50 protein-coding genes and 1 pseudogene (1 of these 51 running past the window's edge) are annotated in these 57,671 nt (G+C 69.5%); 29 read left to right on the top strand and 22 right to left on the bottom strand.

The genetic code is table 11. The features are described 5' to 3' along the window. Positions 1-3,543 carry part of the coding region annotated (locus RJ03_RS22845; protein ID WP_036505635.1) for a non-ribosomal peptide synthetase on the top strand (this coding region is incomplete at its 5' end). 1,466 nt of the annotated region lie to the left of the window's left edge, so 3,543 of the 5,009 annotated nt are shown. A gap of 520 nt (positions 3,544-4,063) precedes the next feature. Then, a complete protein-coding gene (locus RJ03_RS22840; RefSeq protein WP_036505634.1) occupies positions 4,064-5,794 on the top strand; it encodes an FAD-dependent oxidoreductase in 1,731 nt (576 codons plus the stop codon). 25 nt (positions 5,795-5,819) lie between these two features. Here the strand turns inward: RJ03_RS22840 and RJ03_RS22835 are convergent, their stop codons facing one another. From RJ03_RS22835 to RJ03_RS22825, 3 genes are read right to left on the bottom strand one after another with little or no spacing between them, the layout of a single operon-like run. Continuing rightward, on the bottom strand, positions 5,820-6,662 hold the full coding sequence (locus RJ03_RS22835) for an ABC transporter permease (RefSeq protein WP_036505633.1): 843 nt from the start codon (positions 6,660-6,662) through the stop codon (positions 5,820-5,822). Next, positions 6,622-7,455, bottom strand: coding sequence for an ABC transporter ATP-binding protein (locus RJ03_RS22830; protein WP_036505632.1), 834 nt, complete (start codon positions 7,453-7,455; stop codon positions 6,622-6,624). Before RJ03_RS22830 ends, RJ03_RS22835 begins: the two co-directional genes overlap by 41 nt. Beyond that, positions 7,452-7,925, bottom strand: coding sequence for a MarR family winged helix-turn-helix transcriptional regulator (locus tag RJ03_RS22825; RefSeq protein WP_245552361.1), 474 nt, complete (start codon positions 7,923-7,925; stop codon positions 7,452-7,454). Before RJ03_RS22825 ends, RJ03_RS22830 begins: the two co-directional genes overlap by 4 nt. A 186-nt stretch (positions 7,926-8,111) precedes the next feature. On the opposite strand from RJ03_RS22825, the gene RJ03_RS38145 reads away from it, so the two are divergent. Both RJ03_RS38145 and RJ03_RS22815 read left to right on the top strand, forming a co-directional pair. Then, entirely contained in the window at positions 8,112-8,813 is a 702-nt protein-coding gene (locus tag RJ03_RS38145; protein ID WP_218000995.1) for a type 1 glutamine amidotransferase domain-containing protein, read from the top strand. Then, on the top strand, positions 8,810-9,160 hold the full coding sequence (locus RJ03_RS22815; RefSeq protein WP_036505631.1) for a UBP-type zinc finger domain-containing protein: 351 nt from the start codon (positions 8,810-8,812) through the stop codon (positions 9,158-9,160). Before RJ03_RS38145 ends, RJ03_RS22815 begins: the two co-directional genes overlap by 4 nt. Positions 9,161-9,202: 42 nt before the next feature. Here RJ03_RS22815 and RJ03_RS22810 read toward each other — a convergent pair whose 3' ends face one another. Further along, positions 9,203-9,664: a cupin domain-containing protein gene (locus tag RJ03_RS22810; RefSeq protein WP_036505630.1), complete on the bottom strand. Its 462-nt coding sequence runs from the start codon at positions 9,662-9,664 to the stop codon at positions 9,203-9,205. 76 nt (positions 9,665-9,740) lie between these two features. Here RJ03_RS22810 and RJ03_RS22805 point away from each other — a divergent pair, with 76 nt between their 5' ends. From RJ03_RS22805 to RJ03_RS22795, 3 genes are all read left to right on the top strand, one after another. After that, on the top strand, positions 9,741-10,316 hold the full coding sequence (locus tag RJ03_RS22805) for a TetR/AcrR family transcriptional regulator (RefSeq protein ID WP_036505647.1): 576 nt from the start codon (positions 9,741-9,743) through the stop codon (positions 10,314-10,316). Between the two features lie 138 nt (positions 10,317-10,454). Beyond that, positions 10,455-11,681, top strand: coding sequence for a cytochrome P450 (locus RJ03_RS22800; RefSeq protein ID WP_036505629.1), 1,227 nt, complete (start codon positions 10,455-10,457; stop codon positions 11,679-11,681). A gap of 47 nt (positions 11,682-11,728) precedes the next feature. After that, entirely contained in the window at positions 11,729-12,865 is a 1,137-nt protein-coding gene (locus RJ03_RS22795) for a phosphotransferase family protein (protein WP_036505628.1), read from the top strand. A gap of 4 nt (positions 12,866-12,869) precedes the next feature. On the opposite strand, the gene RJ03_RS22790 is transcribed toward RJ03_RS22795, so the two are convergent. Then, the gene (locus RJ03_RS22790; RefSeq protein WP_051025103.1) at positions 12,870-13,772 is read right to left on the bottom strand and encodes an alpha/beta fold hydrolase; all 903 of its coding nucleotides are present in this window, start codon (positions 13,770-13,772) and stop codon (positions 12,870-12,872) included. Positions 13,773-13,854: 82 nt separating this feature from the next. On the opposite strand from RJ03_RS22790, the gene RJ03_RS22785 reads away from it, so the two are divergent. After that, positions 13,855-14,442, top strand: a complete 588-nt coding sequence (locus RJ03_RS22785; protein WP_036505627.1) for a TetR/AcrR family transcriptional regulator — start codon at positions 13,855-13,857, stop codon at positions 14,440-14,442. A 237-nt stretch (positions 14,443-14,679) separates the two neighbouring features. Next, the gene (locus RJ03_RS22780; protein ID WP_036505626.1) at positions 14,680-15,783 is read left to right on the top strand and encodes a GGDEF domain-containing protein; all 1,104 of its coding nucleotides are present in this window, start codon (positions 14,680-14,682) and stop codon (positions 15,781-15,783) included. Positions 15,784-15,797: 14 nt separating this feature from the next. On the opposite strand, the gene RJ03_RS22775 is transcribed toward RJ03_RS22780, so the two are convergent. The 3 genes from RJ03_RS22775 to RJ03_RS22765 all read right to left on the bottom strand — a co-directional run bounded on the left by RJ03_RS22775 (position 15,798) and on the right by RJ03_RS22765 (position 18,508). Then, positions 15,798-16,532 carry a DUF2071 domain-containing protein gene (locus RJ03_RS22775; RefSeq protein ID WP_245552360.1) on the bottom strand — a complete coding sequence of 245 codons (735 nt, stop codon included), beginning with the start codon at positions 16,530-16,532 and terminating at the stop codon, positions 15,798-15,800. A gap of 14 nt (positions 16,533-16,546) precedes the next feature. Further along, a complete protein-coding gene (locus RJ03_RS22770; protein WP_036505625.1) occupies positions 16,547-16,882 on the bottom strand; it encodes a metalloregulator ArsR/SmtB family transcription factor in 336 nt (111 codons plus the stop codon). Positions 16,883-16,978: 96 nt separating this feature from the next. Beyond that, on the bottom strand, positions 16,979-18,508 hold the full coding sequence (locus RJ03_RS22765) for a PucR family transcriptional regulator (protein WP_036505624.1): 1,530 nt from the start codon (positions 18,506-18,508) through the stop codon (positions 16,979-16,981). A 199-nt stretch (positions 18,509-18,707) separates the two neighbouring features. Here RJ03_RS22765 and RJ03_RS22760 point away from each other — a divergent pair, with 199 nt between their 5' ends. Together RJ03_RS22760 and RJ03_RS22755 are read left to right on the top strand one after the other, a co-directional pair. Beyond that, the gene (locus RJ03_RS22760; RefSeq protein ID WP_036505644.1) at positions 18,708-19,154 is read left to right on the top strand and encodes a GreA/GreB family elongation factor; all 447 of its coding nucleotides are present in this window, start codon (positions 18,708-18,710) and stop codon (positions 19,152-19,154) included. A gap of 45 nt (positions 19,155-19,199) precedes the next feature. Beyond that, entirely contained in the window at positions 19,200-19,451 is a 252-nt protein-coding gene (locus RJ03_RS22755; RefSeq protein WP_036505623.1) for a hypothetical protein, read from the top strand. A gap of 6 nt (positions 19,452-19,457) precedes the next feature. Here RJ03_RS22755 and RJ03_RS22750 read toward each other — a convergent pair whose 3' ends face one another. Continuing rightward, positions 19,458-19,697 (bottom strand): DUF5652 family protein, encoded by a 240-nt coding sequence (locus tag RJ03_RS22750; RefSeq protein WP_036505643.1) that lies wholly within the window; start codon positions 19,695-19,697, stop codon positions 19,458-19,460. A 237-nt stretch (positions 19,698-19,934) separates the two neighbouring features. On the opposite strand from RJ03_RS22750, the gene RJ03_RS22745 reads away from it, so the two are divergent. The 4 genes from RJ03_RS22745 to RJ03_RS22730 all read left to right on the top strand — a co-directional run bounded on the left by RJ03_RS22745 (position 19,935) and on the right by RJ03_RS22730 (position 25,236). Continuing rightward, on the top strand, positions 19,935-20,804 hold the full coding sequence (locus RJ03_RS22745; protein ID WP_036505622.1) for a class II glutamine amidotransferase: 870 nt from the start codon (positions 19,935-19,937) through the stop codon (positions 20,802-20,804). A 91-nt stretch (positions 20,805-20,895) separates the two neighbouring features. Then, positions 20,896-22,419 carry an acetyl-CoA acetyltransferase gene (locus tag RJ03_RS22740; RefSeq protein ID WP_036505621.1) on the top strand — a complete coding sequence of 508 codons (1,524 nt, stop codon included), beginning with the start codon at positions 20,896-20,898 and terminating at the stop codon, positions 22,417-22,419. Positions 22,420-22,449: 30 nt separating this feature from the next. Next, positions 22,450-24,192 carry a DUF3556 domain-containing protein gene (locus RJ03_RS22735; RefSeq protein WP_036505620.1) on the top strand — a complete coding sequence of 581 codons (1,743 nt, stop codon included), beginning with the start codon at positions 22,450-22,452 and terminating at the stop codon, positions 24,190-24,192. Between the two features lie 123 nt (positions 24,193-24,315). Continuing rightward, positions 24,316-25,236 (top strand): SMP-30/gluconolactonase/LRE family protein, encoded by a 921-nt coding sequence (locus RJ03_RS22730; RefSeq protein WP_036505619.1) that lies wholly within the window; start codon positions 24,316-24,318, stop codon positions 25,234-25,236. Between the two features lie 36 nt (positions 25,237-25,272). Here the strand turns inward: RJ03_RS22730 and RJ03_RS22725 are convergent, their stop codons facing one another. Both RJ03_RS22725 and RJ03_RS22720 read right to left on the bottom strand, forming a co-directional pair. Then, complete coding sequence (locus RJ03_RS22725) at positions 25,273-26,898, bottom strand: serine/threonine-protein kinase (RefSeq protein WP_036505618.1); 1,626 nt, start codon at positions 26,896-26,898, stop codon at positions 25,273-25,275. Positions 26,899-26,995: 97 nt separating this feature from the next. Beyond that, positions 26,996-28,258, bottom strand: coding sequence for an MFS transporter (locus tag RJ03_RS22720; RefSeq protein WP_036505642.1), 1,263 nt, complete (start codon positions 28,256-28,258; stop codon positions 26,996-26,998). A gap of 520 nt (positions 28,259-28,778) precedes the next feature. Between RJ03_RS22720 and RJ03_RS22715 the strand changes: the two genes are divergently transcribed. The 3 genes from RJ03_RS22715 (at position 28,779) to RJ03_RS22705 (ending at position 36,542) form a co-directional block, all read left to right on the top strand. Beyond that, positions 28,779-30,650 (top strand): APC family permease, encoded by a 1,872-nt coding sequence (locus RJ03_RS22715; RefSeq protein WP_245552362.1) that lies wholly within the window; start codon positions 28,779-28,781, stop codon positions 30,648-30,650. A gap of 515 nt (positions 30,651-31,165) precedes the next feature. Further along, the gene (locus RJ03_RS22710) at positions 31,166-35,170 is read left to right on the top strand and encodes a Pls/PosA family non-ribosomal peptide synthetase (RefSeq protein ID WP_083871274.1); all 4,005 of its coding nucleotides are present in this window, start codon (positions 31,166-31,168) and stop codon (positions 35,168-35,170) included. 13 nt (positions 35,171-35,183) lie between these two features. Continuing rightward, positions 35,184-36,542 (top strand): M1 family metallopeptidase, encoded by a 1,359-nt coding sequence (locus RJ03_RS22705; RefSeq protein ID WP_036505617.1) that lies wholly within the window; start codon positions 35,184-35,186, stop codon positions 36,540-36,542. 36 nt (positions 36,543-36,578) lie between these two features. Here the strand turns inward: RJ03_RS22705 and RJ03_RS22700 are convergent, their stop codons facing one another. After that, positions 36,579-37,418, bottom strand: coding sequence for a patatin-like phospholipase family protein (locus RJ03_RS22700; protein ID WP_036505616.1), 840 nt, complete (start codon positions 37,416-37,418; stop codon positions 36,579-36,581). A gap of 130 nt (positions 37,419-37,548) precedes the next feature. Here RJ03_RS22700 and RJ03_RS22695 point away from each other — a divergent pair, with 130 nt between their 5' ends. After that, entirely contained in the window at positions 37,549-38,169 is a 621-nt protein-coding gene (locus RJ03_RS22695; RefSeq protein ID WP_036505615.1) for a TetR/AcrR family transcriptional regulator, read from the top strand. A 43-nt stretch (positions 38,170-38,212) separates the two neighbouring features. Next, positions 38,213-38,866, top strand: a complete 654-nt coding sequence (locus RJ03_RS22690; RefSeq protein WP_036505614.1) for an enoyl-CoA hydratase-related protein — start codon at positions 38,213-38,215, stop codon at positions 38,864-38,866. 19 nt (positions 38,867-38,885) lie between these two features. Here RJ03_RS22690 and RJ03_RS22685 read toward each other — a convergent pair whose 3' ends face one another. Next, the gene (locus tag RJ03_RS22685; protein ID WP_245552359.1) at positions 38,886-40,841 is read right to left on the bottom strand and encodes a crotonase/enoyl-CoA hydratase family protein; all 1,956 of its coding nucleotides are present in this window, start codon (positions 40,839-40,841) and stop codon (positions 38,886-38,888) included. Between the two features lie 451 nt (positions 40,842-41,292). Further along, positions 41,293-41,601: pseudogene (locus tag RJ03_RS38500) on the bottom strand (enoyl-CoA hydratase); the annotation flags it as partial. A gap of 360 nt (positions 41,602-41,961) precedes the next feature. Here RJ03_RS38500 and RJ03_RS22680 point away from each other — a divergent pair. The 3 genes from RJ03_RS22680 to RJ03_RS22670 all read left to right on the top strand — a co-directional run bounded on the left by RJ03_RS22680 (position 41,962) and on the right by RJ03_RS22670 (position 43,272). Further along, a complete protein-coding gene (locus RJ03_RS22680) occupies positions 41,962-42,333 on the top strand; it encodes an ArsR/SmtB family transcription factor (protein ID WP_083871273.1) in 372 nt (123 codons plus the stop codon). After that, positions 42,330-42,812 (top strand): SRPBCC family protein, encoded by a 483-nt coding sequence (locus RJ03_RS22675; RefSeq protein WP_036505613.1) that lies wholly within the window; start codon positions 42,330-42,332, stop codon positions 42,810-42,812. Before RJ03_RS22680 ends, RJ03_RS22675 begins: the two co-directional genes overlap by 4 nt. Before the next feature lie 148 nt (positions 42,813-42,960). Next, the gene (locus tag RJ03_RS22670) at positions 42,961-43,272 is read left to right on the top strand and encodes a hypothetical protein (protein WP_218000994.1); all 312 of its coding nucleotides are present in this window, start codon (positions 42,961-42,963) and stop codon (positions 43,270-43,272) included. 209 nt (positions 43,273-43,481) lie between these two features. Here RJ03_RS22670 and mshC read toward each other — a convergent pair whose 3' ends face one another. The 4 genes from mshC to RJ03_RS22650 form a co-directional block, all read right to left on the bottom strand. Next, positions 43,482-44,720 carry a cysteine--1-D-myo-inosityl 2-amino-2-deoxy-alpha-D-glucopyranoside ligase gene (mshC, locus tag RJ03_RS22665; protein ID WP_036505612.1) on the bottom strand — a complete coding sequence of 413 codons (1,239 nt, stop codon included), beginning with the start codon at positions 44,718-44,720 and terminating at the stop codon, positions 43,482-43,484. 189 nt (positions 44,721-44,909) lie between these two features. Further along, positions 44,910-45,752, bottom strand: a complete 843-nt coding sequence (locus tag RJ03_RS22660) for an SCO1664 family protein (RefSeq protein WP_036505611.1) — start codon at positions 45,750-45,752, stop codon at positions 44,910-44,912. A gap of 6 nt (positions 45,753-45,758) precedes the next feature. Beyond that, positions 45,759-46,343, bottom strand: a complete 585-nt coding sequence (locus RJ03_RS22655; RefSeq protein WP_036505610.1) for a DUF3090 domain-containing protein — start codon at positions 46,341-46,343, stop codon at positions 45,759-45,761. 24 nt (positions 46,344-46,367) lie between these two features. Then, the gene (locus RJ03_RS22650) at positions 46,368-47,117 is read right to left on the bottom strand and encodes a histidine phosphatase family protein (RefSeq protein ID WP_036505609.1); all 750 of its coding nucleotides are present in this window, start codon (positions 47,115-47,117) and stop codon (positions 46,368-46,370) included. A 269-nt stretch (positions 47,118-47,386) separates the two neighbouring features. Here RJ03_RS22650 and RJ03_RS22645 point away from each other — a divergent pair, with 269 nt between their 5' ends. The 4 genes from RJ03_RS22645 to RJ03_RS22630 all read left to right on the top strand — a co-directional run bounded on the left by RJ03_RS22645 (position 47,387) and on the right by RJ03_RS22630 (position 51,570). Then, positions 47,387-48,349 (top strand): aldo/keto reductase, encoded by a 963-nt coding sequence (locus tag RJ03_RS22645; protein WP_036505608.1) that lies wholly within the window; start codon positions 47,387-47,389, stop codon positions 48,347-48,349. A gap of 187 nt (positions 48,350-48,536) precedes the next feature. After that, positions 48,537-49,547: a heme/hemin ABC transporter substrate-binding protein gene (locus tag RJ03_RS22640; protein ID WP_036505607.1), complete on the top strand. Its 1,011-nt coding sequence runs from the start codon at positions 48,537-48,539 to the stop codon at positions 49,545-49,547. Further along, on the top strand, positions 49,544-50,716 hold the full coding sequence (locus RJ03_RS22635) for a FecCD family ABC transporter permease (protein WP_083871272.1): 1,173 nt from the start codon (positions 49,544-49,546) through the stop codon (positions 50,714-50,716). Before RJ03_RS22640 ends, RJ03_RS22635 begins: the two co-directional genes overlap by 4 nt. Before the next feature lie 20 nt (positions 50,717-50,736). Then, positions 50,737-51,570: a heme ABC transporter ATP-binding protein gene (locus tag RJ03_RS22630; RefSeq protein ID WP_051025108.1), complete on the top strand. Its 834-nt coding sequence runs from the start codon at positions 50,737-50,739 to the stop codon at positions 51,568-51,570. A 7-nt stretch (positions 51,571-51,577) separates the two neighbouring features. Here RJ03_RS22630 and RJ03_RS22625 read toward each other — a convergent pair whose 3' ends face one another. After that, positions 51,578-52,570 (bottom strand): RNA polymerase subunit sigma-70, encoded by a 993-nt coding sequence (locus tag RJ03_RS22625; protein ID WP_036505605.1) that lies wholly within the window; start codon positions 52,568-52,570, stop codon positions 51,578-51,580. 23 nt (positions 52,571-52,593) lie between these two features. After that, a complete protein-coding gene (locus RJ03_RS22620; protein ID WP_036505604.1) occupies positions 52,594-53,586 on the bottom strand; it encodes a zinc-binding dehydrogenase in 993 nt (330 codons plus the stop codon). 362 nt (positions 53,587-53,948) lie between these two features. On the opposite strand from RJ03_RS22620, the gene RJ03_RS35170 reads away from it, so the two are divergent. After that, positions 53,949-54,749 carry a pentapeptide repeat-containing protein gene (locus RJ03_RS35170; protein ID WP_157163480.1) on the top strand — a complete coding sequence of 267 codons (801 nt, stop codon included), beginning with the start codon at positions 53,949-53,951 and terminating at the stop codon, positions 54,747-54,749. A gap of 27 nt (positions 54,750-54,776) precedes the next feature. Here RJ03_RS35170 and RJ03_RS22610 read toward each other — a convergent pair whose 3' ends face one another. Further along, the gene (locus RJ03_RS22610) at positions 54,777-56,018 is read right to left on the bottom strand and encodes an epoxide hydrolase family protein (protein ID WP_036505603.1); all 1,242 of its coding nucleotides are present in this window, start codon (positions 56,016-56,018) and stop codon (positions 54,777-54,779) included. An 85-nt stretch (positions 56,019-56,103) separates the two neighbouring features. Here RJ03_RS22610 and RJ03_RS22605 point away from each other — a divergent pair, with 85 nt between their 5' ends. Then, positions 56,104-56,532 carry a MarR family winged helix-turn-helix transcriptional regulator gene (locus tag RJ03_RS22605; protein WP_218000993.1) on the top strand — a complete coding sequence of 143 codons (429 nt, stop codon included), beginning with the start codon at positions 56,104-56,106 and terminating at the stop codon, positions 56,530-56,532. Between the two features lie 119 nt (positions 56,533-56,651). On the opposite strand, the gene RJ03_RS22600 is transcribed toward RJ03_RS22605, so the two are convergent. Continuing rightward, on the bottom strand, positions 56,652-57,671 hold a 1,020-nt coding region (locus RJ03_RS22600; RefSeq protein WP_036505601.1), incomplete at its 5' end, for an MMPL family transporter.

Here is a 57,671-nt window from a genome sequence, read left to right as displayed (position 1 = left end):
ATCCTCGCCCTCGTCGTCCACCACATCGCCGGCGACGGATCCTCCCTGGCGCCACTGGCCCGCGACCTCACCATCGCCTACACCGCACGACTCGACCGCGACGCCCCCGCCTGGCCACCCCTGCCCGTCCAATACGCCGACTACGCCCTCTGGCAACGCACCGTCCTCGGCGACGACAGCGACCCCGACTCGCTCCTGCACGCCCAGATCGACTACTGGACAACACAACTCGCCGACGTCCCCGCACTGCTCGCCCTGCCCACCGACCGGCCGCGACCGCCCGTGCAAACCTACGCCGGCGCCGCCGTGCCCCTCACCGTCGACCCCGAACTCCACGCCGGGCTCCAACACATCGCCCGCGCCCACAACACCACCCTGTTCATGGTCTTCCACGCCGCCCTCGCCGCCGTCCTCGCCCGCCTCGCCGGCACCGACGACATCACCATCGGCACCCCCTACGCCGGACGCGGCGAACCCGAACTCGACGACCTCGTCGGCATGTTCGTCAACACCCTCGTCCTGCGCACCCACGTCAGCACCGACATGACGTTCACCGATCTGCTCGAACAGGTCCGCGACACCGACCTCGCCGCCTTCGGCCACGCCGACGTCCCGTTCGAACGACTCGTCCAGGAACTCAACCCCGCCCGCTCCCACGCCCACCACCCCCTGTTCCAGGTGATGCTCGCCTTCCAGAACCTCACCGGCACCGAATTCGAACTCCCCGAACTCACCCTCTCCGCCGTCGAAGCCGACCTCGACACCTCCCTGTTCGACCTGCAGATCACCGTCTCCGACAGCTACGACGACCACGGCGGCCCCGCCGGCATCACCGGCGGCATCACCTACGCCCGCGACCTGTTCGACCCCGACACCGTCACCGCCATCGCCGCCCGCCTCGACCGGCTGCTCCGCGCCCTCGTCGCCGACCCCACCCGGCTCGTCCACGACGTCGACCTGCTCGACGCCGACGAACGCCACAACGTCGTCGTCCGCTGGAACTCCACCCAGCACGCCCTCCCCACCGACGAGACACTGACCTCCATGTTCGCCGACGCCGTACCGGCATACCGCGACCGCACCGCCGTCACCTACGACGACGAGTCCCTGACCTACGCGCAGTTCTCCGCGCGCGTCAACCGGCTCGCACGCTGGCTCATCACCCGCGGCGTCGGCCCGGAAAAGCTGGTCGCCGTACGGATGCGCCGCTCACTCGACCAGGTCACCGCCCTCTACGCCGCCCTCGCCGCCGGCGGTGGATACGTGCCCGTCGACCCCGACCTGCCCGCCGACCGCATCGACTACATGCTGGCCACCGCCGACCCCGTCGTCGTCCTGTCCACCCTCGACGGCATCGATCTGTCCGGCTTCGATGACACACCCGTCACCGACCGGGAACGCCACGCGCCACTGCGCCCCGACAACACCGCCTACGTGCTGTTCACCTCCGGATCCACCGGCCGGCCCAAGGGCGTCGCCGTCCCGCACGGCGCGGCCGCCAACCAGGTCCGCTGGCTCAGCGACACATATCAACTCACCGCCGACGATGTGGTCCTGCAGAAGACACCGGCCACCTTCGACGTCTCGGTCTGGGAACTGTTCGCCACCCTCGGCGTCGGCGCCCGCCTCGTCATCGCCCGCGCCGACGGCCACACCGACCCCGCATATCTCGCCGAAATCATTGCCGCACAGCAGATCACGATCACCTCGTTCGTGCCGTCCATGCTCGCCGTCTTCGCCGAAGCCGCACCCGCCCGCACCCTGCCCTCGCTGCGCGCGCTGCTCATCGGGGGAGAGGCATTCGGATCCGACACCGTGGCCGCCGTCCGGCGCGTACTGCCCGACGTCGAACTCGACAACCTGTACGGACCCACCGAATTCACCGTGCACGTCACCTCCCACCGCGTCACCGCCGCCGACCAGGGCAGTGTGCCGATGGGTCGGCCCGTCTGGAATGCCCGCGCCTACGTCCTCGACGCCCGGCTCAACCCCGTACCGCCCGGAGTGGCTGGGGACCTGTACCTCGCGGGCACCCAGATCGCCCGCGGCTACCACGCCCGCCCCGGCCTCACCGCCGAACGGTTCGTGCCCGACCCCTACAACGACGGCGGGCGCATGTACCGCACCGGCGACCTCGTGCGGCGCCGCCGCGGCGACGGCGAACTGGAATACCTGGGCCGCACCGACTTCCAGGTCAAACTGCGCGGCCTGCGCATCGAACTCGGCGAAATCGAAACCGTACTCGCCGAACATCCCGGCGTCGCCCGCGCCATCGCCGTCGTCCACTCCAGCGAGATCGCCGCCCAGCTCGTCGGCTATCTCGTACCCGTCGCCGGCGCCACCGTCGACACCGACGCCGTCCTCGCGCACGCCGCCGCCGAACTGCCCAACTACATGGTGCCCACCACGCTCATGGTGCTCGACACCGTGCCGCTCACCGCATCCGGCAAACTCGACCGCGCGCGGCTACCCGAACCGATGGCCGCGGTAGGGGAGTTCCGCGAACCGTCGTCCTGGCTGGAAGGCGAGATCGCCCGCGCGTTCGAACACGTCCTCGGCGTCACCCACGTCGGAGCCGACGACGACTTCTACGCCCTCGGCGGCAACTCGCTGCGCTCGGTGCAGGTCGCCAGCGAACTCACCAAGGAACTGCACTTCGAGATCCCGCTCGGATGGATGCTGTCGGATCCGAATCCGGCCGACCTCGCCAAGCGCATCGAAACCGGAATGAGCAACGGGCATCACGAATCCGGGTCTGCAGCCTTCGGATTGGACGTCGTGCTGCCGATCCGGACCGGCGGCAGCCGGCCACCGCTGTTCTGCATCCATCCCGCGTCGGGACTGTCGTGGTGCTACTACACCTTCGGTGACCACCTCGCCGGCGACCGCCCGATCTACGGCCTGCAGGCGCCGCAGATCGGTGGGGAAGTGCCCGGCCCGCAAACGTTCGAGGAGATCGCGCGCCGCTACTTCGAGGAGATCCGCGCCATCCAGCCGCACGGGCCCTACCATCTGCTCGGCTGGTCGCTGGGCGGGCAGATCGCGCACGCCGTCGCCGCCGAAATGCGTTCGGCCGGTGAGGAAGTCGCGTTGCTGGCGTTGCTGGACGCGGAAGCCGAGGGGATCGACGCCACGGAGGTCGCCGAGGCCACGCCAGGGGAGTTGATCAGCAATCTCGGCCCGGTCATGGGCATCGATGTCGTCGGCGCCGACGCGACCGCCGAAGAGGCCGCCGACCTGATCCGCCGGCAGCTGGGCGACAGCTTCGCCATCGACGCCGCGACCATCGAACGCATGACCGACGCCTACAACCTGTCGATCCGCGCCGCGAGTGCCTGGCAGCCGCCGGTACTCGATGCCGACATGCTGTATTTCACCGCCACGACGGACCGGCGCACCGACGCCACGGGCCACGAGGGATGGGCTCGGTTCGTCAGCGGTCAGATCTCGAACGTCGATATCGCGGCCGAGCATCTGGCGATGACCGAACCCGCGGTGGTCGCCGAGATCGCGAAGATCCTCAACCGCCGGCTGGATCGGTGAGGGGATGGGTCTTCGAGGCCGGACTGCCATTACTTGACATAATGTAGATTATCGGCGCAATGGAACGGGCGCTGTTGGCTGCGTTTACGCCTGTGTGTCAGTGTGTTTCGCGCGCGGGCGTCGGCGCCTCGGCTTATCGCTCGGCTCTTCTGTCTGCTTGCGACGGTGCTCGATGCCGGCGAAGTCTCGCGCACACTCGCCGAAATCCGCCGGATGAACTTTTTCGCCTCAGGTCCGATTTGCCGGAAAATTTTCTGCTGCTCGTGCTGGGTCTATTTCGCCCCTTATCGGCCCACTTCCCCAGCTTCCCGGACTCCTGCCATAAAACGTCACAGTGACGTAATGATGGTGGCTGGGCGGGCCTCTCGCAAGGAGTCGAGATCCGGATCCGCTGAACGTCACCGCGCGCCTTGCCGACGCATTGTGACTCAGGGGCAGTGCACACCGCACGGTTTGGTACCCGCCACGAGAACCTCGCGGGCCCGCTGGTGACTTGTTAGCGTCCTCGCCAGGAGGTGTCATGAAGGCAGCGCGGCCTTTCGATGTCGATGTGGTGATCGTCGGATCCGGATTCGGCGGCAGTGTGACGGCATTGCGGTTGGTGGAAAAGGGATATTCGGTCGCGGTGCTCGAGGCCGGGCGACGCTACGAGGACGCCGACTTCGCCACCACGAGCTGGGATCTGCGGCGATATCTGTGGGCGCCGGCACTGGGCTGCTACGGCATCCAGCGGATCCACCGGCTGCGCGACTGCTTCATCCTCGCCGGCGCCGGAGTCGGCGGCGGATCACTCAACTACGCCAACACCCTCTACAAGCCGGGCCGCGCGTTCTTCGAGGACCGCCAGTGGGCCCAGATCACCGACTGGGACGGCGAACTCACCCCGCACTACGACCAGGCCCGGCGCATGCTCGGTGTCGTCGAGAATCCGCACACCACTCCGGCCGACGAGATCATCCGCTCGGTGGCCGAGGAGATGGGCGTCGCCGACACCTACGTCCCGACCCCCGTCGGCGTGTATTTCGGCGAGCCCGGAGTGGCGAGCCCGGACCCCTATTTCGGCGGCGCCGGACCCGAGCGCACCGGCTGCATCGAATGCGGCGAATGCATGACCGGTTGCCGGCACGGCGCGAAGAACACGCTGGTCAAGAATTATCTGGGTTTGGCCGAACGCGCTGGGGCACAAGTACATTCGATGACCACCGTGACCGCCCTGCGACCGCAGGATGACGGCAGTTGGCGCGTCGAGACGCGCCGCACGGGCCGATTCCGAGGTGGGCGGCGCAGCTTCTCGGCGCGGTACGTGGTGCTGGCGGCGGGGACCTGGGGGACGCAGCGGTTGCTGTTCCGGATGCGCGACACCGGGGTGCTGCCCGCGTTGTCGCCGCAGCTGGGCGTGCTGACCCGCACGAATTCCGAGGCGATTCTGGGTGCGGGCCGCACCCGGGTGGACACCGGCCTGGATCTGACGGCGGGTGTGGCGATCACGTCGTCGTTCCATCCGACCGCCGACACCCATATCGAGCCGGTGCGCTACGGCAAGGGTTCGAACACGATGGGGCTGTTGCAGACCTATCTGGTCGACGGCGGGAAGGCGGTGCCGCGGTGGGTGCGGGTGCTGGCGATCGCGGCCACCCATCCCGTGCGGACGGTGCGGTTGTTGCGCACCCGGCGATGGAGCGAGCGGACGCTGATTCTGCTGGTGATGCAGAGCCTGGACAATTCGATCACCACGTTCACCCGGCGTGGGCTGTTCGGTCGCCGCTACACCAGCAGGCAGGGTTACGGTGAGCCCAATCCGTCGTGGATTCCGGCCGGTCACGAGGTGACGCGGCGGGTGGCGGACAAACTCGGCGCCACCGCGGGCAGCACCTGGCCCGATATTTTCGGTGTGCCGATGACGGCGCATTTCATCGGCGGGTGTGTGATCGGCGGCGACCGTGAGCACGGTGTGATCGATCCGTATCACCGCGTGCACGGATATCCGACGTTGAGCATCGTGGACGGGTCGGCGATCTCGGCGAACCTCGGGGTGAATCCGTCGTTGACGATCGCCGCGCAGGCCGAGCGGGCGGCGTCGATGTGGCCGAACAAGGACGAGCGCGATCCGCGGCCGCCGATGGATCTGCCCTACCGGCGCATCGATCCGATCGCGCCGGTAGCCCCCGTCGCTCCGAACTCCTCCCCTGCCGCGTTGCGGCTGCCGATCGTGGAGGTCCGGCACACCCCGGCGGGTGGCCGCCCGGCCTGAGCCGGCGTGGTTCCGGTTCTCGACGTCAGCGCGTGAGGCGTCCCAGCAGCGCTGAGGCGCAAGCGATTCCGAGGAGGGCGGCCAGGACGAGGACGCCGAAGTCGGTACACAGGTCGGCGGTGCCGCCGACGAGCAGTCCGCGCAGGGCGTCGACCTCGTAGCTGAGCGGGTTGACGTGGCTGACGGCGTGCAGCCAGCCGGGCATGAGCGCCAGCGGGTAGAGGGCGTTGGAGGCGAAGAACAGCGGCATGGTGATGGCCTGGCCGATGCCCATGAGGCGGTCGCGTTGGGTGACCAGCCCGGCGATGGTCATCGACAGGCAGGCGAAGAACGCGGCACCGAGGACGACGACGGCGAGGGCGCCGAGCAGTTTCAGCGGGTTCATCGTGATGTGGACGCCCATGATCAGGGCGAGGACGACGATGATCAGCACCTGGGCGATGGCGCGTACTCCGGCGGCGAAGCATTTGCCGGTGATCAGCGCCGCGCGGGGTGTGGGGGTGACCATGAGTTTGTTGAGGATGCCGGCGTCGCGGTCCCAGATCAGTTGGATGCCGTAGAAGATCGCGATGAACAGTGCCGATTGGGCGATGATGCCGGGTGCGAGGAAGTCCAGGTAGGGCATGTCGCCGGTGGGGATGGTGTGCAGGCGGGCGAAGGTGGTGCCGAAGATCAGCATCCACAGCGCGGGTTGCACTGCGCGGGTGACCAATTCGGTGCGGTCGTGGCGCAGTTTCTGCAGTTCGACGATTGCGAAGGTGGCGATGCGGGAGCCCAGGGTGGCGATGCGGGCGGCGCCGTGCGGGGCGTGGCGCAGGGGCGGCAGTTCAGCCGGCGCGTTGAGCGGTTCGGCGGGTGCTTCGGACACCGCGCAGTCCTCCTTCGGTGGTGGGGTCGTCGTCGAGTCCGGCGTCGGCGTGGTGGCGGAAGACGTCTTCGAGGGTGGCGTGCGGGCCGAGTGCGGCTCTCAAATCCGCGGGTGCGCCGGCTGCGCGGAGTTTTCCCTTGTGCAGCAGGGCGATTCGGTCGCAGAGGCTGTCGGCTTCGGCCATGTAGTGGGTGGTGAGCAGGACGGTGGTGCCGAAGCGGGTGCGCAGGTCGTGGACGCGTTCCCAGACGCTGTCGCGGGCGATGGGGTCGAGGCCGACGGTGGGTTCGTCGAGGATGAGCAGGGCGGGCCGGTTGACGAGGGCCTGGGCGAGTTCGAGGCGGCGGATCATGCCGCCGGAGTAGCCGGCGGCGAGGCGGTCGGCGACGTCGAGCAGGTTCATGGCGTCGAGGGCTTCGGTGACGCGGTGGCGGCGTTCGCGGCGGGGGACGTCGAAGAGGCGGGCGAACCAGGTGACGTTCTGGCGGCCGGTGAGGGTGGCTTCGATGGAGAGTTGTTGGGGGACGTAGCCGAGGTTGTAGCGGATGTCGGTGTCGTGGCGGCCGGCGCGGAAGCCGAGGATGTCGACGGTGCCGTGCTGGATGGGCATGAGGGTGGTGAGCAGGCGGATGGTGGTGGTTTTGCCGGCGCCGTTGGGGCCGAGGAGGCCGAAGATCTCGCCGCGTTCGATGCGCAGGTCGAGGTGGTCGACGACGGTGTGGTCGCCGTAGCGGTGGGTGAGGTCGCGGCAGTCGATGGCGGGGTGGTGTTCGGGTGGGGCGTGCGGGGTCATCGTCGTCCTTGTTCGTGGTCGTGCAGGAGTTCGGTGATCTTGTCGACGACGGCGAGGCCGCGCAGGAGGTCGTCGCGTTCGGCCGGGGTGAGGGCCTCGAGGGCGGTGGCGACGATGTCGTGGCGGCGTCTGCGGATGTCGTCGACGTCGCGCTGGACGTGGGCGGGCAGGCTCAGGCGCATGACGCGGCGGTCGGTGGGGTCGGGTTCGCGGACGAGGAGGTCGTCTTTGACGAGTGCGGTGACGAAGGTGGAGACGCTGTTGGGTGCCAGTCCCATCTCGGCGGCGGCGGATTTGACGGAGATGTGTGGGTTGCGGCCGACGAGGCGCAGGACTTCGGCTTGGGAGGCGCTGACGCCGGGCCGGTCGAAGGATCGGCCGGCGATGCGCCCGACTTGGCGGCGGAAGCGGCCGAAGGCGCTCATGAGCCGAGGGACCAGTTCGGCGTGGGTGGCGGGTGGGGTGGTCACCTCCCCATAATACCTCTGACTCAGAGCTATTTTCCTGTGAGTCTCCCCCGGGTCCCGGGACGGCTCCGGCGACCTGCGCCTGTGTTAGGTTGTGATCGACGTCACGCGGCCGGCGGTCTTCCCGGATCGGACGACAGTGATCTCGGACGGCCGGTCGCAATTCGCATCGACCGGAAGGAGATCGCCGTGGCCACCGACCGGATTCTGGTCATCGTCACCAATGCCGGGGAATACGAGAAGGTCGGCTATCGCACCGGGCTGTGGCTCGGCGAGCTGACCCACTTCTACGACTATGTCACCGAACACGGCTATAGCGTCGACATCGCCAGTCCCGCAGGCGGATTCGTGCCCATCGATCCGGAGAGCCTGGCCCGTGACGTCCTCGCCGATCTCGGCACCGACCGCCGCTACCGCGACCGGGAATTCATGGACCTGCTCGACCGCACGCGCAGTATCGGCGAGATCGAGGTCGAGGATTACGACGCGATCTACTTCACCGGCGGGCACGGGGTGATGTTCGACTTCGGTGGCGACGATCTGGGCGCGCTCACCGCGGCCTTCCACGACAGCGGCCGCGTGGTGTCGGCGGTGTGCCACGGTCCGGTCGGATTGCTGAACGTCCCGCTGGAGAGCGGGGCGGCGCTGATCGCCGGGCGGCGGGTGACCGGGTTCTCGTGGACGGAGGAGGAAGCCGCTCAGCGCGCCGACGCGGTACCGTTCAGTCTTCAGGACGAACTCGTGAAATTGGGCGCCGACTACAGCATGGCCGACGAGCCGTTCGGACCTTACGTCGTCACCGACGGGCGGCTGATCACCGGTCAGAACCCCGCCAGTGCGCGCGGCGTGGCCGAAGCGGTGGTCGCGACCCTGAAAGGAGAGCAGCGGTGAGCGATTCCGGCAGCGATATCGACGTCGAGGTGCCCGCCAGCGGAACCGGGTGTGCGGAGTGTGTCGCCGCCGGCGGTTGGTGGGTGCATCTGCGTCGGTGCGCGCGCTGCGGGCATGTGGGATGCTGTGACACCTCCCCCGCCCAGCACGCCACCGCCCATTTCCGCAGTACCGGCCACCCGATCATCCAGAGCTTCGAACCGGGCGAGGACTGGTTCTACGACTACCGCGACGGCGCGGTCGGTGAGGGGCCGGAACTGGCGCCACCGACCAGTCACCCGGAGACGCAGCCGGTGCCGGGGCCCGCGGGTCACGTCCCCGCGGACTGGCAGGACCACATTCACTGACGGCGCCACGCCGGGTTACCGACCGCTCCGCCGGCCCGGCGTTCAGTGTTCGTCGTAGCGGATGCGGTGCGCCGCGGCGATCGGGTTGATCTTGCGCGGGTCGAGTGCGCCGTCGGTGAGTACGGTGGGGCCTGCTTCGAACAGGTCTTCCAGATAGCATTCCCATCCGCCCGGCGACGATATCTGGAGCACTGTGGGCGGCGGGTCCGAGACCGCGCGCAGGGCGTGCGGAATCCCTTGTGGCAGTAGGACGAACGTGCCCGCCGGTGCGACGAACGACCGGTCGTCGAAGTCGACTCCGAGCTCACCGCTGAGCACGTAGACGCTTTCGTCGGCCACCTCGTGCGTGTGTCGCGGGATGTCTCGGGCCAAGGTCACCTCCAGCAGTGAGAACCGGCCCTCGGTGTCGGCTGTGGCGGCCTTGACCGCGAAGGCGGGTGGCATCGGAACCCGCCCCGGGCGCACCTCACCCGGAGCCACGTGGAGAAATCTGTTGTGCGACATCGTGCTACCCTTCCCGCGGGACAAAACGGAATCGGAATCCGCTTCCGTCTCGATGGTAGACGGAAAGGACGGACAGGTGTCAACACCCGCGACGCCACGAAGAACTCGCGCCGACGCGGCCCGCAACCGCGACCGCCTCCTGGACGCGGCTCGAGAGTTGTTCGCCGAGAAGGGCTCTCAGGTGCAGTTGCCCGACGTGGCACGCGCCGCGGGTGTCGGGGTCGGCACGGTCTATCGCCACTTCCCCACCCTCGCCGAGCTCGTCGACGCGGCGGCCGAGCAACGCTTCACGGAGATCGAGAACTACGCTCGCGCAGAGTGTCTCGCTCACGCCGGCGAGGGGCTGCGACGCTATCTGACGCATGTGGGCGAGCTGCTCAGCGCCGATCAGGGCCTGTCCGCGGCCGTCGAAGCCGCCCGCCGGTCGCCCGGCAGCGAGCCGCGCGGATCGTCTCGCGCCCGGCTGGAAACCGTTGTCTGCGAGATCATCACGCGCGATCGAGAGGCCGGTGCGCTGCGGCAGGATTGCACGGCCGCGGACGCCTACATGCTCGTCGGTGCGATCTCGGCGACGATCCGCACCGGCAGCGGCGACTGGCGGCGCCTGCTGGAACTGATGCTCGACGGTCTGCGGCCGCGCGACTCGTCGTAGCGGCGGCGCGACACCGATGCGAGTCCGCCTTTTCCGGCCTTACGCCCGGATTGACACCTGTAAGGTACGGCGTGCCGGGTGTGTGGGGGCGCCCGGTATTCGCCGGCGGGTGAGCTGTGGCAAGGAGGCGCGAACGTCGTGGACGAGGACGTCGACCTGACCGACCTGGACCGGTTCACCAGCGGATTTCCCCATCCGATATTCGATCGGCTGCGACGCGAGGCGCCGGTCTGGTTTCATCCGCCCACCGCGCACAGCCCCGGCGGCGACGGTTTCTGGGTGCTCAGCCGCTACGGCGACATCGTCGCCGCGGCCACCGACACCACGGTCTTCTCCTCCGAATCCGGCGGCGGACGCGACGGCGGCGGCACGACGCTCGAGGATATGCCGCTGGGCGTGCCGGTCGGGGCGCTGCTGAACATGATGGACGACCCCCGCCACGCGAAGATCCGTCGCCTGCTCGCACCCAGCACCACCCCGCGAGCGCTGCGGCGGATCGAGGACGACCTGCGCCGGCGGGCGGCGGCCATCGTGGATGCGGCCGTGGCGAAGGGTGAGTGCGACTTTCTCACCGACGTGGCCGCGGAACTGCCGCTGCAGGCCGTCGCCGAGCTGGCCGGTGTGCCGCAAGCCGATCGCCACGAACTGATGAACTGGGCCGACGTCACCCTGGACTACGACGGCCGCGAAGTCGGCGAGGTCGACGACCGTCTCGCCCGGGCACAGGCCCGCATGTTCGCCTACGCCGCGGACCTGCTGCAGCGCAAACGCGGCGCACCGGGTGCGGATCTGCTGTCGGTGATCACACACGCCCTCGTCGACGGCCAGCCGCTGACCGACGCCGAACAACACCTGTTCTTGAGCCTGATCGTCGCCGCGGGCAGCGAGACCACACGCAACTCCATCGCCCTCGGCACGGCCGCGCTCAGCGAATCGCCGCAGTTGTGGAAACAGTTGCAGCAGGACAGAACTCGCCTCCCGGGCGCGGTCGAGGAGATGTTGCGCTGGGCATCCTCCACCCCCTACAACCGGCGCACGGCCACCGCGGACGTGTGGATCGGCGGTCACCGCATCGCCGCCGGTGACAAGGTCACGCTGTGGTGGGCCTCGGCCAACCGCGACGACAGTGTGTTCCCCGACCCGCACCGGTTCGATATCACCCGAAACCCCAACCCGCACCTGGCTTTCGGGCGGGGCGTGCATTTCTGCCTGGGCGCCTCGCTCGCGCGGATGGAGATGCGGGTCATGTTCGACGCGCTGCTCGACCGGGTCGAAACCCTCACTCCGCGCGGGCCCGTCGAGTACGTCCGCAGCAACAAACACAGCGGTATCCGGCATATGCCGGTCACGATCGGCGCCCGATGAGCGCCGAGTGGCCCGTGGATGACCCGCCCGGTGAAAGGAGCCGGCCTGTGGCCAGCGAACCGACCGTGGAGAACGTCAGCCGGCTGCAAAGCTCGAGTCGCGACGTCACCCAGTTGCCCGCGCTGCTCGCCGACTGGCTGGCCACGGTCATGCCGGACGGGCAGCGGCCCGAGATCTCCGTCGTCGGCGGGATCGACGCCAACGGTATGTCCTCGGAGACGATCGTGCTCGGCGCCCGATGGGACGACGACGGCGCGCCCGTGCACCGGAAATGGGTGATGCGGGTGGCGCCCACCGGCTCCGACGTTCCCGTCTTTCCCGTCTACCGTCTCGACCATCAAGCCGCTGTGATCGAGGCCGCCGGTCGGGCCGGTATTCCGGTTCCGCGGGTGCGGTTTCTGGAGAACACGGCGACGGTGCTGGGTGCTCCCTTCTTCATCATGGACTACGTCGAGGGGATCGTCCCGCCCGATGTGATGCCGTATACGTTCGGCGGCAACTGGTTCTTCGACGCGGCACCCGAACAGCAGCGCCTGCTGCAGGACGCCACCATCGAGGTGCTCGCCACCCTGCACTCGATCCCCGACGCGGGCACCGCATTCGACTTCCTCGTCGCCGACCGCGCCGGCGACACCGCCCTGCGCAAGAACCTCACCTGGCTGCGGGCGTGGTACGAGTTCGCGGTGGCCGATATCGGTCGGTCACCGCTGGTCGAGCGCGCCTTCGACTGGCTCGACACCCACTGGCCCGAACAGATCGCGGCCGGTGAGACCGTGCTGCTGTGGGGCGACGCGCGCATCGGCAACGTGCTCTACCGCGACTTCCGTCCCGCCGCCGTCCTCGATTGGGAGATGACGACGGTCGGGCCACGCGAACTCGATGTGGCGTGGTGTGTGTTCGCGCACCTGGTGTTTCAGGAGTTGAGCGGGCTCGCCGGACTGCCGGGATTGCCGGACGTCTTGCGCGAGAACGACGTTCGTGACACGTATCGGCGCCTCACCGGTGTCGAACTCGGCGATCTGCGCTGGTTCTACGTCTATTCGGCGGTGGTGTGGGCGTGTGTGTTCATGCGCACCGGCTCACGCCGGGTGCATTTCGGGGAGATGGATCGGCCCGAGGATGTCGAGTCGCTGTTCTACCACGCGGCCCTGCTGCGCACGCTGATCGGGGAAACGACGCAGTGAACCGCTACTGCCCGCCTGCGAGATGGTCGAGGATGATCTCGTTCACCGCCTCCGGTTTCTCCAGGTGCAGGAAATGCCCGGCGTCGTCGATGCGGACGACGCGGCTGCCCGCGGGCAGGTGCCGGTCGAGATCCTGGAAGAAGCCGGGCCGTAGGCAGCCGTCGGTGGCGCCGTAGAGCTGCAGAATCGGATGGATCGGTGGCGACATCAGCAGCCGGTCCGGGTCGCGGGGCCGCGTCGACCGCGGGCGGACCAGTTGCCGGTAGTAGCCGATGATCGCGGAGCGGTGCTGCGGCGGAGCGGCCGCGGCGAGGTGGGCGAGGTCGTCGGTGGCGTCGTATCCGGGAGACCACCGGCGCCACAGGAACGCGGTCATCGGGGTGAAGAAGCGTTCGGGAACGACCGGAAACTGGTTGGCGAGGATGTACCAGCTGTTCACCGACTGCGCCAGTGTCCGCGCCACGTGGCGGGCGAGATCGTCACGGGTGATCCTGACACTCGCCAACGGTGGAACCGCCGCCGCGACGAAGGCCCGGAACGGCGATTCCGGCAGGGCGGCAAGGGCATTCGCGGTGAAGGCGCCCCAGTCGTGGCCGATGACGACGGCCCGCTCGGCGCCCAGGCGCTCGGCGATGCCGAGTGCGTCGGCCACCCGCGAACCGGTCGACACGTCACCGTCGGCCGGCACCGTCGACGGCGCATATCCGCGGCTGAACGGCGCCACGGCGTAGTACCCGTGGCCGGCCAGCGCGGGCCCGAGATGGCGCCACGTCCAGGCGGTGTCGGGGTAGCCGTGCAGGCACAGCGCGAGCGTCGCCGCGGGATCGCCCCAGGTCAAGGCGTGCAAGCTGACCTGTCCCAGATCGAATTCGGTGCGATCCGGCGCGGGAGTGAATGTGGATGCCATCGTGCCTCGTCGGTAGTTCCGCACCCGCTGGGTCCGGCGTCGGCTTTTGCTGTTGACAGGCGTATATCCTAGTGTCTGATTCATGGTGGAGGCCGCGATACAACCCCGCCCGCCCCGGCGCTCGCTGGCCGGCCGCTCCGCCGAGACCGTGGACCGCCTGCTCGACGCCGGTCTCGAGGTGTTGCGGGAGCAGGGCTACGACCAGCTGTCCATGCGGGAGGTGTGCCGGCGCGCCGGGCTCACGCACGCGACCGCCTACGGCTATTTCTCGGCGAAACAGCATCTGGTGGCCGAAGCGTACTGGCGCCGGATCCGCACCTGGTGTGCTCGACCGGTCACCGGCAAGACGCCGTCGCAGCGGCTGGCGAGCGTATTCACCGAGATAGGCGAGCTGATGTCCGAAGAGCCGGAACTGAGCCTGGCCGCCTCCGCCGCGATCCTCAGCCACGACCCCGATGTGTCGGCTCTGCGCACCCGCATCGGCGCAGCGATGAGCGACCGCGTCCGCACCGCCCTGGGCGACACCTGCACCGACGACCTTCTCGACGCGCTGAACATCGCGGTCAGCGGGGCTATGGTCCAGGCCGGGACGGGCTACTACAGCTACCGGGAGATGGCGGTCCGGCTGACCTCGGTGGCCCGCCTGCTGCTGGCGGCCGGCGACCACTGAGCCGATCCACGCGGTGGGGTCGAGCCGTACGGGGGCGAGGCGGCACCGACAGCATTCACCGGAGACGATCATCCGCGGCGCCGGTCGTGGAAGTACCACATTTTCGCCCGGAGGGTCCGAGTTGCCGGTCTAGACTGCTGCGGATCAGCCGATGAGATTCCCGAGATCCTCGCACCGGGATTCTCGCACCGGATACGAGCGACGGCCGGGCAACCGGCCGGGTGCGAGGGTGAGTCGATGAATGGCGGCAAGACACTGCGGGCCTGGTGGAACGATCCGGTCGACTACTGCTGGCTGGTACGCAGCCTGACGGCCCGATCCGCGCTGGGTCCGCTGAAAGTGCTGGTCGGTGTCGCCGGGGCGATGATCGCGGCGATGGGAGCGGTGATCACGGGATCACCGGTGGGACCGCCCGGCCATCCCGGCATCGCGTCCACGGTCGGGGTGTCGTGCGGGGCGCTGTGGGCACTGCGCTGGTGGTTGCTGCGCTGGCCCGGCAGAACCGAATCGCTGCTGCTGATCGGCGGCGCCGACGTGCTGTTCATCCTCGAATTCCTGCAGGTGCCGGATCGGGTGTTCGCGGCGATGGGCACGGTATTGCTCGTGGTCACCGGCAGCTACCTCGGCTTCTTCCACAACGCGCGGGTGTTGGCGGCTCATTCGGCGTGGTCGCTGCTGGCGGTGATCGTGATGTCGGTGCGCATCGCCACCGGCGGCGGACAACTGCGCCTCGCGGTCGCGGTCGGATTGCTGCTGTTCGTGTCGGTGGTCAGCGCGGTACCCGCTCTGCAGATCCTCTACTGGCTGCTGCGCACCGAATCGATGTCGGATCCGCTGACCGAACTGCTGAACCGTCGCGGCCTCGAGATCCGGCTCCCGCTGCTGGTCGACCAGCACCCCGCGGTCAGCGTCATGACCTTCGACCTCGACAAATTCAAAAACGTCAACGACACCTGGGGACACCGCGTCGGCGACACCGTGCTGGTGCGGACCGCCCGGCGCCTGCACGAGGCCGCCGGACGAACCGCGGTGGTGGCCCGTACGGGCGGCGAGGAATTCGTGGTCGCCACGCCGATCGCCGCCGCCGACGCCGCCCACGCCGAGGGCGAACGCCTGCGCCGCACCGTCGCCGAACCGTCGGGCACCACGGTCGAGGTGACCGCCAGCGTCGGTGTCGCGGTCTACGACGCGACGACCTGTCCGCGATGCCCGCGACCGACCCCGGACCGGCTGCTGCAATCCGCCGACGCCGCGATGTACCGCGCGAAGCAGGCCGGGGGAAATCTGGTCGTGGTCGAGGACCTCACCCCGCCGCCGGATCACCACCGGGCCACCGGATAACCCGTGGATGTGCGCTATTCGCCCGCAGGTACGGAGTCGACATCGGCCCGCAGGGGCGGAAGGGGGCGCCAGGACACCGGCACCTGGCGCATGAGCAAGGCGCAGTCGAGCACCGCGGTGCCGGGCGGGAACCGGTCCCGGTCGTCGAAGACCGTGGACCGGACCGATTGGACCTCGACCGGCTCGACGTGCCACGAGTTCGTCTGGAGTTCGAGCCCATCGAGGCGTCGACCGCCACGCGTGGCCGAGAATCCGGCCGAGCCACGCCGAAAGAAGTCCGATGCCTGCGCCAGATCGGCGAACAGTTCGCTTCCCCGGAACCGCTCAGCGGTCCGGACATCCACGCTCACGGAGACCGTCTGGTCCTGACTGGTGAAGGCCACATGCAGGTCCTGCGCTGTTTCCCGCACGTCGAACCGCGCCGAACTGTGCTCACCCGGAAACAGTCGGCCACCGGCGAGGACATTGATCACCGAGCCGCTGTCGCGGCGCGGGATGTACACACCGGTCGAGCGTCCCCGCGGACCATCCCACTCGACCGCGATGCGATGTGCCGCGTTCTCGCTGCGCAGCCCGACCCAGCCGGGTAGCCGACTGGGTCGGAACTGCCCGAGGCGGATCAGGCAGATGCCGGCAACCGCCCAACCGCCCACCAATTGAGGTCGCATCGGCGGCGGCACCAAGCTCGCAGCCGCTTCAGGGGCGACGCGGTAGTTCACCAGAAGGCGTCGCTCGACGACGCTGGACATCCGCGGAGGTCTCATCAGGTTCCCTCGTTCTCGGTGGTTCGCGGTCTGCGCTGTCTGACGATGACCTGCTCCGGGCAGATCGCGCTCAGGAACCTGCCGACACACAGTGCCAGTCGTTCCTCGACAAGGGAGTAGAAGATTCGATTGCCGGCTCGTCGTTCTCGGACGAGCCCGGCTGCCTTGAGTACGCCCAGATGCCGGGAGATCGACGGACCGCTGATCGGAAACTTGGCGGCGATATCCCCTGCGGTCAACTCGCCGGGGCGCAGATCCTCCAGGATCTGCCGGCGCGTGGGGTCGGCCAGCGCGCGGAACACTCCGGTTTCCTCTTCGGGCCTGTACTCGGTCATGCTCACACGTTAGCACTTTAGCTAAATAGCGAATAAAGAAAGCTATTTCAGCCGGGTCACCTCATGCCACAGACATCGGTTTTCGCCGATCGGTGATCAGCCGGTGTGGATCGACAAAGCGATGAGCATCGCCGTGCGTTTGGCCGGATCGTCCGGATCGAGGAAGTCCAGTTCACGCATCCGCCGCATCCGGTGACGCACGGTGTTGGGATGGACGTCGAGAGTGCGAGCCGCGGTGTTCGGATCGCCGTGGGCTTCCAGCCAGGCCCTCAACGTGGGCAGATAGTGGGTGCCGGCTCGCTCGTCGATCTCCGCGAGCTGGGCGACGGGATCTCGGGACGGCAGCCGGCCGGTGGAGGCCATCGACCGCAGGCGCTGAATCAGGACCCGATCCCAGGCGGTGTCATAACAGGGCGGAGCCGGGGAGGTGGCCGCCGGCAGCGCCATGCACTCGTCGGCCTCCTGACGGCTCGCGGGCAACTCCCGTGCGTCGGCGGAGCCGCCGATGCCGGCCACCACGCTCATATGCGCGGGCAGGCTCGCGGCGATATCGGCGATCCACCGATACGCCGGCGCTGGATCGTCACCGGCGGGCAGCACGGTGTAGACGGTATTGCCGAACAGCGTGCTGCGGCCCAGGCGCGACCAGCCGAAACCGGTGGTGGCGCGTTCGAACGCGAGCAGGATGCCGGCGTTGCGTTCCTGCTCGGCATGCGCCTGTAAGGCGATGACGCGAAGATCGCGGGCCGGGATGCCGAGTTTGCCGATCGCGGCCTCCGCGTCGGGGCTGCCCTCGATCAACTCGATGACCAGTTCGGACTCCACCTGCCGTTCCAGATCGGCACTGACCCGGGATCGCAGCAGATGCAGCGCGACAGTGTGCGCGCCCTCCTGCAGGATGCGGGCCCGATCCGCCGACAGCGGCTCGCGACCGGACACCCACACCGAACCCAGCAGTTCCCGGCCCGCGCGCACCGCCGCCACCGTGCGCCCGTGCAGTCCGTGCTCGGGGGCCGGCGGGATGTAGCGAGGCGCATCGGAGCGGGCCAGATGCGCGAAAATGCCCTGCTCCTCGAAGAATCGGCGCACCCGATCGGGCATGCGCCGCCCCAGAATGGTGTCCGAGCGGACCGGGTCGGTGTCGTGGTGCGCGGTGGAGTAGGCCATCACGCGCGAGAGCTGATCCTCGATGGTCACCGGCCCGTCGAGGGAGGCGGAGATGGTGTCGGCGAGGGCGAACAGATCGCTGGGACCGCGCCCGGATTCGGTTTCGCGGCCCTCGAGGACCAGCCCGTAGACGACCGAGGCGATCTGGCTCCAGGACACGCTCGGATCGACGGTCATCAGCGCCGGCCCGCGATCGCCGAGCAACTGCCGGATCCGGGCATCCGGTGTCTCGGAGGTGCGGGCCACGATCACCCGGGCCCGGGCGTCCACCCCCAGGGTGAGGGCTTCGGCGAGGTCGGCCGCACCGACCGCGAGGAACACATCGCCGGTAGCCGCGTGCGGGCGGATCGGGTCGTGAACCGCGACGCTGTGGATCTCGACGGCACGGTCCACGACGGTGCCGTGGAGGCGGGCGCCGTAGCGGCTCACGATATTGATCAACCGGTCCAATTTGACCATCGGTGCAGCTCACGACTCCTTCCGGAACTTCGGGCGATCGTCACGCTGTTCGCACTCGACAACAGCGCCCGTCGAGATTGTTTGGTACCGACAATGTAGCGGGTATGCCGGCGGGTCACTCTGGAGGTGGACCCTCGGTGCGGCGGATGTGGTGTCGTCCGGGGGCCGGGTGTTGTCGGCAGTGGACGAAGAGAATGAGATGACGGGAACCGAAAGCGTCTGGTTGACGCAGGACGCGTACGAGCGGCTGCGGCGGGAATTGCTGGAGTTGCGGGCGGCGCAACACGGCCCCGGCGACGAGGACGGGCAGTCCGCGGCCGGGCGGCGGTTGCGGAGGCTGGAGTTGGAGGAGTTGCTGGATCGTGCCGTGGTCGGGCAGGCGCCCGCCGACGACGGCATCGCCGAACCCGGGATGGTGCTGACCGTCCGGTTCGACGACGAGCAGACCGAAACGTTCCTGCTGGGCCGGCGCGACGGCGCCGACACCGAGGAACTCGAGGTCTACTCGCCCGAGTCACCGCTGGGCAGCGCGCTCACCGGCGCCCGGCCCGGACAGGTGTGCTCGTACCGGATTCCCAGCGGGGCGTCGGTGAACGTGACATTGCTCGAGGCGGTCCCCTACGGCATGCACCTGCGACGGCGTTGATCGCGGTCGGCCGCGGCGGACTCGGCCGGAAAGTGAGGTCGTGAGATGGATTGGCCACATCTGCTCAGGTTCGTCGGTGTCACCGTCGCCTTCTCGGCGCTGGTGCTGCTGATCCTGGTACCGCGGAAGGTGACACGCCGATTGTGCTCGCACTGCGGGCATTCCAATATCGTGCACGACCCGGTATCGGGCCGCTGCCGCAGCGCCGTGGACGCCGGAGTCCTGGTGTCGCGCGATCGCGGCGCCGGGCTGCCGACCCAGCCCTGCCGATGCCAGGACTATCGCGGCGAACTGTGACCGGCTTCAGGAGTGCGTGCCCGGTTGCCGGCGCCCGGCGAGGAAGTAGGCGATCGGCACCGCGCCCGCCGAGTTGAGCAGCGTCACCGCGGTCGCCCACCGCAGTTTCGACCCGCGGATCTCGGCGGCCGGCCGGCGCGCGATATCGATGAGCGCCGCCAGTTTCAGGATCCCTTCCACCACGGTCGCGGCCACGATCAGCCGTCGCGTCCGCTCGTTCAGTTCGCTCCACCGTTTCCTCGCCACGAGCACCCCTTCCGGCTCCGCCACGTTTCGATCACCTCATAGTGCACTGCGGGCAACCGCCGATCCAGGGTCGAAGGGCCCCGCGTTTCGCGGGGGCCGGGTAGGGTCGGTTCGGCGGCCCGGGCCGCGTCACCGGTTCGGCTCCCCGTAGCTCGTTCACTGAAAAACGAACCGCGGCAAGCGGTTTCGTCCGACACGGATCATCAGGTCAGCGGCGGTGCGGCGAAAGGTGAATCGATGTGCCGATTGTTCGGGCTCAGCGCGGCACCCCAGCGGGTGCACGCCACGTTCTGGTTGCTGGAGGCCCCCGACAGCCTGGCCCGCCAGAGTCGCCGCGAACCCGACGGCACCGGGCTGGGCACCTTCGAAGCCGACGGCGAACCGCTGGTGCGCAAACAGCCCATCGCCGCCTACGAGGACGAGCAGTTCGTGCGCGAGGCCATGGAATGCGAGTCGGCGACCTTCCTCGCCCACGTGCGCTACGCCTCCACCGGGGCGACGGTCGCGGCCAACACCCACCCGTTCGAACAACACGGGCGGCTGTTCGCCCACAACGGCGTCGTCGGCGGCCTGCCGGAACTGGAACGCGCCCTGGGTGACTACCGCGATCTGGTCGCCGGGCAAACCGATTCCGAGCGGGTCTTCGCCCTCGTCACCCGATGCATCGATGAACACGACGGCGATGTCGTCGCCGGGATCGGCGCGGCGGTCGGGTGGATCGCGGACAACCTGCCGGTGTTCGCGCTGAACTTCGTGCTCACCACCGCGCAGGATCTGTGGGCGCTGCGCTACCCCGACACCCACGACCTGTTCGTCCTCGAACGCGCCGCGGGCGGACCCGGCGGCGGCAAACATCTCGACCACGCCGGCACCGGGCCCCTCCGCGCCCATTCCTCCGCGCTCGCCGGCCATCCGGCCGTGGTCATCGCCACCGAACGCATGGACGCCGACCCCGGCTGGCGTGATCTGCCGGTGGGCCGGTTGCTGCACGTCGGGCCCGATCTGGTGACCACCCGCCACACCGTCGTCGACCACGCGCCCCGGCACCGGCTCACCCTCGCCGATCTCGGCGAGCACGCCGCGGCCTCACAGCGAGCCACCACCTGAGACAAACGTCTGTAACAGGTTCTATTTCCCGTGTTACTGTCACTTCCATGAGACGGGGAGCCGACGCGGCCACACGCAGTGGTGGGGTCCGCTGATGGTGGATGCGCGCACACCGGTCGTCGTGGGCGTCGGCCAGTCGATCGACCGCATCGACACGTCCGAGTACCGGCAGATGTCGTCGGTCGAACTCGCCGCCGCGGCCGCCCGCGCCGCCCTCGAGGACACCGGCATCCGCTACGCCGAGGCCGCCGCGAGCGTCCAACTCATCGCCGGGGTACGCCAATTCGAGATCTCGGCACCGGTGCGCGCCCCGCTGGGACGCTCCGACAACTACCCGCGCTCGGTGGCGCGACGACTGGGCATCGACCCGGCCCGCGCCGTGCTCGAGGTGGTCGGCGGGCAGGGCCCGCAACATCTGCTCACCGAGTTCGCCGCCGACATCGCCGCCGGGCGACTGGAATCGGTGCTGATCACCGGGTCGGACGCGATCTCGACCGAGCGCTACTACGCCGGCCGAGACGACAAACCCGACTTCACCGAAACCGCCCCCGGACAGCTCGAGGACCGCGGCTTCGGATACGAATCGTTCGTCGACGACAACCTCATCGCCCACGCCGTCATGGGCGCACCCACCCAATACGGCCTGCTCGAGAACGCCCGCCGCGCGCGCGTGGGCGCGACACCGCAGCAGTATCGCCTGCAGATGGGAAAACTGCTGGCCCCGTTCACCTCCGTGGCCGCGAAGAACCCGCTCGCCGCCGCGCCGGTCGAGCGCAGCGCCGAGGAACTGGCGGCCGTCACCGATGCGAACCGGATGATCTGCGACCCGTATCCGCGCCTCATGGTGGCCCGCGATCTGGTCAACCTCGGCGCCGCGGCCGTGGTGATGTCGCTGGGCAAAGCCCGCGAGCTCGGCATCCCCGACGACAAACTGGTGTATCTGCGCGGCCAAGCCGACCTCGAGGAACAGACCCTGCTCGCGCGCCCCGACCTCGGCGCCGCACCCACCGCGTGGACGGCGGCGCGAGAAGCGTTGCGGGTAGCCGGAATCGGCCTCGACGACCTCACCACCATCGATCTCTACAGCTGCTTCCCCGTCGCGGTGTTCAACTTCTGCGACGGCACCGGACTGGCCACCGACGACCCGCGCGGGCTCACCGTGACCGGCGGGTTGCCGTTCTTCGGCGGCCCCGGCAACAACTACTCCATGCACGCCATCGCCGAAACGGTGGCCCGGATGCGCGAGCAGCCCGGCGCTTTCGGCCTGGTGGGCGCCAACGGCGGCATCATGAGCAAATATTCGGTCGGGGTGTATTCGACCACGCCGGCGCCCTGGGTCCCCGACCGCAGCGCACAGTTGCAGCGCGCTGTGGCGGCGGCCCCGCGGGTGCCCAGCCGCGCGCGCGCCGACGGACCGGCGCGGATCGAAACCTACACCGTGCGCCACGCATTCGAGCCGCGCACCGGACTGGTCGTCGGGCGCCTGCACGCCGACGACAGCCGGTTCCTGGCATTGATGGCACCGGAAAGCCTTGCCGCGGTGGACGATCCGATCGGCCGCGACATCCTCGTCACGTCGAGCGAGAAGGGCAACACCGCGGTCATGGTGCCGTGACCGGCCGCGGACGCGGGAACGGAGAGATTGATGGGGTTCGTTCAGCCGGAACTACCGGTCGTCGACCAGCAGCAGTGGCAGAGCAGCGACCGCAGTGAGCGCATCCGGCTCATGGCGCGGCACTGGGCCGAGGTCGGCTTCGGCACACCGGTGGTGCTGCACCTGTTCTATGTGGTCAAGATCTGCCTCTACATCCTCGGTGGCTGGCTGTTCGCGCTGAGCACCAGCGGCATCGACGGATTCACCGACGTCGGCAGCTGGTGGTCGGAACCGATCGTGTTCGAAAAGGTCGTGCTCTACACGATGCTGTTCGAAGTGATCGGGCTCGGCTGCGGATTCGGCCCGCTCAACAACCGCTACTTCCCGCCGATGGGATCCATCCTGTACTGGCTGCGGCCCGGCACGATCCGGCTCCCACCGTGGCCGCGCGTCGTCCCGCTCACCCGCGGCACCACGCGCACCCCGGCCGACGCCGCGCTCTACGCGCTGCTGCTGGTGGTGCTGCTGTGGGCGCTGCTGTCCGACGGCACCGGCCCGATCCCCGCACTCGACACGAATGTCGGACTCCTGCCGGCCTGGCACGTCGGCCTCGTCGTGGCCGTGCTGGCGGTGCTGGGACTGCGCGACAAGGTGATCTTCCTGGCCGCGCGCGGCGAGGTGTACGGCTCGCTGGCGGTGGCGTTCCTGTTCGGCGGCGCCGACGCGATCCTCGCCGCCAAACTCGTCTTCGTCGTCATCTGGATGGGTGCGGCGACCTCGAAACTGAACCGGCACTTCCCGTTCGTGGTCTCGACCATGATGTCCAACAGCCCGATCGTGCGCCCGCGATGGCTGAAGCGCCGCTTCTTCGCCGACTTCCCCGACGACCTGCGCCCGGGACGGTTGTCGCGGTGGGTCGCCCACAGCGGCACCGCGGTGGAGATGTGCGCACCGATCGTGCTGTTCTTCTCCCACGGCGGCTGGCCCACCACGATCGCCGCGGTGATCCTGCTGTGCTTCCACCTGGCGATCCTCACCGCCATCCCGATGGGTGTGCCGCTCGAGTGGAATGTGTTCATGATCTTCGGGCTCGGGGTGCTGTTCGTCGCGCACGCCGACATCGGCTTCGCCGACGCGGCGCACCCCTGGCTGCCGGTGCTGCTGTTCGCGGTGCTCGTCGCGGTCGTGATCACCGGCAACCTGCTGCCCTCGCGGATCTCGTTCCTGCCCGGTATGCGCTACTACGCCGGCAACTGGGACACCACGGTGTGGTGCCTCAAACCCTCGGCGGCACAGAAGATCGACCGCAACATCGTCGCGATCGCGAGCATGCCGCAGGCTCAGATGGAGCGCTACTACGGCAAGGACCGAGCCCAGATCCCGCTGTATCTCGGCTACGCCTTCCGCGCCATGAACACCCACGGCCGCGCCCTGTTCACCCTCGTGCACCGCGCCATGCCCGCCGGTCGCGAAGACGAATACACCATCACCGACGGCGAACGCATCTGCAGCACCGCCATCGGCTGGAACTTCGGCGACGGGCATATGCACAACGAACAACTCATCGCCGCCCTGCAAGAGCGCTGCCGCTTCGAACCCGGCGAAGTCCGGATCGTCCTGCTCGACGCCCAGCCCATCCACACCCAGGTGCAGGCCTACCGCCTCGTCGACGCCGCCACCGGCGAATTCGAAAGGGGCACGGTGCGAGTCGCCGACATGGTCGAAAGCCAGCCGTGGGCCGACAACCTGCCCGTCCACGTCACCAGCACCGCCGGCCCGACCGTGCCCGCCTGACATCGGCGCGACCGCGGGCGCGGTCACCGGGCGTGGGTATGGTGAGTCATGTCTTTCCAGCCGACTCGTTGGACTCCCCCGCCCGCACCCGCCCGGGCCCGCGCCCCGCACAGCGAGCCGCCCATGCCCGAGCTGCGGCTGCTCGAACTCCCCGGCACCGGCCCCGAGGACGTGGTACTCGCACCCGACGGGCGGATCCTCACCGGCATCGCCGACGGCGCCGTTCTCGCCGTCGACCCGGCCACCGGCGCGGTCGAGCAGATCGCCCATACCGGCGGCCGCCCCCTGGGCCTGCACGCCGAGGCCGACGGATCGCTGCTGATCTGCGACGCCGACCGCGGACTGCTGCGCCTGGACCGCCCGCACGGCACTCTGGAAACTCTCTGCGACCGGGTCGACGGCGTGCCGCTGAATTTCGCCAGCAATGTCGTCGCCGACACCGACGGCACCGTGTACTTCTCCGAATCCACCCGCCGCTACCCGCTCGACGACTATATGGGCGACATCCTCGAACACTCCGGCACCGGCCGGCTGTTGCGCCGCACCCCCGACGGCGGCGTCGACACCCTCGTCGACGGGCTGCAATTCGCCAACGGCATCGTCCTGGCCCCCGACCGCTGCTGCGTGCTGGTCGCCGAAACGGGCGGCTACCGCATCGCCCGCCACCACCTCACCGGACCCCGCGCCGGTGACACCGACTACCTCGTGGAGAACCTGCCCGGCTGCCCCGACAACCTCGGGCTCGGCAGCGACGGCCACATCTGGGCCGCGCTCGTCACACCGCGAAACCCCATCCTGGACAGGCTGCTTCCGCTACCCGGCGTGCTGCGCCGCCTCGTGCGCGCCATTCCGCAAACGCTGCAGCCGAAACCCGCCCGCACCGTCTGGGTACAGGCCTACGACTTCGACGGCAACCTCGTCCACGACCTGCAACGCGACGCAGACCGGTACGCGATGGTCACCGGCGTCGCCGAATCCGGCGGCACCCTGTACCTGGGCAGCCTCAGCGAACCGGCCATCGCGGTCGTGCGCCTGCCCTCCTGAGACGGCCTGAGTCGAATCATTGTGCTGCAACAAGTTTCACTGGCGTCGCAGTGTTCCGGTGATAGCGCCGATCGGACCGGTCATCGAATAGGCGAGCGTGCGATCCGGGTTCAGCGTGAGGGTGGAGGACTGGCCGTCGTCCATACAGGTCGGCCCCGACACCAAGCGGGCGCGCAGCGTGATCACGGACTCGCTCGCCGAGGTGAGGGTTTCGGCGCGCCGGCAAGTGACACCACTGGTCCGGCCGGTATTGCTCGCACTACCCAACTCCGTCCCTACCGCGCCCGCGCGCAGGGTGACGACGATGTCGTAGGTGGCCAGCCCGTCGGTCGCGGTGCCCTTCCACGTGCCCGCGTAATCGGCGGGCAGCGCCGACAACTCACTCGCCGCGGCCGTCGTCTCGGCCGTCGCCTCCGGCGTCGACGTCTCCTCGAAAGCGCCGGTCTCCACCGCGGTGTCGGTACCGGCTGCCGATCCCGGACCGTCCGAGGACGCACTGCGGAAGGCGAGCGTGGCACTGATCACCGCCGCGGCCACCAACAGCACCACCACGCATCCGATCACGACCACCCGGCGCCGCGACGAATCCCGCTGTGCGAGAGGGCTTTCGCTGTGCCCGGTGCCCGGGGGGACGCCGGGCGGAGCCCAGGGCGAGGGCGACGGCGCACCGGGTGTGTTCGGATGCCCAGCGGCGCCGGTCCGGCCCGCCGGCCCGATCAGCGTCGAGGGAAGTTCGGGCGTTCCGGGCCGCGGTGACGGAATGTGCGGCGCCGGATCGGAATCCAGATCCAGCAGCATCACCGCCTGCCGGCTGATCGCCTCCAGGATCGGTCCCGGCAACCACCCCGACCGGGCCTCACCCAAAGCCGCACACTGTCTTTCGATATCGGCGGGCGTCGGGCGATTGCCGGGCTGTTTGTCCAGACACGCCCCCGCGATCGGACGCAACGCCGCCGGCAGGCCGTCGAGCCGAGCCGGTTCCTGCATCACCCGCCACAGCATCGGAATCGAATCACCCGAACCGAACGGCCCGCTGCCGCTGGCGGCATACACCAGCACCCCGCCGAGCGCGAACACATCGACCGCCGGCCCCACCGGCGCATCGCCCGAAATATGTTCCGGCGCCATATATCCCGGCGAACCGATCACCTTGCCGGTCGTGGTGAGCGAGTCGTCGTCGACGGCGCGGGCGATGCCGAAATCGATCAGTCGCGGCCCGTCGAGGGTCAACAGCACGTTGGACGGTTTCAGGTCGCGGTGCACCACCCCGGCCGCGTGCACATCGGCCAGCGCCCGCGCCAAACCCGCCGCCAGCGTCACCAGCGCCGATTCCGGCAGCGGCCCGAACGAGTCCACCGCCTCACGCAACGACAACCCCGCCACGTACCCGGTCGCCAGCCACGGCCGCTGCGCCTCCACATCGGCATCCAGAACCGGAACCGCGTGCGCACCCGTCACCCGTCGCGCGGCGGCCACCTCCCGCCGGAATCGGGTGCGGAACTCGGGATCATCGGACAGATCCGGGCGTACCACCTTCACCGCGACGGTGCGGCCACCGGCGTTGCGGCCCAGATAGACCCGGCCCATCCCACCGGCGCCGAGCACCCCGAGCAGACGATACGGGCCGATGGTCGCCGGATCACCGGACTCCAATGGGAGCATCTGGGCTCGTCGTTCCTTCCCGGCCGTGCCTGCCGCATGCGGGCTCGCTCGATCACACACGAGCGCGGCATCCGCCGCAAGCCGGAGCTCGGGTGGCTCAGGTCGGCTGCGGAACCGGTTCCTCGTCGGCCGCGTCGGGAACCTCGGTACCGGCCAGCGAAACGCCCGCGGTCTCCCGCAGGAAGAACCACGCCACCAAACCCACAAGGCACGCCCCGACCATGTAATAGGCGGGGAACAGATGCCAGCCGGTGGCATCGATGACCGACTCGTTGATCAGCGGCGCGGTACCACCGAACGCGGCGGTGGAGATGTTGTAGCCCAACGCGAATCCCGCGTAGCGCACCTGCGTCGGGAAGATCGCCGGGAACGTCGCCGAAATCGTCGACAGCTGCGGAACATACAGCAGGCCGAGCACCACGAAACCGACGATCGCCCACGCCGCACCCTGACCCATCAGCCAGTACATGGGGATCGCCAGCACCGCCAGCCCCACCAGCGACACCAGCCACATCGGCCGCCGCCCCACCCGGTCGGAGACCGCACCCGAGAGCGGCAGCACCAGCGCCATCACGATCTGACCGATCAGCACCATCGCCGTGGTCTCGGAATCGCCCATGCCCAACGTGTTGTGCAGATAGGTCGGCTGATATGCCAGCAGCGTGTAGTTGACGACGTTGAGCGCGACCACCAGCCCGGCGATGGTCAGCAGTTCGCGGCGGTAGTCGCGCAACAGAATCCGCAACCCGCCCTGGGCCTTCTGATGCTCGGCGACCTCGGTGAACACCGGCGATTCGTCGAGCTTGCTGCGCAGATACCAGCCGATCAGACCCAGCGGCACCGCCAGCAGGAACGGGATCCGCCAGCCCCACGATTCCATCGCGTCGTCGGAGAGCAGAACCTGCAGGATCAGTACCACCGTGGAGCCACCGACGAATCCGCACAGGGTGCCGAACTCGAGGAAGCTGCCGAGGAATCCACGGCGGCGCTCATCGGTCGATTCCGCGATATAGGTGGCCGCGCCACCGTATTCACCGCCGGTCGAGAAACCCTGCACCACGCGCAACAGGATCAGCAGGATCGGCGCGGCGATACCCACCGCCGAATGGGTGGGCAGGATGCCGATGCAGCCCGTGGCCGCGGCCATCAACAGGATCGTGGTGGCCAGCACGACTTTGCGGCCCACCCGGTCGCCGAGCGGACCCCACACCATGCCGCCGATCGGGCGCAGCACGAAGGAGATGGCGAAACCGAGCAGTGTGCCCAGGGTGCCCAGCGAGCCGGGGAAGAACGCGTCGGTCAGATAGGAGGCCGTGGCCGCGTAGACGCCGTAGTCGTACCACTCGGTGGCGTTACCCATGGCCGCGGCGGCCACCGAACGTCGTTGCTGGGCGTGCGGCAGGCTGGTGCTCACGCGCGCTCCTCCTCACCTGTTTTCGGTTGCTGCGCGCCCGGCCGTGAAACTGCGACGGGGGACACGAAACACACGGGTACCCGGTGGGCGGTCCGGCAAACCGGGCGCCGGCGGCGCGGCCGGCTCGAGCGGTGGGATCCACCTGCGATGATATCGGGGTGGGTGACTCCGCTCACAGCGCCACGCGGCCGGTGAACGCGAGTCACCGGCCGGTGCAGCGCCGGATTTGCCGGATATGGTGTCTGATTTGCCGTTTTGTGCTGCGGGGCAGCGCATCCGGTCCGCGCGACTCCGGTGGCGGCCCACGTACATTGACCCGGATATCGCTGGACTCCGGGATGCCCGGACAGATGCTCCCGAGGGGGACCACGTGACCGCCACCGCCACCGGACGACCGCGTTCGGCTTTGACGGAATGGTTGCTGCAGGGCGCCGACGAGGACCGCTACTCCCACCATCCCGGCCCGATGGTGAAGCAGACCGAAGAACAGCACCAACGGTCGTGGTGGCAGGTGATGTGCCTGACCGGCGTCGACTACTTCTCCACCCTCGGCTATCAGCCCGGTATCGCCGCCCTGGCCGCCGGTGTGCTGTCCCCGCTGGCGACGCTGGTCCTGGTCGCGCTGACATTGCTGGGCGCGCCGCCGGTGTATCGGCGGGTGGCCCGCGAATCCCCGCACGGCGGCGGGTCGCTGGCCATGTTCGCCGACATCCTGCCCCGCTGGACCGGCAAACTGTTCATCCTCGTCCTGCTCGGATTCGCCGCTACCGACTTCGTGATCACGATGACGCTGTCGGCGGCCGACGGCGCCGCCCACATCGTCGAGAACCCGTTCGTGCCGCACGCGCTGCGCGGGCACGGCCTCGCGATCACCCTCACCCTCCTCGCTCTGTTGGCGGCGATCTTCCTCGAGGGATTCGCCGAGGCGATCCGGATCGCGATCGGGCTGGTCGGGGTCTATCTGGCCTTGAACCTGGTCGTCGCGGTCGTGGGCGTGTGGAAGGTCGCCACCGCCTCGCACCTGATCGTGGACTGGGGCCACGCCATGACCGCCCAGCACGGCAGCGTCTTCGCGATGGTGGGCATCTCGTTGCTGGTGTTCCCCAAACTCGCGCTCGGACTGTCGGGTTTCGAAACCGGAGTGGCGGTGATGCCGCAGATCAAGGGCGGCCCCGACGACACCGAGGAGCACCCGGAACGCCGCATCGTCGGCGCGCGCAAACTGCTGACCACCGCCGCGCTGATCATGAGCGCGTTCCTCATCGTCACCAGCTTCATTACCGTGGTGCTGATCCCGGAGCGCGAATTCGAATCCGGTGGATCCGCCAACGGCCGCGCACTCGCCTATCTGGCCCACCAGTACCTGGGCAACGGCTTCGGCACCGTCTACGACATCTCCACCATCGCCATCCTGTGGTTCGCCGGCGCCTCGGCCATGGCCGGACTGCTGAACCTCGTGCCGCGCTATCTGCCCCGCTACGGCATGGCCCCGGAATGGGCGCGCGCCACCCGGCCGCTGGTGCTGGTGTTCGCGGTGATCGCCTTCGGCATCACCTGGTACTTCGACGCCGACGTCGATGCCCAGGGCGGCGCCTATGCCACCGGCGTGCTGGTGCTGATCACCTCCGCCGCCGTCGCCGTCACCCTGTCAGCGGCGCGAAAACATCAGCGCGGCAAGGCTTTCGGATTCGGCGCCGTGGCGGCCGTGTTCGTCTACACCACCATCGCCAATATCGTGGAACGCCCCGAGGGCGTGCAGCTGGCCTCGCTGTTCATCATCGCCATCATCGTGGTGTCGTTCGTCTCACGGGCGCGGCGCGCCTTCGAACTCCGGGCCATCGAGGTCGACTTCGACGACAAGGCCGCCTGGCTGATCGACAAGATCGCCGCCTCGGGCACCATCCGCATCGTCACCCACGACCTCGACGACGTCGACGCCCGCCGGCCCGACGACTACCGGCAGAAGGAAACCGAACAGCGGATCGAGAGCCACATCCCGGCCAAGGCGCCGATCCTGTTCCTCGAGGTGATCGTCAAGGACGCCTCGGAATTCTCCACCGACCTGCACGTCGGCGCGGTCGAAATCGACTGCTACAAGATCCTTTCCGTCGAAGCCGCCGCGGTGCCCAACTCGATCGCCGCGATCCTGCTCGCGATACGCGACCGCACCGGCATGAACCCGCACGTGTATTTCGAATGGACCGAAGGCAATCCGCTGCTCAACCTGCTGAAATTCCTGTTCGTCGGTGAGGGCGAGGTGGCGCCGGTGACCCGGGAGATCCTGCGGCGCGCCGTCGCCGATCCGAATCAGCGCCCGCACGTTCACGTCGACAGCTGACCGCCCGGCCGCACGGGGTAGTTCACGGCCGGCGGTGCCCCGGCATATCGCGAGCGAAAACGCCCGTCGCCCCCGCGAGACCGTGTGCGCGGTTGTGTTGGGACAATAGGGCGGGCCGACGGTGCGACTGCCGGGGGCTGCGGCGGCCCGGACGCGCGTGAACCGGACAGCTGGTGTTTGCGCAACGGTAACCCCAATGTGAGACAACCGGACGTCCGATAGCCGGAACGGGAGAGGCAGGCAGAAACGTGATCGTCGGTTCGCAGTCGGGCGCGGGCGCTGCCGATGCGCCGCCCACCGCGCCCTCGGGCAGCGACACGAATGGTGAGCCCCCCGAAGCCCTGGCGGACTCCGAAGCACTCACAGACTCCGAGGCCGTGACGAACGCAGAAGCCGCGACAGACTTCGAAGCTTCGACGGACGCAGAAGCCCGCACGGATTCCGAGACCGCGACAGACTCCGAGACCGCCTCCGACTCCCGAACCGGCGCAGATGTCAGCCCCTCCGGCCGGACGGTGGCCGGCACCGACGGGCAATCGGCACCCGAGGCCGACGACCCGGACTCCGCGCAGCGCACGTCACACGCTCCGGTCTCGCCGCTGCTGCGCGGGGCTGCGGCGGCGCAGCCCCGGACACTGGTCGACATCCTCGCCGAAACAGCACACGCATACCCCGACGCCGATGCCGTCGACGACGGCACCGAGGTGCTGACGTACCAGGAGTTGCTCGCGGCGATCGACGCGTCGGTGGCCGAGTTGCGGGCGGCGGGTATCCGTCGCGGCGACCGGGTCGGCGTGCGGATCCCGTCGGGAACCGCGCGGCTGTACGTGACCATCCTCGCCGTCCTGCACGCCGGGGCCGCCTACGTGCCCGTCGACGCCGACGATCCGGAGGAACGCGCCGAGCTGGTCTTCGGCGAGGCCGCGGTCGCCGCGGTCGTCACCGCCGAGGGCATCACCGCCATACAGCGAGACGACACCCCCGCAACCCGGCGAGACGACCCTGCCGCCGGGCCGGAAGGCACCGCCACGCGCCGCGACGACGACCGGGTGGCAGCCGATCCCGACGCGACCGGGCCCACCGTCGACGACGACGCGTGGATCATCTTCACCTCCGGCTCCACCGGAACCCCCAAAGGTGTGGCGGTCACCCACCGCAACGCCGCGGCCTTCGTCGACGCCGAAGCGCGAATGTTCTTGCAGCAGGAGCCGATCGGGCCCGGTGACCGGGTACTGGCCGGACTGTCGGTGGCCTTCGACGCCTCCTGCGAGGAGATGTGGCTGGCATGGCGGCACGGCGCATGCCTGGTCCCGGCACCGCGCGCACTGGTGCGCAGCGGGATGGATCTGGGGCCGTGGCTGGTGCGCCGCGAGATCAGCATCGTGTCGACAGTGCCCACGCTGGCCGCCATGTGGCCGGCCGAGGCGCTCGACGCGGTGCGGCTGCTGATCTTCGGCGGCGAAGCGGTCCCCCCGGAACTGGCCGAACGGCTCGCCGGCACCGACGACCGCGAGGTGTGGAACACCTACGGGCCCACCGAGGCCACCGTGGTGGCGTGTGCGGCGCAGCTCACCGGCACCCCGCCGGTGCGCATCGGATTACCGTTGGACGGCTGGGACCTGGCCGTCGTCGACACCGACGGCAGGCCTGTCCCCGAAGGGGAATCCGGTGAACTGGTCATCGGCGGCGTGGGACTGGCCCGCTACCTGGACCCGGCCAAGGACGCCGAGAAATACGCGCCGATGCCGACCCTCGGATGGCAGCGCGCCTACCGCTCCGGCGATATGGTGCGCAACGACCCCGCCGGAGTGATCTTCCTCGGCCGCGCCGACGACCAGGTCAAAGTCGGCGGACGGCGGATCGAACTCGGTGAACTCGACGCCGCGCTGCAACATCTGCCCGGCGTCACCGCCGCCGCGGCCGCCGTGCGCACCACCGCCACCGGCACCCCGATCCTCGTCGGCTACCTGTCCACCGGCGACGACGACATCGACCTGCCGCGCGCGCGGGAACTGCTCGCCGAACGACTGCCCGCCGCCCTCGTGCCCCGCCTGGCCGTCCTCGACGAATTGCCCACGCGCACATCGGGAAAGGTCGACCGTGACGCGCTGCCGTGGCCGCTGCCCGGCGCCGGCGGCGAACCCGGCGCGGGACTGGACGGCACCGCGTATTGGCTTGCGGGACTGTGGCATTCGGTGCTCGGCGCCGACATCGACGGCCTGGATTCGGACTTCTTCGACCTCGGTGGCGGTTCGCTGTCGGCGGCGCAACTGGTCACCGCGCTGCGCGAACGGCTGCCGCAGATCACCGTCGCCGACCTCTACGACCATCCGCGCCTGGGCGCGCTGGCCGAATTCATCGACGCCGCCGCGCCGTCCGAACAGGCACCCACCCGCCACGTCACCCCGACACCGAGACGCGCGCAATGGATCCAGGTGCTGGCCTCGGTGCCGCTGACCACCCTCACCGGCCTGCAATGGCTGACCTGGCTCGGCGTGGTCACCAACATCGCCTCCCGCTTCGGTGCGCTGCCGTGGATGCCGGGACTGTCGTGGTGGTGGGCGCTGGCCGGATTCGTCCTGTTCATCTCACCGCCCGGCCGGATGGCGATCTGTGTGGCCGGCGCTCGGCTGCTGCTGCGCGGCGTGCGCCCCGGCAGCTATCCGCGCGGCGGCTCGGTCCATCTGCGCCTGTGGACGGCGGTGCGCATGGCCGAGGCGGCGGGCGCGGAAAATCTGTCCGGCGCACCGTGGATGGTGCCGTTCGCCCGTGCGCTCGGGGCACGCATCGGGCACGGTGTCGATCTGCATACGCTGCCGCCGGTCACCGGGATGCTCGAACTCGGCGACGGGTGCAGTGTCGAACCGGAAGTGGATCTGGCCGGATACTGGATCGACGGCGACCTCGTGCACATCGGTGAGATACGCATCGGCCCCGGTGCGGTGGTCGGGTCCCGCTCCACGGTGATGCCCGGCGCGGTGATCGGCAAGAACGCCGTCATCGAACCCGGCTCGGCCGTGTTCGGGAAGGTGAAGGCCGGACAGAGCTGGGCCGGGTCGCCCGCGGTGAAAGTCGGCCCCGCCGAACATCGCTGGCCCGCCACCACACCGCCGCGGGCGCTGCACTGGGTGCTCGCCTTCGGGGTGACCTCGATGCTGCTGTCGGCGCTGCCGGTGATCGCCCTCGCCGCGGGCGGACTGCTGCTGGCCTGGTGGATCCGCGACGAAACCACCCTGACCGGGGCACTGGCGCACGCGATGCTGATGCTGCCGGTGGCCGCGCTGATCGTGCTCGCCGTCTTCGCCGCCGTGACCGTCGTCTCCATCCGGGTGCTGTCGATCGGATTGACCGAGGGCTACCACCCGGTGCGCAGCCGCGTCGGCTGGCAGGCCTGGGCCACCGAACGGCTCACCGACTCCGCGCGCACCTTCCTGTTCCCGCTGTATGCCAGTCTGCTCACCCCGCTGTGGCTGCGGCTGCTCGGCGCCGACGTCGGCAAGGGCGTCGAGGCGTCGACGGTGCTGCTGCTGCCGAAATTCACCAAGGTCGCCGACGGGGCGTTCCTCGCCGACGACACCATGATCGCCGGCTACGAACTCGGCGGCGGCTGGATGCACATCGGCGGCGCGAAGGTGGGAAAGCGGGCCTTTCTGGGTAACTCCGGGATGACCGCGCCCGGACGGCGGGTGCCCAAGAACGGTTTGGTGGCGGTGTTGTCGGCGGCTCCGGAGAAGGCGAAAGCGGGTTCGTCGTGGCTGGGCAGCCCGCCGGTGCGGTTGCGCCGCACCGCCGGCGATTCCGACACCGCCCGCACCTTCGACCCGCCGCTGAAACTCAAACTGGCCCGCGCGCTGGTGGAGACCTGCCGGCTCGTTCCCGTGATCCTCAGCTTCGGCATCGGCCTGGGTGTGCTGTTCACACTGGCCTGGCTGGCATCCGGGCCCGGATACTGGCTGGCCGCGCTGTGTTCCGGTGTGGTGCTGCTGATCGCCGGTGCGGTCGCCGGGGCGTGCGCGGTGGCGGCGAAATGGCTGATCGTCGGCCGTATCCAGCGGGTGGAACATCCGCTGTGGAGTTCGTTCGTGTGGCGCAACGAGGTGTGCGACGCGTTCGTGGAAACCGTTGCCGCGCCGTGGTTCGCGCGCGCGGCCACCGGCACCGCGGTGATGAACATCTGGCTGCGCGGGCTCGGCGCGCGCATCGGACGTGGAGTGTGGTGCGAATCGTACTGGCTGCCCGAGGCCGATCTGGTCAGCCTCGGCGACGGGGCGACCGTGGAACGCGGCTGTGTCGTGCAAACACATCTGTTCCATGATCGGATCATGTCCATGGACAGCGTGACCCTCGACGCCGGCGCCACCCTCGGCCCGCACTGTGTGGCACTGCCGGCGGCGCGCATCGGCGCCGGTGCGACGGTGGGCCCGGCGTCGCTGGTGATGCGCGGGGACACCGTCCCGCCGTCGACCCGGTGGCAGGGCAATCCGATTGCGCCGTGGCCGGATACCCGGCGCGGCAAGTGAAGGCAGGTCGTCGATGAAGCTGGGTAGAGGTGGCGCCGAGGCGCCGATCGACGACTATCTGCCGCAGAACGGCAACCGCGGCTATCGGGTCTCGCGCTACGAACTGGATCTGGGGTACAAGGTCGCCGCCAACCGGCTGACCGGACGGGCCACCATCACGGCGGTGACCACCGCGGTGCAGCCGCGGTTCGCGCTGGATCTGTCGCAGACACTCAGTGTGGCAAAGGTTTTCGTCGACGGCGCCAAACCCGCCAAATACACTCACACCCGCGGGAAGCTGACGATCACACCCGCCCGGCAGGTCCCCGCGGGAGCGGCACTGTCGATCGTGGTGCACTACGGCGGCACCCCGAAACCGGTGCGCGGACCGTGGGGTGAGGTCGGCTGGGAGGAGCTCACCGACGGTGTGCTCGTGGCGAGCCAGCCCAACGGCGCGGCGTCGTGGTTCCCGTGCGACGATCACCCCAGTTCCAAGGCGAGCTACCGGATTTCGATCACCACCGACTCCCCGTACCACGCACTCGCCAACGGCGTGCTCACCGCCCGCACCACCAAATCCAGCCAGACCACCTGGGTCTACGAGCAGTCCGAGCCGATGGCCTCCTACCTGGCCACCATTCAGATCGGGCCCTACCGGTCGCACCGCATCGACCCCGGACGCGCCACGAAGGTGCCGATGACCGCGGTGCTGCCGCCGCGGCTGCGCACCGCCTTCGACCACGACTTCGCCCGGCAACCACAGATGATGGCCGAATTCGAGCGCCGGTTCGGGCCCTACCCGTTCCACGGCTACACCGTGGTCGTCACCGACGACGACCTCGAAATCCCCATCGAGGCACAGGGATTGTCGATCTTCGGCGCCAACCACTGCGACGGGCAGCGCGGCGCGGAACGGCTCATCGCGCACGAACTGGCCCACCAGTGGTTCGGCAACAGCCTCACCGTGCGGCAATGGCGCGACATCTGGCTGCACGAGGGATTCGCCTGCTACGCCGAATGGATCTGGTCCCAGGCCGGCGGCGGACCCAGCGCCGACCAGCTGGCCCGCGCCGCCCGCCAGAACCTCTCCCGCGACCCGCAAGACCTCGTGATCGGCGACCCCGGACCGGCATCGATGTTCGACGACCGGGTCTACAAACGCGGCGCCCTCACCCTGCACGCGCTGCGCCTGCGCCTCGGCGACGACGCCTTCTTCACCCTGCTGCGCGACTGGACCGCCCGGCACCGCTACGGCACCGTCGCCGCCGAAGACTTCACCGACCTCGCCGGCCACTACAGCCCCGCACCCCTGCGCGAGCTGTGGGACAGCTGGCTCTACCGCACCGCGCTGCCCGAACTGCCGCAACACGGGTTGGGTGCGGTCGGCAGCTGAGCCGGATATCCGAGGCCCCCGCGCGAGGCGCCGGTCTCAGGCATCGAATCCGACGTTCGCCAATTGTTTTGCCGCATCCGCTGATTGGCGCAGCCCGGCCTCATAGGCAGGAGACAACGCGGCCGGGTTGAACACGTCGAAGCCGAACACCGACACCGCGTCGGCGTCGGGGGCGAGCGAGATCTCGGTCGCCGCGCCGTGTGCGCTGTCGGCGCGGGTGCGGGGGAACATGTGCGCGAGCGGTTCCATGATCACCACGATCTCCGCGCCGGCGGCCAGGTCGGCATTGAGGGCCGAGCGCACGCCGCCGTCGAAATAGCGGGATTCGCCGATCGGGATCGGCGGGAAGACTCCCGGCACCGAAGTACTCGCGGCCAGCGCCTGCGGCAACGTCGCCGCCGTGTCGCGGGTCCACACCTGCAGTTCACCGGTGCCGATATCGATGGTGGTGACCCGCAGGTCGGCATCCGGCCACTCGGTGACACCGGCCAGCCGGGCGATCCGCTCGACGTGGTCGCCGGGATCTCCGGCATCGGCGGCCAGCGCCAATTCGCCCATGCGGCGGCGGATTTCGCGGGCGTCGCCGCCCGAGGTCCGCAGCGAGAAGATTTCGGCGAGCCGCCGCGGATCCGGCGCGAACGATTCACCGCCGGGCGCCCGGGTGGCGCCCAGGTGTTCCAGATCTCCTCCGGCCGCCAGCACCGCGCCGACCACCGAACCCGCCGACGTGCCCACGATCCGGTCGGCGCGCGCGGGATCGAGCCCGGCGGCACGCAATCCGACCATCACCCCCGCCATCCACGCGATCCCGACGGGGCCCCCACCGCCCAGTACCAATGCGGTGCGGAATCGGTCGGGCGAAGGTGCAGCACACATGAGCGCGACACTACCGGTGAGCTCGCCGCCGCGCAGCGCCTCGGATCATCACGGACCGCGATGTCGGCGGCCTCGCCGGAGTGGCGCACACCACCGAATAATAGAGCAGTTGCTCTGTTACGGTGAGGATGTGCCCCGCCCTCGCGTTCACGATCTCGATGTCGTTCTCGACCATGCCGAAGCGCTCGCCGTGGCCGCCGGTGTGCCGGCGGTGACCATCCGCGCGGTCGCGGCTGCCAGCGGGATGTCGAACGGGGCGATCTACCACAGTTTCGGCTCGCGCGCGGAACTGGTGGCGCGCATGTGGATTCGCGCCGCACGCCGGTTCCTGGACGTACAGAGCGAACTCGTCGACGCGGCGCTGGCCGACGGTTCCGGCAGCGACGCCGCCGTGCAGGCGGTCGTGCGCGCGGCCGAGGCGCCCGCGGAGTTCGCCGAACGGTATCCGGCCTCCTCGCGCCTGGTGTCGATGCTGCGCCACGACGAGGTCCTGGCCGCGGAGCTGCCCGAGAGTGTGGCCGCCGAGGTGCGCGCACAACACCGCGAGCTCGTCGCGGTGATGCGGAGGCTGTCGGCGCACCTGTGGCACCGCGAGGACCGGCGCGCGGTCGAGGTGATCACCGCCTGCATCGTCGATCTGCCCACCGCGCTGCTGCTGTCGCGCGACCGCCTCGCCGACCCCGACACCCGCATGCGGTTGCGGGCGGCCGTCCGTGCCGCCGTCACCGCCGGGCCACCACCGAAACGCTGACCCGCACAAACACCGCCATCACCGAAAAACCGAAGGAGACCCGATGTCCCCCACCCTCACCTACCGTGACAGCATCGCCGTCCTCGACCTCGGCACGGACGAGAACCGTTTCTCCCCCGAGTTCCTCGCCGCCGTGGACACTCACCTCGACACCGTGCTCGCCGACGGCGCCACCGGATTGATCACCACCGCCGGCGGCAAGTTCTACTCCAACGGACTCGACCTGGACTGGTTGAGCGCCAACGGCGAACGCACGCCGTGGTACGTCGAACAGGTGCAGGGGCTGCTGGCGCGCGTGCTGACCCTGCCGGTACCGAGTGTGGCGGCACTGCCCGGCCACGCCTTCGGCGCCGGCGCCATGCTCGCCCTCGCGCACGACCAGCGCGTCATGCGCGCCGATCGCGGCTACTTCTGCTTCCCCGAAGTCGACATCCACGTCCCGTTCACCCCGGCGCTGGCCGCGCTCGTTCGGGCGAAGCTGTCGGCGGAAGCCGTCACCGCCGCCGTACTCACCGGCCGCCGATTCGGCGGGGTCGAGGCACACGAATACGGCCTGGTCGACGCCACCGCCGCCGCGGGCACGGAGGTCGACACCGCCGCCGCGCTGCTGGCCCCGCTGGGCGCCAAGGATCAGGGCACCCTGGGCTCGATCAAGTCGGTGTTCTACGCGGACGCCTACACCGCTCTGACCGCGTGAATGTCCCGCGTGGCGCTGCTCAGCGGCCCTTCCACTCCGGCGTGCGCTTCTGCGCGAACGCCAGCACACCCTCGGCCGCATCCTCCGACGCCAGCGCACTGCCCGACACCTCGAGCTGGCGGGTGAACGCGACATCGGTGGACCAGTCCGGTGATTCGTCGATGATGCGTTTGCTCGCCGCCAGACTCAACGGCGCGTTCACCGCGATCCGCTGCGCAAGCTCCAGCGCGGCGTCGAGCGCCTTCCCCGATTCGGTCACCTGATTGACCAGTCCCAGCGCCGCCGCGCGGTCGGCGGAGATCGGATCACCGGTCAGCGCCAGCTCCATCGCCACCGCACGCGGCAACCGCTGCGCCAGCCGCAACACGCCACCGCCGACGGCCACCAGTCCGCGTTTGACTTCCGGGATCCCGAACGTCGAATCCTGGGCCGCCACCACCAGATCCGCGGCCAGCGCCAGCTCGCAGCCGCCGGCCAGAGCAGGCCCCTCGACCGCCGCGATCAACGGCTTCACCGGCGGCTGCGCGGTGATACCGAGCGGGCCGCGCTTCTCGGTCATCGGTGTCTCACCGCGCGCGGCGGCCTTGAGATCCATTCCGGCGCAGAAATATCCGCCCGCGCCGGTGATGATCGCGACCTGCGCCGACGGATCGGCCTCGTAGGCGTCCAGGGCCCGTTCCAGTCCGAGGGCGGTGGCCAGATTCACGGCATTGCGCACCTGTGGGCGGTTCAGCGTGATGATCGTGATCGGGCCGCGCCGCTCCACCAGTACCGGTGGTGCGGGCGGGGCCGGCAATTCCACCCGTTCGCGGCCCTCGACGCTGATGTCGTGGCCGGATACCGTCACCGGCAGGCCCAGCAGATCGCCGTCGACCAGTTCCGCGATCAGCTCGGCATCGGTGTTGCGCAGCAGGATTCGGCCGCCCGCGGGTTCGATCAGGCTCAGGATCGCCGCTTCCGGCTGCCCGTCGCGGGCATAGGCGACGGTGTAGGCCTCCACCACCGCCGGACCGTCGTGGGTGCCGCGGGCCGGACGCGCCGGCGGATTCTCGATGATCGGGCGCAGATGCCGGTAGGGCTGGGCGGGCGGCAGCGACGAATACACGCCCAGGGCGTGTTTGGTGACATACCAGCCCAGCGAACTCGCCAGGCCGAAGGTGCCCGGTTCCGCCCGCAACCGCGCCACCATCGTCGCCACCGCGTGGCCGCCGTAATTGTTGCCCGGACCGCCGCCGAAGGTCAGCCCGCCGGTCACCGACAGCGGACGTGCCGGATCGTCGATCGCCAACCCCAATTCGCGCGCCGCGATCTGCACCGCCACCGGGAAACACGCGTAGAGATCCACATGGGTCAGCGCGTCGACACCGATACCGCTGTGTTCGAGCACCGCCCGGCCCAGCGTCGCGATCGCCGGTGAGGCGGCCAGCTCGGCGCGTTCACTGGTGAACCACTCGTCGTGGCCGGAGGCGCCGGCGTGGATGAAGATCCACTTGTCCTGCGCGATTCCGGCCTCCTGCGCGGCCGCGGCACTGCACATCACGATGCCGCTGGCCATATCGACGGTCAGATTCGCGCATTCCAGCTTGGTGTAGGGCGTGGAGACCATGCGATTGTCCGGACCGGGCGTGGCGATCCGATCGGCATCGAATTCTTCTGGCTGCCAGGCATATTCGTTGCGCGCGGCCACCGCCGACAGCCGCGACCAGAGTTCGGCCACGGCCTTGGCGTGATCGCCGGGACTGCGGCCGAGCCGATGCCGGTTCGCCGACTCCAGCAGGGCGTACATATTGATCGGCGCGATCAGGCCCGCCGCCGTCTCGGCCGGATTGTTGGCCGGCTTGTCGATACCGATCGAACGAGTCGGCGCGACCTCGGAATCCTGCTGCGGCCAGGACAGCTCCACACCGGCGCGCTGCGCGGCGGCCTGCGTCGCTCCGGCCTCCGCGCCGGTGACCCAGAACCATGTCGTAGTCACCGGCTGCGATCGCCGCCGCGGCCTCGTTGATCACCAGCTGACCGCCGTCGCCGCCGAACGGACTCGACTGCGCGGTGTCGATACCGGCCACGCCCAATCGCTGCGCGACCACCGCGCCCATATCGCGGTACTGCCACGACGTGCACGCCACCGCGAACACCGCGTCCGCGCGGCGCAGCAGGTCCTCCCCTGCTCCGCTGTCGGCCGCGGCGCGGCGCAACGCGGTGACCGCGAGCGCGGCCGGATCACCGTAACCGGAATCCGGTATGCGCTGGGTGATCTGCCCGACGCCCACCAATACGGGGGTTCGCGGATCGATATCAGTGCCCGAGGCACGGTGCCGAATGGGCTGCGCCGCACGCTTTTTCACCGGCCCGGCCGCGGCGATCGCTTCCGGCAGCCGGGCCAGGGACTGCTCCATCGCCTCGCCGAGGCTGCGGGCCACCGACGCGCCCAGCGGGCCCTCGACCGGCGGCCCGCCCAGCCCGGCATCGAAATACACCGTTGTCTGATTGCCGGAACCGGCGACGGTCAGCCAATATCCCAGCCGCACGCCCTGCGGCCCCTCCCCGGCCAGGGCGAAACCGCGCTCACCGGCCTCGACGACCGTCCAGCGCAACTCCGCAGGGATGCCCATCACCAGCGCCTGCTGTGTGAAGGTCAGGCCCTCCCGGACGGCGCCGGGGGCTTGGCCGCGCCAGCCGGCGTGCAGGGTGAACCAGTCGGCCAGCCGGCTCAGATCCGACAGGTAAGCGGCCACCGTGTCGGGTGCCACGGCGATGCTGCGGCGGGCGTGCGCGGATTTGGCGTAGTCGCTCACCCCGGCTGGCGTGAGGTAACCGTCCGCCTCTTCGGCGTGGACGGCCTCGGGGGCGGGCTGTGATCGGGCGGCGCCGACCAGGCCGGTGATCAGGTCACGGGCGATGCGCGGATCTTTGCGCACGGCCGCGAACAGGGCACTTCCCGCCTCGAGCTTGGTGCGTGCGGCGCGGATTCGATCCGATCCCGGCAATGGCGACACCGACAACCTCCTTGTTGCGTCTCGAGACAATTAATCACCCGCTCTTTCGAGGCGTCAAAGACTTGTGATCTGCATTACGTAAGTCTACACTTACGGTGCGTGGGGACTTACGAAGATGGTGCGCTCGACGCTCTCGGGGACCCGACCCGGCGAGCGATCTTCGAACGACTCGGGCGTGGACCCTGCGCGGTCGGCGAGCTGGCCGCCGAACTCCCGGTCAGCCGTCCGGCGGTCTCCCAGCACCTGAAGGTGCTCAAACAGGCGGGGCTGGTCCTCGACGAGGCGATCGGCACCCGCCGGATCTACCGGCTCGACCCGAACGGCATCGACGCACTGCGCGGCTACTTCACCCGGTTCTGGACCACGGCGATGTCGTCGTTCCGCGACCGGGCCGAGGCGGCGGCACGCGCCGGGCAGCCGATTTCGGCCGAAACGCTCAGCGGCACAACCACATCCGAGGAGAAGCCATGACACAGCAAACCAGCGACACCCAGGTCCGCGTCGAACTCACCGTCGAGGCGCCGATCGACACCGCCTTCGACGTCTTCACCACCGGCATGGACAGCTGGTGGCCTCGTGAACATCACATCGGCGCGGGGCCGCTGGCGGAAGTGGTGGTCGAACCCCGCGTCGGCGGACGGCTGTTCGGCCGCGAGGCCGACGGCACCGAATGCCCGTGGGGCCGTGTCCTCGTCTGGGACCGTCCCGGCCACTTCGCCTTCTCCTGGGACATCTCCCTGGACTGGAAATACCAGCCCGACCCGGCGCTGACCAGCCGCGTCGATGTCACCTTCACCCCCGTCGACGCCACCCACACCGCCGTCACCCTGGTCCACGGCGACTTCGGCAACCACGGCGAGGGCTGGGAATCCATGCGCGATGCGGTCAGCTCCCCGGGTGGCTGGCCCGCACTGGCCGACACCTACGCCCGCGCCGCCGCGGCCGCCTGAGCGCTGCTACTGCCTGGGCATGCATCGGCTGCTTCGAGCCGGCATCGCGGCGCGGTGAACAATGGGGCGTGGCCGGATTCGCGCCCTGCGGTGCATTCGTCCGGCCGCTGTCCCGATTCGGGTTGATGTGTGGTGGAGGTTTGTGAGTATGGCCGGAATTTCTTCGGTGCCGACGGCGGCGTTGGCCGCCGGTGGGCTGCTCGGCGGTTTCGCGCTCGCGCAGGCGACCGAGCAGCGGCAACTCGGCGGGGTGGTTTTCGCCGCGGCTACCGCGGCCGCGGTCCCGCGCTGGCGTGCGGCGGTGGGCACTCCCGGGGCGGCCGCGCTGACCGGGCTCTCGGTGGGCGCCATGGGCGCCTCGCATCCGCTGGCCAAGAAGATCGGCGCGTGGCCGTCGGTGGCGGTGGTCTCCGGCGCGGTGGCGATCACCTCGTGGGTTCTCGCCGACCGTCGCGCCTGAACGGCCGAGCCGGCTCGCACCCTGTGCCCGGCCACGGGCACAGGGGATGCCGTTCTCTTCGGACGGCAGCGGGCGCATTCGGCTGATCCGCAGGTGCGACACCCGCGGATCGGCTATCCGGCCCGCAGTTGCGTTGGCTTGCACCTGCATTCACTGCGAACATGCAGCCGGTGCACCGCGCACTCTGTGCTCAGGCGGTCACCCGATGCTCAGAGGGTGATGCCCAGCAGTGCGTCGACCGCCGTGCTGACCAGTCCCGGCGCCGCGGTGTCCGGACCGCCGTACTCCAGCGCCTGCTGCACCCAGCTGTCCACGGCGGCAAGTGCTTTCGGGGTGTCCAGATCGTCGGCCAGATGCTGACGCAACCGCGCGACCGTCTCCTCGGCCGCCGGACCCGACTCCAGCGCCGCCGCCTGCCGCCAGCGCGCGAGCCGCTGCTGCGCCTGCTCCAGCACGGCATCCGACCACTGCCGATCGGTGCGGTAGTGGTCGGCGAACAGGCCCAGCCGGATCGCGGACGGATCCACGCCGGCGCGCCGCAACTTCGACACGAACACCAGATTGCCCCGCGACTTGGACATCTTCTCGCCGTCCAGGCCGATCAGCCCGGCATGCACGTAGTGGCGGGCGAAGCGGCGATGCGACACCAGCGCCTCGGCGTGCGCGGCCGAATACTCGTGATGCGGATAGATCAGATCGCTGCCGCCGCCCTGAATGTCGAATTCGGGGCCGAGCCGGTTCAACGCGATCGCCGCACACTCGATGTGCCAGCCCGGGCGGCCTTCGCCGAACGGTGCCGGCCACGACGGCTCACCCGGCCGCGCCGCCCGCCACAGCAGCGCGTCGATCGGGTCGCGTTTACCCGGGCGCTCCGGATCGCCGCCGCGTTCGGCGAACAGCCGCTCCATCGTGGACCGGTCGTAGCCGGACTCGTAGCCGAACTGTTCGGTGGCGTCGTGGCGGAAGTAGATGTCGCGGTATTCGGCGTCGTCGACCACATACGCCGCCCCGGCGGCCAGCAGCTTGTCCACCAGCTCCACCACCTCGCCGACCGATTCGATCGCGCCGATGTAATCGCGCGGCGGCAGCACCCGCAGCTGCGCCATATCCTCGCGGAACAACTCGATCTCGCCGGTGCCGAGTTCGCGCCAGTCCACCCCGTCGCGTTCGGCCCGCTCGAACAGCGGATCGTCGACGTCGGTGATGTTCTGCACGTAGTGCACCTCGTGGCCACCGTCGCGCAGGATCCGGTTGACCAGATCGAAGGCCAGATAGGTCGCCGCATGCCCGAGATGCGTGGCGTCGTAGGGTGTGATGCCGCAGACGTACATGGTGGCGGTCGCTCCGGGCGAGACCGGGCGCACCTGCCGGTCGGCGGTATCGAACAACCGCAACGGCGGTCCGGATCCGGGGACGGCGGGAACGGAGATTTCGGACCAGGACTGCATGATTCGAGGGTAAGGGTCCGCGCGGGCGCCTCGCCCGCCGACCCCGCCTACCGGGCCCGTCGCGGGGTATTCGCCACCACATCCGACCTCGGCCGAGGCGGCCGATCCGGCGAAGTCAACCGTTGCGCGCCGCGCGCACCGAATGCGGCCCGCACGTCGGCGGATCGACGCGACCGGAGCCGCCGCGGATCAGAACGCCGGCCAGGGAATGGGGCGAGAGCTGATCGGTTGCGGCAGCACCGGATCGTTCAGCAGCTCACGCGCCCGCGCCTCGAGGGCCTCGATCTCGTCGTCGGTGATGTGCTCGGCCAGCGCCGCGCCGATGGGACCCGAGAGACGGTCGGCGAATTCGGCGATATCGCCGAGCAGTTCCTCCCCCACCGGTTCCCCCGCCCAGCCCCACAGCACCGTACGCAATTTCGGTTCGCTGTGCAGGCAGATGCCGTGGTCGACACCGTAGACGCCGCCGTCCACGCCTTCGAGGGCATGCCCGCCCTTGCGGTCGGCGTTGTTGAGCAACACGTCCAGCACCGCCATCCGGCGCAGCCGCGGATCGTCGGCATGGACCAGCGACACCCGCGCACCCGTGCCGTCCACCGCCCGCAGCACCTCGCGGAATCCGGCGGGCACCGCACCGGCGGGCACCAGATCCACCAGATCCAGGCGCTGCGGCGCCGACTCACCCGGGTCGACTGTCTCGATCCAGCGCTGCACCATGCCGGGGCCCAGCGGTCCCTCCCGCAGGATCGTCTCCGGAATCACCGACCAGCCCAGCGCGGCCGACACCAGATACGAGGCCACCTCACGTCCGGCCAGCGTGCCGTCGGGAAAATCCCACAGCGGGCGCTCACCGCGGACCGGCTTGTAGACCACCCGCAGCGGTTCCCCGCCTCCGTCGACCGGCGGAGCGTCGATCTCGCAAACCAGGGTCAGGTTGCTGGCAGTGGTCACCCGCCCGATGATCGATAGTTCACCGCTGTAGAGGCCGTCGCGGGCCGCGCCCTCGTCTGCGGCCGCCGCGCGCGTGGTCACCGGTCCTCAGTCCTCCAGATCGGTCGCGCCGAAGATGTCGCCGCGCTTGTAACCGTTGGTGCGCACACACATGTGGCCCTTGGGCGAAAGCGGTTCCCCGCACAGCGGGCACGGCGGGCGCCCGGCCGCGATCACCTTCGCCGACCGCAACGCGAACTCGCGCGCCTGCTCCGGGGTCAGGAACACCCGCACCGCGTCGGGTCCCTCCTCGGTGTCGTCGAGCACCACCGATTCGTCGACCTCGGTCTCGGTGATCGCCAGCAGTTCCACCACCACCGCCCCCGCGTCGGCGTCCCAGCCCAAACCCATTGTCCCGACCCGGAATTCGGTGTCGATGGGCATCTGGAGCGGAGCCGTGTCGTTGACGTCCTCGGCCTGCGGCGGCACCGTCGCGCCGAACCGGCGGGCCACCTCGTCCAGGAGCAGGCCCATCCGGTCGGCGAGCACCTTCACCTGCTGCTTCTCCAGCAGCACGCTCACCACGCGGGGTTCCTGCACGGCCTGTAGGTAGAAGGCGCGATCCCCTGGCTCACCGACGGTTCCGGCGACGAAACGGTCGGGGGTGCGAAACACATGGATTGCTCGGGCCATCTGCACCTCCTGAAACCGACTGCATCACTGATTACGCTCGTTCCCCGAATCGGGGGGATCCGCAATATTCCCATTATCCGCCCGCGCCGCGGCGCCCACCTCACCGCCGGGGACGGGCCCCGCGCGCTGCTCGGATGGTTGCGCGACCGCGGCCAGCGCCGACAGGTCCGAACCGGTGTCGTTGACCCGCCACACGTAGGGGGCGGCCGGGGTGTAGCGCACGACACTGATCGAGGCCGGTTCCACCACGATGCGCTGGAAACCGTCGAGATGGATACCGAACGCGTCGGCCAGCAGCGACTTGATCACGTCGCCGTGCGTGCACGCCACCCACAGCACGTCGCGGCCGTGGCGTTCGGCCAGCTCGGCGTCGATCGCGCGCACCGCGGCCACCGCCCGGTACTGCACCTGGGCCAGGCCCTCACCGCCGGGGAACACCGCACCCGAGGCGTGCTGCTGCACGACCTTCCACAGCGGCTCCTTGACCAGCTCCGACAGCAGCCGGCCGGTCCACTCGCCGTAATCGACCTCGAGCAGGCGCTCGTCGGGTTCGGGTTCGAGGCCGAGTTTGTCGGCCAGCGGCGAGACCGTGCGCGTGCAGCGCAGCAGCGGGGAGTGCGCGATGTGCTCGATCGGTAACGGTGCCAGGCGTTCAGCCACGGCCAGTGCCTGCTCGGTGCCGCGCTCGGTGAGCTCGACGCCCGGGCTGCGGCCGGCCAGCGTGCGCGCGGTGTTGGAGGTCGACACCCCGTGCCGCAGCAGGATCACCGTCATGGGACCAGACTAGGCGATCACCACCGCCGAGCTCGCGCCGTCACCGGCCCGCGACCTCGGACGCAGCGCCCGTCGATGCGGAACACGCTGGTGTGCAACGTGTTTCGCTGTCGGAGGAATCGGCGTCCGGGATCCGGGCCGGGCTCCCCGCACCGGCGGGCGCTGTGGTGCACCTCGCATCTTCCGGCGGTTCGGGAGTGGTATCCGTTTCCGGGACCGGTTGTGGCCCTAGGCTCGGACACTGTGACAAGAGCTGGGGCGGTGTGGTGATGGAACAGCGGGCGGTGGGTCGTAGTGGCCTGCGGGTATCGCGCATGGGGCTGGCCACCCACACCTGGGGCCGGGAAACCGATGCCGAGGACGCGGCGGCGCAGCTGGTGGCCTTCGTGGAGGCCGGCGGAACGCTGGTCGACACCTCGCCGGTATATCAGGGCGGAGCCGCCCAACGCATGCTCGGCGAGCTCGTGGGTGAGCTGGTGCCGCGCGACGACCTGGTAATCAGCGGATGCGCGGGCCTGGTGCCGGTGCCCGGTGTCACCGACCCCGACGGCGGGCCCGTGGCGGGCATCCACTGGAGTGTGGACGCCTCACGCCGCACCCTGATGCGTCAACTCGACCGCACCCTCGCCGAACTGGGCACCGACTACCTCGACATCTGGAGTGTCGCGGCCTGGGATCGGCACACCCCGCTCGACGAGATCGCGGCCACCCTCGACCACGCCGTGCGCTCGGGCAAGGTGCGCTACGCAGGTGCGCGCGGCCTCAGCGCGTGGCAGCTGGCCACCCTGGCCTCGGCCGCCCCGATCGTGGCCGCGCAGTCGCCCTATTCGCTGCTGGCACGTGGCGCGGAAAGCGAACTGCTGCCGGCAGCCGGACACCACGGGGTCGGATTGATCGCGGCCTCGCCGCTGGCCGGTGGCATTCTCACCGGCAAATACCGCGACGGCGTGCCCGCCGACTCGCGCGGCGCCGACGAGGCGACCGCCGCCGAGATCCGCGAACGTCTCGACGAACACGCCACCCGGGTCGTGGACGCGGTGGTCACCGCCGCCGACGGACTGGGCACCTCACCCCTCGCGGTGGCGGCGGCCTGGCTGCGCGACCGGCCCGGCGTCGCGTCGATGATCGTGGGCGCACGCGATATCGGCCAGCTCACCGGCGTGCTCGCCGCCGAAACGCTGGAACTTCCGCGCGCGATCGCGGCCGCCCTCGACGACGTCAGCGGCATCTGACCGGCCGAGCCGGGCGAACGTGCGGGGACAGGGCGATGACAACCCGTCCGCGCGACCACTTAGGCTTGCCTACATGAGGTGTCTCGACGTCCGTTCGGCCCGCGCCGCCTCCGCCGCACCGGCGGGGCAGAAGGCTGGGACGACCGCACAGAACCGTTCGGCATCGACCGAGCCGGGGGCGTGGCGGATGGCCGGTACCCGGTGGTTGTTCACGCTGCTCGGGGTCGTGCTCGTCGGAGTCACCACCGCGTGCGGCGGCAGCGGCACCTCGGGCGGGCAGCAGGGGGCGGCCACCGCGACCCTCGCGAATCTGGATCCGACGCCGATCGGCCCCGCACCGGCACCGGCGCTACCGGTCACGGTCCACTCGTTCGACGGCGCCGAGGTCACCGTCACCTCCGCGGAGCGGATCGTGGCCGTCGACCGTTACGGCACCCTCGCCCAGACCGTGTGGGCGCTGGGTCTGGGGTCGAAACTGGTGGGCCGGTCGACGTCGGCGTCCTTTCCCGCGGTGCGTGATGTGCCCAACGTCGCGGGCGGCAACGGCAGCATCAACATCGAAGCCGTTGCCGCGCAACGGCCCACGGTCTTCCTCACCGACACCACCAGCGCCACCCCCACCATGCGTGATCAGCTGCGTGCGCTGGGCATCACGGTCGTCTACTTCGATCCGCAGCGCACCATCGACGGCGTCGGCCCGCAGATCCGGTCGGTCGCCGACGCGCTGGGCGTCCACGACCAAGGGGTGAAACTGGCCGACCGCACCCACGCCGAAATCACCGCCGCCACGGCCGCGGTGCCGAAACACCAGCCGCCGTTGAAGATCGGATTCGTGTATCTGCGCAGCACCGCGATCACCATGCTCGCCGGGCCCGGCTCGGGCGCCGATTCGCTGGTGACCGCGCTGGGCGGCGTCGACGCCGGAACCGCGGCGGGACTCACCGAACCGTTCACCACCATCACCAGTGAGGCGATGATCAGCGCCGCACCGGACGTGCTGCTGGTGATGTCGGACGGGCTGAAATCGGTCGGCGGCGTCGACGGCCTGGAGAAGGTGCCCGGTGTCGCGCAGACGCCGGCCGGACGCAACCATCGCATCGTCGACATGTCCGATGCGGTACTGCTCAGCTTCGGACCCGAAACCGGGCATGTGCTCGAAGCGCTGTCCAAGGCCGTCTACGGCGCCCAGCCCGCATGACCCCCGGCGATTCACCCGGCGAGGAGTCCGCCGATTCCGATCTTCGTCCTGCGGCGCTGATTCCGGCGCCTCCGGACCCGGTCCCCGACGCCCGCGCGGCCGGGGAAGCCGTCGTCGGCCCGCGCACACCGCGTCGCTGGTCCCGCATCACCGTCGTCTTCGCGGTATCGATCGCCTTACTGGTGATCCTGGCGCTGATCTCGGCCGCTGTCGGACAGGTTCCCACGACCCCGCTGGAGGTGGCCGGTAGCGTGCTGCACCGGATCGGGCTGGACTGGGGGCCGATGCCGCACCACCCCGCCGGTGAGGTCACGCTGTGGCAGGTGCGGTTCCCGCGCGTGGTGCTGGCGATGCTGGTCGGTGCGGCGTTGGCGACCGCCGGTGCGCTGCTGCAGGGTGTGTTCGCCAATCCCCTCGCCGAACCCGGCGTGATCGGTGTGTCCGCGGGCGCGGCCGTCGGCGCGGGCGTGGTGATCGTGGTCGGCGGCGCGTTCGCGGCGGCCTGGTCGGTCGCCGGTGGCGCCTTCGTCGCCGGCCTCGGGACCACCCTCGCCGTATATCTGCTGTCGCGCTCGGGCGGGCGCACCGAAACGGTGACGCTGGTGCTGACCGGTGTCGCGGTCAACGCCTTCGCCGGCGGTCTGATGTCGTTTCTGCTGTTCACCGCCTCCCCCGCCGCCCGCGATCAGATCGTGTTCTGGCAGATGGGCAGCCTGAACGGCGCCACCTGGCAGGCGGTGGCCGTGGTGGCGCCGCTGGCGGCGGTGGGCGTGGCGGCGGCGGTCGTGATGGCTCCGCGCCTGGATCTGCTCGCCCTCGGGGAATCGGCGGCGCGCCACCTCGGTGTCGACGTGGAACGCTTGCGGCGCAACGTGATCGTCGTCGTCGCGATCCTGGCCACCGCCGGGGTGGCCTTCACCGGCATCATCCTGTTCGTCGGATTGATCGTTCCGCACGTGGTGCGCATGCTCGTCGGTCCCGCGCACCGGGTGCTGATCCCGCTGTCGGCGATTCTCGGTGCGGTGGTGCTGCTGGCCGCCGACATCGGCGCCCGGACCCTGGTCCACAACGCCGATCTCCCGCTGGGCATGCTGACCTCGCTGGTCGGCGGGCCGTTCTTCTTCTGGCTGTTGCGGCGCACCCGCGCCCGATCGGGAGGCTGGGCATGAGCGGCACGGGCACCGCACGGATGCGCGCGCTGATCCGCACACTTCGTCCCGCACACGGCATCCCGCAGCCGACGCCCCGCGGCGCGGTCACCCTGCGGGCACGCGGTATCGATATCGCACGCGGCGGGCGACCGGTGCTCGAATCGGTCGACATCGACGTCGTCGCCGGACAGATCCTGGCCCTGGTGGGTCCCAACGGGGCGGGCAAGTCGACGCTGCTGGGCGCGCTGTCGGGCGAACTCGAACCGGCAAGCGGCACAGTCGAACTCGACGGCCGGCCGGTCGCCGACTGGACACCCACCGACATGGCGCGCCGACGCGCGGTGCTGCCGCAGAACCACACCGTCGGCTTCCCGTTCACGGTCCGCGAGGTCGTCGCCATGGGCCGCTCCCCCTGGGCTCGCACCCCGCGCCAGGACGTCGACGATCAGGCGATCGCAGCCGCGCTGGCCGCCACCGATATCGAACATCTCGCCGCGCGGCCCTTCCCCGCGCTCTCCGGCGGCGAGCGCGCCCGCGCGGCGCTGGCCCGGGTGCTGGCGCAGGACACCGAGACGTTGCTGCTCGACGAGCCCACGGCCGCATTGGATCTCGGCCATCAGGAACAGGTGCTGCGCCTGGCCGCGGCTCGTGCCGCCGAGGGGGCGGCCGTGGTGGTCGTGCTGCACGATCTCGGTCTGGCCGCCGCCTACGCCGACCGCGTCGCCGTGCTCGACGGCGGCCGCCTGGCCGCGGTCGGCCACCCTCGCGACATTCTCACCACCGACCTGCTGACCACCGTCTACCGCCATCCCGTCGAGGTCATCGACCACCCCGTCACCGGCGCCCAGCTGATCCTGCCCGTGCGCCGCTGACCTCGGCTCAGCCCGCGATCGAATCCGGGTGGCCGAACAGTGCGACCAAGGCCGGATCGTGGAACTTCACCACGCGCGACACCCCGGCGGCGGTCGCCGCCAGCACCACGATCCCGTCCGCGCGCAGCACTCCGTCCGCGCAGCGGTGGTAGACGACGGCGGCGGGCTGGCCGTTGGCGGTGGTGGCGGCCATCCGCCACTCGCCGGGCACACCCAGCACGTAGGTGTCGAGCACGCGGATGCAGTGTTCACGTCCGGCCTGCCAGTCGCGGAACGGGGTCGCCTCCAGGGTGGCGTCGGTGCGCAGCACCTGTTCCAGCAGGGCGGCATCGGATCGCTCGAAGGCCGCGATGTAGCCGTCGAGCAGCGCTCGCGCGCGCCGGTCGGTCGGTTCCAGGAGTGCCTCGGGGGCGGGTTCCAGTTCGTCGAGGCGGGCGCGGGCGCGCTGCAGGCCGCTCTTCACCGCCGCGGTGGTGGTGCCGAGAATCTCCGCGGTCTCGGCCGCGGAGAAGGCCAGCACCTCGCGCAGCAGGAGGATGGCGCGCTGGCGGGCGGGCAGGTGCTGCAGGCTCGCGACCAGCGCCAGGCGCAGCGATTCGCGCGCGACCACAACCGCCGCCGGATCGCCGGTGTCCGCCGCGACCCAGCCGTCCGGCAACGGTTCCAGCCACGAAAACTCCCCTGCCGCAATGTCTCTCGGTGGCCGACCGATATCACCGTCCGGGCCGTTGAGACCCGAGGGCAGGACCCGCGTGCGGCGCGATGTGCGCGCGGTGAGGCAGACGTTGGTGGCGATCGTGTACAGCCACGACCGCATCGACGCCCGGCCCTCGAATCCGGCGTAGGAACGCCAGGCCCGAAGGTACGTTTCCTGCACCAGATCCTCGGCATCCTGTGCCGAACCGGCCGTGCGGTAGCAGTGCGCCAGCAACTCCCGGCGGTAGCGCTCGGTGTCGGCGGCGAATCGGTCCCGGTCCGCCGCCCGTGGCTGCGCCGTCATATCGCCGAGTGTAGGAGTCGTGGTCACGGCCGCAGTGCCAGTTTGCCGATGGTCGTGCGGTTCTCCAGTTCGGCCAGCACCTTCGGGCCGTCGGTCAAGTCGTAGACCGTGGGCTGGGCGGGTGCGATCACACCGGCGGCGACGAGGTCGGACAACTCCGCCATGACGGAGCCGAAGATTTCCGGCGCCGCCTGGATCAGCACGCCGATATTGAGGCCGATGAGCTGGATCTGGTGTTCGTAGATCAGCTGCCAGTTGCTGATCGCGGCATCGCCTCCGGCCGCGCCGAATTCGACCACCCGGCCGGTGACCCGTTGGGCCGCGGCCAGGCTGTCCGTGAAGCCGGGGCCGCCTGCGGATTCGAGCACCAGATCGACGCCGGTGCCGCCGGTCAGCTCCCGCACCTCGGCGGCCGGGCTCGCACCGCGCGAGTCCACGACATGGTCGGCGCCGAGCCCGCGCACGATGTCATGTTTGCCCGGTGCGGCGGCGGCGATGACCGTCGCCCCGTAGTGCTTGGCCAGGGTCACCGCGGCCTGTCCGGTCGCCCCCGCCGCGGCCTGGATCAGCACGGTTTCACCGGCTACAAGGCGACCCAGCGGTTTCAGCGCGGCGAGCGCGGTCGGGTGGTTGACGGTCAGGCCCAGGGTTTGTTCGGGTGTCCAGCCCTCCGGCACCGGGACGGCCGCGACCGCCGGCAGGACCAGGTATTCGGCGAAGGCTCCGTCTCCCACCCCCGCCACGTGCGCTCCCGGCCGGGGTTCGGTCACACCCTCGCCCACCGCCACGACCTCGCCGGCGGCTTCGAACCCCGCCAGGTACGGCGGCCGCGGGCCGCCGCCGAACGTGCCGTGACTGCGCGAGATGTCGGCGAAGTTGACCCCGGCCGCGGTCACGCGGATCAGGATCTCGCCCGGGCCGGGGTGGGGCACCGGCGCGTCGGTGATCAAACGAATGTCCTGCGGCCCCAGCAGCGATGTCTGCTGCAGGGCCCGCATGGTCGCGGGAACGGTCACGGCACTCAACTCTCTTCCTCGGCTCGTTGCGGCCCACCGGTTCGGTGCCGCCGACCATGTAGACCTCGGGCGCTGTGAAAAGGAATCGGTGCGCCGGCGCGAGAGCGCGGAGCGAACGGTCGTGACGACCCCGGTCGAGCGAATGACCGTACCGGTCTGACCGTTCGCCTGAAATCGGTTGGTGCCGAGCAGTTTCGGCTTACAGTGGCTGATGGAGGCGGGGTTCGCAGGCCGACTTTCCACGCCGCCTCCGAGAGGGGAGATGTGCGATGACGGCGCCGAAGTCGCCTGGGAAGCCCTCCGGATCGCGGTCATGGCCGCGGCGGATGCTGCATTGGTCCGGCTGGCCGAAGGTGGCGGCGATGGCGACCGCCGTCGGTACGCTCGGCGCCACACTCACCGCCGCCGTCGCCTTGTGGTTCACCGCTCAATCGCTGCGCGCGACGAACAATCAGTACGCACTGTCCGAGCAGGTCGCGGTGACCGACCGTTTCCGGCTGGCCGCGGAGCAATTGGCTTCCGACAAGATCAACGTCCGGATCTCGGGCATCTATCTGCTGGAGCGGCTCGCGAAGGATTCGACAGCAGACCATCCGACGGTGTTCTCCGTGCTCGAGGCGTTCGTGCGCACCCAGATGGGCGCAGCGGCATGCGACGACTCCGAAGCGCGGCCGGATTCTGCGGTCGAGCCGCCCGCCGACATCCAGACCGCGCTCACCGTCATCGGCCGCCGGGACGCGGCTCGGGACGGTGACCACCGGGTCGATCTGAGCCGCACGTGTCTGAACGGCGCGACTCTGGACAGCGCCCGGCTCGCGGGTGCCGATCTCACCGGCGTGCGCCTGATCGGCGCGAAGCTCGGCAAGGTGGACCTCACCGGCGCGAAGCTCAGCGGTACACGCCTGGCCTTCGCCGACCTCACCGCCGCGAATCTCGGCAACGACGACCTCACCGGCACCGATTTGCACCGGGCGGATCTCACCGGCGCGCACCTCACGGGCGCGAATCTGACCGGCGTGCACCTGACCGGCACCAAGCTCAACGATGCGAACCTCGCCGGCGCGAAACTGACCGGCGCACTGCTCACCGGCGCCGACCTGACGGGCGTGACATACGACGACGGCACCGCATGGCCTGCCGGGTTCGCTCCCCCGCCGCGGTGACCGGCCGGCCCGACCGCCCGATGCCGGTCAGCGCCGCCCGCGGAACGTGCGGCGCAGATCGTCGATCCACAGATCCGGGATCTCCCACGGGATGAAGTGGCCGCCGCGGTCGTGGACGGTGAGGTTGACGTGGTTGTACCACCGGGCGCGGTCGCCGGTGCGGAAGTTCTCCACGCGGCTCTCGGTGTCGACGCCGGGTGGGTTCTCGTAGCCGACGAAGGTGATGCCGGTGGGTGCCTCGACGACCGGAAGGCGGTCGTGCGACGGCGTCCAGGGGTAGCGATTGTTGTTGGCGTAGAGGCGGATCGACGTACCGATGGTGTTGGTGACCCAGTAGATCGTCGCGTGGGTGAGCAGATCGTCTCTGCTGAACACGGTTTCGACATCACCGCCGCTGTCGCTCCACTTGCTCCAGCGTTCGAGGATCCAGGCCAGCATGCCCGCCGGGGAATCCGACAGAGCGTGAGCGAGGGTGCTGGGGGCGAGCAGGTGTGCGGCCAGGTGGACAGCGAAACGCCTGTCCAGCTCCACGAAACGCGCGTGCACCTCGGCGGGCAGGTCGTCGGGAATCGGCCGTCCGCCACTGAAGTCCCAGGCGCGATCGCCGTTGAACAGGGTCAGTTTCAGCCCGGACCCGATGTGGATGGCATACAACTCGTCGGCGTATTTGTGACCGAGCTGCGCGGTGACCAGCGCGCCCACGTCGCAGCCCGCGGCGGCGTATTTCTCATGGCCCAGCACCTCGGTCATCAGCGTGTGCCAGAGGTCGGCGACCTTCCAGAAGTTCAGATCCGGGCGGTCGGCCAGCGGACTGGAGAATCCGAAGCCGGGAAACGACGGCACGATCACGTCGAACGCCTCGCCCGGGTCGCCGCCGTGCGCACCCGGATCGGCCAGCGGGCCGGCGACCTTGGACCAGTGCCAGAACGTCCAGGGCCAGCCGTGCGTCAGGATCAGCGGCGTCGGATTCGGTCCGATGCCGGGCTTGCGCATGAAGTGAATCGGCACCCCGTCGATGTCGACCCGGTAGTGCTGGAAGGTGTTGATCTCGGCTTCGGCTGCGCGCCAGTCGTATCCGCTGCGCCAATAGTCGACGAGCTCCCGCAGATAACTGCCGGGCACGCCGTAGTACCCGTCCTCGTTGCCGGTGTCGTCGGGCAGACGGGTCAGTTCCAGGCGCTGCCGCAGGTCGGCGAGCGCACTGTCGGGGACGTGAATCGTCGTGGGAGTCAAGGGGAACGGTCGGGCATCGTGGGTGGTATCGCTCATGTGACCTCCTGCGCCGTGTGGTCGCCACAATTGCATAAGCAGCTTATTTAAGCAACTTGTATAAGTTCCGGATATAGTTGACCGTGTGGACGACATCGACGTGGACGGATTCGCCGCGGTGATCGAGGACTTCAACCGCGTCTACATCCGCATCCCGGTCCGGGAGAAACTGTCGTTCACCACGCTGTCGGTGCTCGACACCCTGGCCCAGCGCGGCCCGATGCGGCTGACGGAACTGACCGAGACCGAGCAGATGACCCAGCCGGGCATCACGCAACTCGTCGCGCGCCTGGAACGTGACGGTCTGGTGCTGCGCCGCCGCGACCCCGGCGACGGGCGAGCCGTACTCGTCCACCTCACCGAGGCAGGCCGGCAGATCCGACAGAGCCGCCACGACGACCGAGTCCGCTACCTGGTACCGCTGATCGGCAACCTGAGCCCGGCCCAGCGCCGGGCGCTGGCGGCCGCGCTGCCCGCCCTCACCCGGCTGGCGCGGCTGCAGCGGGAGCGTTGACACATCGCATCCCTCTCACCTCGGGTTGCGCAGGGCTCGCAGCAACAGTGCTCAACTCTTCGCGGCGATCTCACGACGCTGCGCGGCAGGAGTTTTGTGCAGCAGGGCGGCGAGCATGCTCACCGCCACACCAGTTTCAGTACCGCGGGGGTCAGCAGCATGCGGATCACCGTGGCATCGAGGATCAGCGCCGCGATCATACCGTAGGCGATGTACTTCATCAGCACCAGATCCGAGAATCCGAACGCGCCGGTGACCACGATGAGAATCGCCGCCGCCGAGGTGATCACCCCGCCGGTGTGGGCGATGCCGTAGCGGATCGCCTCCGCCGGTGGCGCCCCGTCGGCGCGGGCCTCGGCCATGCGCGACTGCAGGAACACCTCGTAATCGGTGGACAATCCGAACAGCACCGTCACGATCAGCACCAGCACCGCGAACATCAGCGGCCCGGGCGTGAAGCCGAGCAGGCCCGCGCCGTGGCCCTCGACGAAAATCCACGTCAGAATGCCCAGTGCCGCACCGAGACTCAGCGCGCTCATGATCACGGCCTTCAACGCCAGCACGATCGAGCGGAAGGCGATGTACATCAGCACCAGCGCCGCGGTCGCCAGAATCGTTGCCAGCAACGGTAATCCGTCGATGAGGCCGTGGATGGCGTCGCGTTCCAGGGCCGGCACCCCGGCCACCATCACCTGCACACCGGGCGGATGCGGAATCGCACGCAGCGCGGCGATGGCGGCGTCGGCATCTGATTTGTGCACCAGACCGGTGGACAGCACATTGATGCCGTTGGTCGTCGGCGCCGCCGCCTCGAACGGGCCCGTCAGACCGGGCGCGAAATTGGCCTGGAACCGGATATCGGACAGCTGCTGCGGATCGGCCCCGACCACCACCAATTTCACCGGCTCGGTGCGGAATTCGGGAAACAGCGTGTCGAACTTCTCCTGCGCCACGCGGGCCGGGTTGTCGGCCGCCAGATACCGCTCCGACAGGCCGCCGAATTCGATATTGCGGAACGGGATCAGCAGGAACAGCAGCCCGGCCACCACCGGCACGATCACCCGCGCGGGGTGGCGCATCGCGAAAAGGGCCAGCTTGGAGAAGAATCCGTTGTCGATCTCCTGGGCGCTGCGGATCCC

It is taken from the genome of Nocardia aobensis NBRC 100429 (assembly GCF_000308375.1).
Lineage (GTDB): Bacteria > Actinomycetota > Actinomycetes > Mycobacteriales > Mycobacteriaceae > Nocardia > Nocardia aobensis.
This window is presented reverse-complemented; position numbering and strand designations above follow the sequence as displayed.

Coding starts and splice junctions, on each gene's coding strand:
- RJ03_RS22780 (WP_036505626.1), top strand. CDS start 14,680: ATGAATGGCGGCAAGACACTGCGGGCCTGGTGGAACGATCCGGTCGAC.
- RJ03_RS22635 (WP_083871272.1), top strand. CDS start 49,544: ATGACCCCCGGCGATTCACCCGGCGAGGAGTCCGCCGATTCCGATCTT.
- RJ03_RS22670 (WP_218000994.1), top strand. CDS start 42,961: ATGGCCGGAATTTCTTCGGTGCCGACGGCGGCGTTGGCCGCCGGTGGG.
- RJ03_RS22675 (WP_036505613.1), top strand. CDS start 42,330: ATGACACAGCAAACCAGCGACACCCAGGTCCGCGTCGAACTCACCGTC.
- RJ03_RS22770 (WP_036505625.1), bottom strand. CDS start 16,882: ATGACCGAGTACAGGCCCGAAGAGGAAACCGGAGTGTTCCGCGCGCTG.
- RJ03_RS22650 (WP_036505609.1), bottom strand. CDS start 47,117: ATGACGGTGATCCTGCTGCGGCACGGGGTGTCGACCTCCAACACCGCG.
- RJ03_RS22705 (WP_036505617.1), top strand. CDS start 35,184: ATGAAGCTGGGTAGAGGTGGCGCCGAGGCGCCGATCGACGACTATCTG.
- RJ03_RS22715 (WP_245552362.1), top strand. CDS start 28,779: ATGGTGAAGCAGACCGAAGAACAGCACCAACGGTCGTGGTGGCAGGTG.
- RJ03_RS22735 (WP_036505620.1), top strand. CDS start 22,450: ATGGGGTTCGTTCAGCCGGAACTACCGGTCGTCGACCAGCAGCAGTGG.
- RJ03_RS22790 (WP_051025103.1), bottom strand. CDS start 13,772: ATGGCATCCACATTCACTCCCGCGCCGGATCGCACCGAATTCGATCTG.
- RJ03_RS22765 (WP_036505624.1), bottom strand. CDS start 18,508: ATGGTCAAATTGGACCGGTTGATCAATATCGTGAGCCGCTACGGCGCC.
- RJ03_RS22810 (WP_036505630.1), bottom strand. CDS start 9,664: ATGTCGCACAACAGATTTCTCCACGTGGCTCCGGGTGAGGTGCGCCCG.
- RJ03_RS22785 (WP_036505627.1), top strand. CDS start 13,855: ATGGTGGAGGCCGCGATACAACCCCGCCCGCCCCGGCGCTCGCTGGCC.
- RJ03_RS35170 (WP_157163480.1), top strand. CDS start 53,949: ATGGCGACCGCCGTCGGTACGCTCGGCGCCACACTCACCGCCGCCGTC.
- RJ03_RS22775 (WP_245552360.1), bottom strand. CDS start 16,532: ATGTCCAGCGTCGTCGAGCGACGCCTTCTGGTGAACTACCGCGTCGCC.
- RJ03_RS22720 (WP_036505642.1), bottom strand. CDS start 28,258: ATGGGTAACGCCACCGAGTGGTACGACTACGGCGTCTACGCGGCCACG.
- RJ03_RS22725 (WP_036505618.1), bottom strand. CDS start 26,898: ATGCTCCCATTGGAGTCCGGTGATCCGGCGACCATCGGCCCGTATCGT.
- RJ03_RS22640 (WP_036505607.1), top strand. CDS start 48,537: ATGGCCGGTACCCGGTGGTTGTTCACGCTGCTCGGGGTCGTGCTCGTC.
- RJ03_RS22730 (WP_036505619.1), top strand. CDS start 24,316: ATGCCCGAGCTGCGGCTGCTCGAACTCCCCGGCACCGGCCCCGAGGAC.
- RJ03_RS22755 (WP_036505623.1), top strand. CDS start 19,200: ATGGATTGGCCACATCTGCTCAGGTTCGTCGGTGTCACCGTCGCCTTC.
- RJ03_RS22840 (WP_036505634.1), top strand. CDS start 4,064: ATGAAGGCAGCGCGGCCTTTCGATGTCGATGTGGTGATCGTCGGATCC.
- RJ03_RS22625 (WP_036505605.1), bottom strand. CDS start 52,570: ATGACGGCGCAGCCACGGGCGGCGGACCGGGACCGATTCGCCGCCGAC.
- RJ03_RS22610 (WP_036505603.1), bottom strand. CDS start 56,018: ATGAGCGATACCACCCACGATGCCCGACCGTTCCCCTTGACTCCCACG.
- RJ03_RS22745 (WP_036505622.1), top strand. CDS start 19,935: ATGTGCCGATTGTTCGGGCTCAGCGCGGCACCCCAGCGGGTGCACGCC.
- mshC (WP_036505612.1), bottom strand. CDS start 44,720: ATGCAGTCCTGGTCCGAAATCTCCGTTCCCGCCGTCCCCGGATCCGGA.
- RJ03_RS22645 (WP_036505608.1), top strand. CDS start 47,387: ATGGAACAGCGGGCGGTGGGTCGTAGTGGCCTGCGGGTATCGCGCATG.
- RJ03_RS22830 (WP_036505632.1), bottom strand. CDS start 7,455: ATGACCCCGCACGCCCCACCCGAACACCACCCCGCCATCGACTGCCGC.
- RJ03_RS22760 (WP_036505644.1), top strand. CDS start 18,708: ATGACGGGAACCGAAAGCGTCTGGTTGACGCAGGACGCGTACGAGCGG.
- RJ03_RS22700 (WP_036505616.1), bottom strand. CDS start 37,418: ATGTGTGCTGCACCTTCGCCCGACCGATTCCGCACCGCATTGGTACTG.
- RJ03_RS22690 (WP_036505614.1), top strand. CDS start 38,213: ATGTCCCCCACCCTCACCTACCGTGACAGCATCGCCGTCCTCGACCTC.
- RJ03_RS22655 (WP_036505610.1), bottom strand. CDS start 46,343: ATGGCCCGAGCAATCCATGTGTTTCGCACCCCCGACCGTTTCGTCGCC.
- RJ03_RS22630 (WP_051025108.1), top strand. CDS start 50,737: ATGCGCGCGCTGATCCGCACACTTCGTCCCGCACACGGCATCCCGCAG.